This is a genomic window from Modestobacter sp. VKM Ac-2979 (assembly GCF_026967995.1).
Taxonomy (GTDB): Bacteria; Actinomycetota; Actinomycetes; order Mycobacteriales; family Geodermatophilaceae; genus Modestobacter.
This window is the reverse complement of record NZ_JAPVBO010000003.1, coordinates 552537-608737: the sequence shown is the minus strand read 5'-3', so window position 1 is coordinate 608737 and position 56201 is coordinate 552537. Positions and strand designations below refer to the sequence as shown.

Annotated in this window: 55 protein-coding genes (1 of these 55 only partly in view); 18 read left to right on the top strand and 37 right to left on the bottom strand. The window is 74.6% G+C overall.

What is annotated here, in order from left to right:
* On the bottom strand, positions 1-1673 hold the 5' portion of the coding sequence (locus tag O2W15_RS11665) for a glycoside hydrolase family 65 protein (RefSeq protein ID WP_269179547.1). It extends 736 nt beyond the left edge of the window; 1673 of the gene's 2409 nt are visible here — the first part of the coding sequence; the start codon lies at positions 1671-1673; its stop codon lies beyond the left edge, outside the window.
* 284 nt (positions 1674-1957) lie between these two features.
* Here O2W15_RS11665 and O2W15_RS11660 point away from each other — a divergent pair, with 284 nt between their 5' ends.
* Positions 1958-2998, top strand: coding sequence for a zinc-binding dehydrogenase (locus tag O2W15_RS11660; protein WP_269179546.1), 1041 nt, complete (start codon positions 1958-1960; stop codon positions 2996-2998).
* Positions 2999-3050: 52 nt separating this feature from the next.
* On the opposite strand, the gene O2W15_RS11655 is transcribed toward O2W15_RS11660, so the two are convergent.
* The 11 genes from O2W15_RS11655 to O2W15_RS11605 all read right to left on the bottom strand — a co-directional run bounded on the left by O2W15_RS11655 (position 3051) and on the right by O2W15_RS11605 (position 10610).
* Complete coding sequence (locus O2W15_RS11655) at positions 3051-3236, bottom strand: hypothetical protein (protein WP_269179545.1); 186 nt, start codon at positions 3234-3236, stop codon at positions 3051-3053.
* Positions 3237-3315: 79 nt separating this feature from the next.
* Positions 3316-4188, bottom strand: coding sequence for a hypothetical protein (locus O2W15_RS11650; protein ID WP_269179544.1), 873 nt, complete (start codon positions 4186-4188; stop codon positions 3316-3318).
* A complete protein-coding gene (locus tag O2W15_RS11645) occupies positions 4185-4886 on the bottom strand; it encodes a hypothetical protein (protein WP_269179543.1) in 702 nt (233 codons plus the stop codon). The genes O2W15_RS11650 and O2W15_RS11645 overlap by 4 nt, the downstream gene beginning before the upstream one ends.
* Positions 4867-5775, bottom strand: coding sequence for a hypothetical protein (locus O2W15_RS11640; RefSeq protein WP_269179542.1), 909 nt, complete (start codon positions 5773-5775; stop codon positions 4867-4869). The genes O2W15_RS11645 and O2W15_RS11640 overlap by 20 nt, the downstream gene beginning before the upstream one ends.
* Positions 5776-5793: 18 nt before the next feature.
* Positions 5794-6804, bottom strand: coding sequence for an alcohol dehydrogenase AdhP (gene adhP / locus O2W15_RS11635; protein WP_269179541.1), 1011 nt, complete (start codon positions 6802-6804; stop codon positions 5794-5796).
* A gap of 597 nt (positions 6805-7401) precedes the next feature.
* Positions 7402-7779, bottom strand: a complete 378-nt coding sequence (locus O2W15_RS11630) for a hypothetical protein (protein WP_269179540.1) — start codon at positions 7777-7779, stop codon at positions 7402-7404.
* A gap of 276 nt (positions 7780-8055) precedes the next feature.
* On the bottom strand, positions 8056-8829 hold the full coding sequence (locus O2W15_RS11625) for a DUF6544 family protein (RefSeq protein ID WP_269179539.1): 774 nt from the start codon (positions 8827-8829) through the stop codon (positions 8056-8058).
* Entirely contained in the window at positions 8826-9104 is a 279-nt protein-coding gene (locus O2W15_RS11620) for a PLDc N-terminal domain-containing protein (RefSeq protein ID WP_269164298.1), read from the bottom strand. The genes O2W15_RS11625 and O2W15_RS11620 overlap by 4 nt, the downstream gene beginning before the upstream one ends.
* The gene (locus O2W15_RS11615; RefSeq protein WP_269179538.1) at positions 9101-9589 is read right to left on the bottom strand and encodes a universal stress protein; all 489 of its coding nucleotides are present in this window, start codon (positions 9587-9589) and stop codon (positions 9101-9103) included. The genes O2W15_RS11620 and O2W15_RS11615 overlap by 4 nt, the downstream gene beginning before the upstream one ends.
* A 93-nt stretch (positions 9590-9682) precedes the next feature.
* Complete coding sequence (locus tag O2W15_RS11610) at positions 9683-10162, bottom strand: Hsp20/alpha crystallin family protein (protein ID WP_269179537.1); 480 nt, start codon at positions 10160-10162, stop codon at positions 9683-9685.
* Positions 10163-10277: 115 nt separating this feature from the next.
* Positions 10278-10610 (bottom strand): hypothetical protein, encoded by a 333-nt coding sequence (locus O2W15_RS11605; RefSeq protein ID WP_269179536.1) that lies wholly within the window; start codon positions 10608-10610, stop codon positions 10278-10280.
* Between the two features lie 280 nt (positions 10611-10890).
* Between O2W15_RS11605 and O2W15_RS11600 the strand changes: the two genes are divergently transcribed.
* Complete coding sequence (locus O2W15_RS11600; RefSeq protein WP_269179535.1) at positions 10891-11571, top strand: response regulator; 681 nt, start codon at positions 10891-10893, stop codon at positions 11569-11571.
* Positions 11572-11600: 29 nt separating this feature from the next.
* Here O2W15_RS11600 and O2W15_RS11595 read toward each other — a convergent pair whose 3' ends face one another.
* The 7 genes from O2W15_RS11595 to O2W15_RS11565 form a co-directional block, all read right to left on the bottom strand.
* Positions 11601-13346, bottom strand: a complete 1746-nt coding sequence (locus tag O2W15_RS11595) for a GAF domain-containing sensor histidine kinase (protein ID WP_269179534.1) — start codon at positions 13344-13346, stop codon at positions 11601-11603.
* 77 nt (positions 13347-13423) lie between these two features.
* Positions 13424-13903, bottom strand: coding sequence for a pyridoxamine 5'-phosphate oxidase family protein (locus O2W15_RS11590; RefSeq protein ID WP_269179533.1), 480 nt, complete (start codon positions 13901-13903; stop codon positions 13424-13426).
* Positions 13904-13917: 14 nt separating this feature from the next.
* Entirely contained in the window at positions 13918-14472 is a 555-nt protein-coding gene (locus O2W15_RS11585) for a flavodoxin domain-containing protein (RefSeq protein ID WP_269179532.1), read from the bottom strand.
* 187 nt (positions 14473-14659) lie between these two features.
* A complete protein-coding gene (locus O2W15_RS11580) occupies positions 14660-15529 on the bottom strand; it encodes a universal stress protein (RefSeq protein ID WP_269164306.1) in 870 nt (289 codons plus the stop codon).
* Positions 15520-16563: an Acg family FMN-binding oxidoreductase gene (locus O2W15_RS11575; RefSeq protein WP_269164307.1), complete on the bottom strand. Its 1044-nt coding sequence runs from the start codon at positions 16561-16563 to the stop codon at positions 15520-15522. Before O2W15_RS11575 ends, O2W15_RS11580 begins: the two co-directional genes overlap by 10 nt.
* Positions 16564-16715: 152 nt before the next feature.
* Complete coding sequence (locus tag O2W15_RS11570; RefSeq protein WP_269164308.1) at positions 16716-17636, bottom strand: universal stress protein; 921 nt, start codon at positions 17634-17636, stop codon at positions 16716-16718.
* A 26-nt stretch (positions 17637-17662) separates the two neighbouring features.
* The gene (locus tag O2W15_RS11565) at positions 17663-18598 is read right to left on the bottom strand and encodes a universal stress protein (RefSeq protein WP_269164309.1); all 936 of its coding nucleotides are present in this window, start codon (positions 18596-18598) and stop codon (positions 17663-17665) included.
* 178 nt (positions 18599-18776) lie between these two features.
* Here O2W15_RS11565 and O2W15_RS11560 point away from each other — a divergent pair, with 178 nt between their 5' ends.
* Positions 18777-19100 (top strand): hypothetical protein, encoded by a 324-nt coding sequence (locus tag O2W15_RS11560; RefSeq protein ID WP_269179531.1) that lies wholly within the window; start codon positions 18777-18779, stop codon positions 19098-19100.
* A 3-nt stretch (positions 19101-19103) separates the two neighbouring features.
* On the opposite strand, the gene O2W15_RS11555 is transcribed toward O2W15_RS11560, so the two are convergent.
* From O2W15_RS11555 to O2W15_RS11545, 3 genes are read right to left on the bottom strand one after another with little or no spacing between them, the layout of a single operon-like run.
* A complete protein-coding gene (locus tag O2W15_RS11555; RefSeq protein ID WP_269164311.1) occupies positions 19104-19430 on the bottom strand; it encodes a hypothetical protein in 327 nt (108 codons plus the stop codon).
* A 1-nt stretch (position 19431) separates the two neighbouring features.
* Positions 19432-20703, bottom strand: coding sequence for an ABC transporter permease (locus tag O2W15_RS11550; RefSeq protein WP_269179530.1), 1272 nt, complete (start codon positions 20701-20703; stop codon positions 19432-19434).
* Positions 20700-21623 (bottom strand): ABC transporter ATP-binding protein, encoded by a 924-nt coding sequence (locus O2W15_RS11545; RefSeq protein WP_269179529.1) that lies wholly within the window; start codon positions 21621-21623, stop codon positions 20700-20702. The genes O2W15_RS11550 and O2W15_RS11545 overlap by 4 nt, the downstream gene beginning before the upstream one ends.
* A 109-nt stretch (positions 21624-21732) precedes the next feature.
* Here O2W15_RS11545 and O2W15_RS11540 point away from each other — a divergent pair, with 109 nt between their 5' ends.
* Positions 21733-22083, top strand: a complete 351-nt coding sequence (locus tag O2W15_RS11540) for a universal stress protein (protein WP_269179528.1) — start codon at positions 21733-21735, stop codon at positions 22081-22083.
* A 26-nt stretch (positions 22084-22109) separates the two neighbouring features.
* Here the strand turns inward: O2W15_RS11540 and O2W15_RS11535 are convergent, their stop codons facing one another.
* The 4 genes from O2W15_RS11535 to O2W15_RS11520 all read right to left on the bottom strand — a co-directional run bounded on the left by O2W15_RS11535 (position 22110) and on the right by O2W15_RS11520 (position 24952).
* Complete coding sequence (locus O2W15_RS11535) at positions 22110-23126, bottom strand: Acg family FMN-binding oxidoreductase (protein WP_269179527.1); 1017 nt, start codon at positions 23124-23126, stop codon at positions 22110-22112.
* A gap of 92 nt (positions 23127-23218) precedes the next feature.
* On the bottom strand, positions 23219-23761 hold the full coding sequence (locus tag O2W15_RS11530; protein WP_269164316.1) for a flavodoxin domain-containing protein: 543 nt from the start codon (positions 23759-23761) through the stop codon (positions 23219-23221).
* A gap of 67 nt (positions 23762-23828) precedes the next feature.
* On the bottom strand, positions 23829-24047 hold the full coding sequence (locus O2W15_RS11525; RefSeq protein ID WP_269164317.1) for a DUF1918 domain-containing protein: 219 nt from the start codon (positions 24045-24047) through the stop codon (positions 23829-23831).
* 2 nt (positions 24048-24049) lie between these two features.
* On the bottom strand, positions 24050-24952 hold the full coding sequence (locus tag O2W15_RS11520) for a universal stress protein (protein ID WP_269179526.1): 903 nt from the start codon (positions 24950-24952) through the stop codon (positions 24050-24052).
* A 184-nt stretch (positions 24953-25136) separates the two neighbouring features.
* On the opposite strand from O2W15_RS11520, the gene O2W15_RS11515 reads away from it, so the two are divergent.
* The 4 genes from O2W15_RS11515 (at position 25137) to O2W15_RS11500 (ending at position 28885) form a co-directional block, all read left to right on the top strand.
* The gene (locus O2W15_RS11515; protein ID WP_269179525.1) at positions 25137-26165 is read left to right on the top strand and encodes a universal stress protein; all 1029 of its coding nucleotides are present in this window, start codon (positions 25137-25139) and stop codon (positions 26163-26165) included.
* Positions 26158-26613: a DUF1003 domain-containing protein gene (locus tag O2W15_RS11510; protein WP_269164320.1), complete on the top strand. Its 456-nt coding sequence runs from the start codon at positions 26158-26160 to the stop codon at positions 26611-26613. The genes O2W15_RS11515 and O2W15_RS11510 overlap by 8 nt, the downstream gene beginning before the upstream one ends.
* A gap of 207 nt (positions 26614-26820) precedes the next feature.
* A complete protein-coding gene (locus O2W15_RS11505; protein WP_269164321.1) occupies positions 26821-27816 on the top strand; it encodes a universal stress protein in 996 nt (331 codons plus the stop codon).
* 70 nt (positions 27817-27886) lie between these two features.
* Positions 27887-28885 (top strand): zinc-dependent alcohol dehydrogenase family protein, encoded by a 999-nt coding sequence (locus O2W15_RS11500; RefSeq protein ID WP_269164322.1) that lies wholly within the window; start codon positions 27887-27889, stop codon positions 28883-28885.
* Positions 28886-28894: 9 nt separating this feature from the next.
* Here the strand turns inward: O2W15_RS11500 and O2W15_RS11495 are convergent, their stop codons facing one another.
* Positions 28895-31495, bottom strand: coding sequence for a cation-translocating P-type ATPase (locus tag O2W15_RS11495; RefSeq protein WP_269179524.1), 2601 nt, complete (start codon positions 31493-31495; stop codon positions 28895-28897).
* 168 nt (positions 31496-31663) lie between these two features.
* On the opposite strand from O2W15_RS11495, the gene O2W15_RS11490 reads away from it, so the two are divergent.
* From O2W15_RS11490 to O2W15_RS11480, 3 genes are all read left to right on the top strand, one after another.
* Positions 31664-31954, top strand: coding sequence for a hypothetical protein (locus O2W15_RS11490; protein ID WP_269164324.1), 291 nt, complete (start codon positions 31664-31666; stop codon positions 31952-31954).
* Positions 31951-32376, top strand: a complete 426-nt coding sequence (locus O2W15_RS11485; RefSeq protein ID WP_269164325.1) for a DUF302 domain-containing protein — start codon at positions 31951-31953, stop codon at positions 32374-32376. Before O2W15_RS11490 ends, O2W15_RS11485 begins: the two co-directional genes overlap by 4 nt.
* Before the next feature lie 124 nt (positions 32377-32500).
* Complete coding sequence (locus O2W15_RS11480; RefSeq protein ID WP_269179523.1) at positions 32501-34123, top strand: sensor histidine kinase; 1623 nt, start codon at positions 32501-32503, stop codon at positions 34121-34123.
* On the opposite strand, the gene O2W15_RS11475 is transcribed toward O2W15_RS11480, so the two are convergent.
* From O2W15_RS11475 to O2W15_RS11450, 6 genes are all read right to left on the bottom strand, one after another.
* Positions 34068-34724 carry a phosphatase PAP2 family protein gene (locus O2W15_RS11475; RefSeq protein ID WP_269179522.1) on the bottom strand — a complete coding sequence of 219 codons (657 nt, stop codon included), beginning with the start codon at positions 34722-34724 and terminating at the stop codon, positions 34068-34070. The genes O2W15_RS11480 and O2W15_RS11475 overlap by 56 nt on opposite strands.
* The gene (locus O2W15_RS11470; RefSeq protein WP_269164328.1) at positions 34721-35782 is read right to left on the bottom strand and encodes a lysylphosphatidylglycerol synthase transmembrane domain-containing protein; all 1062 of its coding nucleotides are present in this window, start codon (positions 35780-35782) and stop codon (positions 34721-34723) included. Before O2W15_RS11470 ends, O2W15_RS11475 begins: the two co-directional genes overlap by 4 nt.
* Positions 35779-38178: a phosphatase PAP2 family protein gene (locus tag O2W15_RS11465; protein ID WP_269179521.1), complete on the bottom strand. Its 2400-nt coding sequence runs from the start codon at positions 38176-38178 to the stop codon at positions 35779-35781. Before O2W15_RS11465 ends, O2W15_RS11470 begins: the two co-directional genes overlap by 4 nt.
* Positions 38179-38256: 78 nt before the next feature.
* Positions 38257-41103, bottom strand: a complete 2847-nt coding sequence (locus tag O2W15_RS11460) for an alkaline phosphatase D family protein (protein WP_269179520.1) — start codon at positions 41101-41103, stop codon at positions 38257-38259.
* Positions 41100-43466: a PEP/pyruvate-binding domain-containing protein gene (locus O2W15_RS11455; protein WP_269179519.1), complete on the bottom strand. Its 2367-nt coding sequence runs from the start codon at positions 43464-43466 to the stop codon at positions 41100-41102. The genes O2W15_RS11460 and O2W15_RS11455 overlap by 4 nt, the downstream gene beginning before the upstream one ends.
* The gene (locus O2W15_RS11450; RefSeq protein ID WP_269179518.1) at positions 43463-43771 is read right to left on the bottom strand and encodes a hypothetical protein; all 309 of its coding nucleotides are present in this window, start codon (positions 43769-43771) and stop codon (positions 43463-43465) included. Before O2W15_RS11450 ends, O2W15_RS11455 begins: the two co-directional genes overlap by 4 nt.
* Positions 43772-44110: 339 nt before the next feature.
* Between O2W15_RS11450 and O2W15_RS11445 the strand changes: the two genes are divergently transcribed.
* The 3 genes from O2W15_RS11445 (at position 44111) to O2W15_RS11435 (ending at position 48015) form a co-directional block, all read left to right on the top strand.
* Positions 44111-45799, top strand: a complete 1689-nt coding sequence (locus tag O2W15_RS11445) for a hypothetical protein (RefSeq protein ID WP_269179517.1) — start codon at positions 44111-44113, stop codon at positions 45797-45799.
* Positions 45800-45910: 111 nt separating this feature from the next.
* Positions 45911-46480 carry a hypothetical protein gene (locus tag O2W15_RS11440; protein ID WP_269179516.1) on the top strand — a complete coding sequence of 190 codons (570 nt, stop codon included), beginning with the start codon at positions 45911-45913 and terminating at the stop codon, positions 46478-46480.
* Positions 46477-48015, top strand: coding sequence for an FAD-dependent monooxygenase (locus O2W15_RS11435; RefSeq protein ID WP_269179515.1), 1539 nt, complete (start codon positions 46477-46479; stop codon positions 48013-48015). Before O2W15_RS11440 ends, O2W15_RS11435 begins: the two co-directional genes overlap by 4 nt.
* A 164-nt stretch (positions 48016-48179) precedes the next feature.
* Here the strand turns inward: O2W15_RS11435 and O2W15_RS11430 are convergent, their stop codons facing one another.
* Positions 48180-48620 carry a DUF4383 domain-containing protein gene (locus O2W15_RS11430; RefSeq protein ID WP_269179514.1) on the bottom strand — a complete coding sequence of 147 codons (441 nt, stop codon included), beginning with the start codon at positions 48618-48620 and terminating at the stop codon, positions 48180-48182.
* Between the two features lie 292 nt (positions 48621-48912).
* Here O2W15_RS11430 and O2W15_RS11425 point away from each other — a divergent pair, with 292 nt between their 5' ends.
* On the top strand, positions 48913-49347 hold the full coding sequence (locus tag O2W15_RS11425) for a hypothetical protein (RefSeq protein WP_269179513.1): 435 nt from the start codon (positions 48913-48915) through the stop codon (positions 49345-49347).
* A gap of 9 nt (positions 49348-49356) precedes the next feature.
* On the opposite strand, the gene O2W15_RS11420 is transcribed toward O2W15_RS11425, so the two are convergent.
* From O2W15_RS11420 to O2W15_RS11410, 3 genes are all read right to left on the bottom strand, one after another.
* Positions 49357-50133 (bottom strand): sulfite exporter TauE/SafE family protein, encoded by a 777-nt coding sequence (locus O2W15_RS11420; protein WP_269164340.1) that lies wholly within the window; start codon positions 50131-50133, stop codon positions 49357-49359.
* A 268-nt stretch (positions 50134-50401) separates the two neighbouring features.
* Positions 50402-51775: an MBL fold metallo-hydrolase gene (locus tag O2W15_RS11415; RefSeq protein ID WP_269164341.1), complete on the bottom strand. Its 1374-nt coding sequence runs from the start codon at positions 51773-51775 to the stop codon at positions 50402-50404.
* Positions 51776-51845: 70 nt separating this feature from the next.
* Positions 51846-52112, bottom strand: coding sequence for a metal-sensitive transcriptional regulator (locus O2W15_RS11410; protein ID WP_269164342.1), 267 nt, complete (start codon positions 52110-52112; stop codon positions 51846-51848).
* A 126-nt stretch (positions 52113-52238) separates the two neighbouring features.
* Between O2W15_RS11410 and O2W15_RS11405 the strand changes: the two genes are divergently transcribed.
* The 3 genes from O2W15_RS11405 to O2W15_RS11395 all read left to right on the top strand — a co-directional run bounded on the left by O2W15_RS11405 (position 52239) and on the right by O2W15_RS11395 (position 56076).
* The gene (locus tag O2W15_RS11405; RefSeq protein WP_269179512.1) at positions 52239-54701 is read left to right on the top strand and encodes an HAD-IC family P-type ATPase; all 2463 of its coding nucleotides are present in this window, start codon (positions 52239-52241) and stop codon (positions 54699-54701) included.
* On the top strand, positions 54701-55600 hold the full coding sequence (locus O2W15_RS11400) for an alpha/beta fold hydrolase (protein ID WP_269179511.1): 900 nt from the start codon (positions 54701-54703) through the stop codon (positions 55598-55600). The genes O2W15_RS11405 and O2W15_RS11400 overlap by 1 nt, the downstream gene beginning before the upstream one ends.
* Before the next feature lie 80 nt (positions 55601-55680).
* Entirely contained in the window at positions 55681-56076 is a 396-nt protein-coding gene (locus O2W15_RS11395) for a nitroreductase/quinone reductase family protein (protein WP_269179510.1), read from the top strand.
* Positions 56077-56201: the final 125 nt, after the last annotated feature.

Here is a 56201-nt window from a genome sequence, read left to right as displayed (position 1 = left end):
AGCTTGCGGCTGACGTGCTGCCAGCGCTCGAGGTCCGCGCGGCGGATGTCGAGGGTGTCGAGCAGCTCGTGCCGCCGCCCCGGCGGGAGCACGTCGAGGCACTCGAGTGCCCGCGTGAGCGTCCAGGCCGCCATGACGTTGGTGTAGGCGTTGTCGTCGAGGCCCGGCTCGTCGCGGCCCGGCAGGGCGTCGTGGTACTCATCGGGCCCCATCACGCCACGGATGTCGAACCGGTCGTCGACCGGGTCGTAGGTGGCCAGGTCGCCCCAGAACGCCGCGATCGACAGGAGCAACTCGGCGCCGTGTTCGGTGAGGAAGTCCGTGTCGCCGGTGGCCTCGTAGTAGCGCCAGGTGTTGTAGGCGATCGCCAGGCCGATGTGCCGCTGCAGGTGGGAGTTGTCGGGCAGCCAGCGGCCCGACCGCGGGTTCAGGTGCAGTGCCTGCGACTCCTCCCGCCCCGTTGATCCGCTCTGCCACGGGAACATCGCGCCCCGATGACCGGCCGCCCGTGCCGCGGCTCGGGCCTGGGGGAGCCGCCGCCACCGGTACAGCAGCATGGCGCGGGCGACCTCGGGCAGCCGCAGGTTCAAGAAGGGCAGGACGAACATCTCGTCCCAGAACACATGTCCGCGATAGGCCTCACCGTGCAGCCCCCGAGCGGGGATGCCGACGTCAAGGTCGACGCTGTGCGGGGAGACGGTCTGCAGCAGGTGGAACACGTGCAGCCGCAGGACGAGCGATGCGCGCGGGGGGCCGGCGATCTCCACGTCGCAGCGGAACCACAGGTGGTCCCAGGCGAGCTCATGCCGCGCCAGCACGTCGTCGAAGGTGCCGGCGCGGTCGATCTCGTCGACCGCCGCCTCGCCGGGCTCACCGATGCCGGGGTCGCGCGACGTACAGAGGGCGGCGAGCTTTTCGACGGTGACGGGACGGCCGGTCTCCATGTCGAGCTCCAGGTCGACTGCGGCGACGCCGTTCGCCAGGACCGGATCGGCGACCGTCGGCCGCACTGTTCCTTCCACCAGCACACGGTGCCGCGCGGCCATCCCGATCCGGATCTTCGACTGCCGGGTCTCCGCCGTCAGCGTGGGGGTCTCCTCGCAGACGTGGGCTTCGACTGCGGACAGGTGCCTGCCGTCCAGCCCCCGGTACCGCGCCACCCCGTCATTGGTCACCCGGCCGTCCAGGCCCGATCGGACGGTGAGCCGGCCTGCCCAGTTCTCCGCGAGGAGGGTGCAGTCCAGCGCCGCAAGGCGGGGATCGGCCATGGAGACCAGCCGCCGCTGGGCGACCCGCGTGCGTCGCCCCTCGTCGTCCTCGACCCGGAAGCGGCGGGTCAGGACGCCGCGCCGGAGGTCGAGCTCCTGCACGTAGTCGCTCACCGCCACGGTGGAGAGATCCAGCCACGGGCCGTCCTTCGTGCGGAAGGTCAGCGACTGCCAGTCCGGCAGGTTGACGATGCTCTCGTTCGCCACCTCGTGCCCGTCGATCACGTCAGTCAGCCGGTCGAAGACCCCGGCGGCGTACGTACCGGGGTAGCAGCCACCCCCCGCCCGTCGCTCGGGAGCCGCTGCGCGGGTTGCGAACCGGCCGTTGCCCAGTGCGCAGAGCGTCTCGCGCAGCGCCTCCGCCTCGGGGTCCCACCCCTCGTACCGGAGCAGCCAGCCCGTCACCCGAGGCCTTCGCCCTGGGCGCAGCGCCGCGCACCCCTGTCCGGCCCGACGCGCATCGTGGCTCCCGTCTCCGTCGACCGGCCCCAGCGTGCCCTGCGCCGGGTGGTCGTGGCCAGGTAGTCGGTCCTCCGGTGCCGGGACGTAGTGCCCCGAACGGCGACGCGACGCAACGCAACGCGGGACCTTGGACCCCGATCTCCCGGTCCACCGGCTGTGCCGATGGGCGGCAGACTCCCGTGGACTGCTTCTCAGTTCGACCAATCTCACGACGACCGGAGGCAGCCATGAAGGCACTCGTCTACCACGGACCGGGCAAGCGAGCCTGGGAGGACGTCCCGGATCCCCAGGTCACCGATCCGGAGGACGCCATGGTCCGCGTGGACGCCTTCACGATCTGCGGGACCGACCTGCACATCCTGCGGGGTGACGTCCCCGAGGTGCAGCCGGGGCGAGTGCTGGGTCACGAGGCAGTGGGCACCGTGACCGCCGTCGGCGGGGGCGTCCGGACCGTGAAGGCCGGTGACCGGGTGCTGATGTCGTGCATCAGCTCGTGCGGCCGCTGCCGGTTCTGCCGGGAGGGCCGGTACGGCCAGTGCCTGGGCGGGGGCGGCTGGCTGCTGGGGCACCTGATCGACGGGGTGCAGGCCGACGCCGTGCGCATCCCGTTCGCTGACGGATCGATGCACAGGCTGCCCGAGGGGGTCTCGGACGAGGCGGCGCTGATGCTCGCCGACATCCTGCCCACGTCCTACGAGGTCGGCGCCCTCAACGGCGGCGTCGGTCCGGGAGACACCGTGGTGATCGTCGGTGCGGGTCCGATCGGGCTGGCGGCCGTGCTGTCCGCCGGGCTCTACAGCCCGCTCCAGACGATCGTGGTGGACCCGGTGGAGGCCCGGCGCGCCGCAGCCAGCGCGTTCGGCGCCGACCGGGTGCTGTCGCCGGACGACGACGTGGCCGGGGTGGTCCGGGAACTGACCGGCGGGCTGGGCGCCGACGTCGCGATCGAGGCGGTAGGCATCCCGGCCACGTTCGACATGGCGGTCGCTGTCGTCCGGCCGGGCGGGCGGGTCGCGAACGTCGGTGTGCACGGCAAGCCGACGACGCTGCACCTCGAGGACCTGTGGATCAAGGACATCGCCATCACGACCGGCCTGGTGGACACCACGTCGACGCCGATGCTCCTGTCGATGCTGCAGGCCGGGCGGCTGGACGTGAGCCGCATGGTCACCCACCGCTTCGGCTTCGACGAGGTGCCGCTGGCCTACGACCTGTTCGACGACCCGGTGGCCTCGGGCGCGCTCAAGGTCGCCGTCCTGCGGGGCTGACGGCGAGGCGGGCCAGGACCAGGTCGTACGACGCCCGGGCGCCCGCAGGGCCCTACCGCTGCGCCCTGCGGCGAAATCCGTCCGCAGCGGCGCCTACGACGACCCCCAGCCCGGCGCCGAGCGCCAGCCCCACCGGGATGCCTGTCCCACCGGCCACCGCCACGCCCACGGCAAGACCCACGCCCGTGCCCAGGGCCACCCCGACTCCGGACCACGGAATCTGCTGCCCCTTGTCCATGGGTCCGTCCTCGGCCACCCGATCCTCCAACCGCTCAGGGCGTCGACCTGGTCCTCGGCGCTCCCAGGCACGCACGTCGCTACCCGGCTGGTAGCTCGACAGATGTCGAGGAGTCCTCGCGCAGTGCGCGGTCGAGGACCACGCGCACCAGCCAGCGCAGGGTGAACTCTGGGGTGCTCAGCGACGGAGCCGGCAGTGGGTCGGGGACCGGCAGGGCGAACGGCAGACGGAGGGCCTGCCCCGGCGCCAGCTGGGCTGGTCCACTCGCGGGGACAGCGGAGACCACCGTCGTCGCCTCGCAGTCCTCCTCGAGCAGCTCACCCGGTCGTGCGCGGGTGAGCTCGGCGAGGACCAACTCGACTCGGACGCCGCGGGTCGTCCCCGCTCGGTGAGGAGCGACGGCGACCACCCCGGACAGCGGCACGCCCGCACACACCCGCGGCGCAGAGAGCTCGTCGATCGCCAGCGACGCGAACTCGTCGCCCCTCTCGACCGGGGCGACCTCCGTCCTCCGGTGCAGCTGCGACGCCGGCCCCGCGACACGGATCCGCACCTCTCCCTCGACGGGACGTCCCTCCTGAGCCCTGACCTGCGCACGCACCAGGTACTCCTGTTGCACCAGGTACCCGGTGATGGTCACCTGCTCGGCCGGGACGAACAACGTCACCTGCCGGACTGCGCGTCCTCCCGCCGCCAGCGCGCCGGCGATGTCCAAGGTGGCATGTGAGAGGACGGCGGAGTCCCGGATGCCGACGCGGTGGCCGGCCCCGCTCCAGGTGCGCTGGGCGTGGGTGACAGCCGTGGACCGGACGAGCTCGACGACCCCACCCGCCACCTCTGCCGGGCCGTCCGCAATGACCTCGACGAGCACCGTCAGCGGCTGGCCGGCCACTGCCGCCTCGGCGCGCACCCGGACAGCCAGCGGCGGGGCGTGCCTGATCAGTCCGGTCATGGGGCCATCTCCCTCGACGCAGTGGGGGCTACGGCTGGGCGCTCGGCCCGCTCCTTGATCCCCTGGAGCATGCGGCGGGTCATCACCAGGGTCACCGGCTCCAGCACCCGGGTGGCGATCCGCAGTCCCCGTTGCGGCTGGACTTCGGTGCGCATGCGGGACAGGAGCCGGCAACCGCCGTCACGGCGAGGGACTACGTGGAAGGACCAGACACCGTTCCAGGGGTGCTCCGGCGGAGACTGACGGAGCACCAGTGCACGGCCGGGATCCGCCAGGGCCACGGTGAACGAATAGCCGTCCGGCATTGGGCCGAAGCCCTCGGGGACCACGACGACGTGGTCCCCGACGGCCAGGTGCTGCCACTCGTCCCGGATCTCCTCGGCGCTGTGGATGTCCAGGCCGACCAGGTTCTCCAGCACGTCGTAGCTGTACATCCCGCCGCGGTCCTGGCCGATCTGGACCAACCACGCCCAGATACGTTCGGCGGGAGCATCGATCGACACCGCCAGCGTGGTCTGCTCCGCCGGCTCCGGGACGAAGTCGTCGCCGGGCAGCGTCGAGCGGACCTCGTCGGCCGTGGCTCCCCAGTTCCGCCGCGCATGCAGGAGTCGCGCGCCGAGGATCCCGGTCCCGACGGCGGCGACGATCGCCCCCCGCAGGACTGGGGTGATCCGTCCGTCAGACCGGCGTCTGGACATGGCCGGCCACCTCCTGGCAGGCGGGCGCGGTGGGGACGGCGCGGAGGAGGCGGACGAGCAGCCAGGCGCCGATGCCCCCGAGGACGGTGAAGCCGGCGATGGGCCCGATGACCTCGGCGGCGGTGAAGGTGATCCCGGCCTGGGCCTGGAGCACGGTGCTGAGCGTGATCGTGGGCAGCAGCATCACGATGGTGACCAGCAGCGGTGCTGCGACCAGGTACCCGAACGGATCGCGACGGCGGACGAGGACCCCCGCGAGGGCAGCAGCCGGGACGACGATCGCGAGATCCAGGGAGTACGTCACCGGCGTCGTGTAGACGTCCAGCAGTGCTGGCGCCGTTCCCCGGAGCAGCGCGCTGACGAGGGGCTGCAGCCATACCAGGGCGGTGACGGCAGCGGAGGTGAGCAGGAACCGGGACAGGGTCCGGTGGGGCATGCCGGCGTCGTCGGCAACTGCCTGCAGGGTGGCCCGGTCGGTCGCGGCCAGTGCGGAGACGAAGCCGAAGAGGCTGGCGGAGAACAGTGCGACGTAGGCCAGGTACAGCGGGTTGTAGGCGATCCCGAGGGCCTGGTTGGCCGAGACGTACGCCATGTAGCCGAGGGCACCGGTCAGCAGCAGGCTGCCCCGTGATGAGCCCCGCAGGTGGTGCAGCCAGGAAGCCAGCAGCAGCGGGACACCCAGGGTCAGGACGACGGCATCGACGCCGGTGTTGCCGGCTGCGGTGAAGACGGTGTCGAAGCGGTACAGCCCGTCCCCGGCCAGCTGGACCGACTGCCCGCGGGGTGTCACGACCTGTTGTGGTTCTCCGGTCGGGCGCCGGAACAAGCCGGTCGCCGCCACTGCCGCGCCGAGGACGGCCACCAGGCCGGGCAGACGGCGCAGCGCCATCCCACTCATCCTCGATCCCTAGAACTGGAAGACGATGCGGGCGGGGACGTGCCCGGAGAGCACGTCGGCCGTCGCCTCGTTGACGTCGTCGAGCTTGCGGTCGACCGCGATCACCTTCGTGCGGCCGGCGGCGTGCAGGGCGAAGACGTCGGCGAGGTCGTTGCGGGTGCCGACGATCGAGCCGATCACGGACTTGCCGGACAGCACGGTGTCGAAGATCGGCAGCTGCATCGTGCCGTCGGCGGGCAGGGCCACGCAGACCAGCCGGCCGCCCCGGCGCAGCGACCGGTAGGCCTGGTCGAACGACGCCGGTGAGGCGGCGAGTGCGACCGCGACGTCGGCGCCGCCGAGGGCCTGGATCGCGGCGACGGGGTCGGTGGTGGCCGCGTTGACCACCTCGTCGGCGCCGAGCTCGCGGGCCATCTGCAGCTTGTCGTCCTGGACGTCGACGGCGATGACGAAGCCGCCGGCGATCCGGGCGTACTGCAGGGCCAGGTGCCCGAGCCCGCCGATGCCGAAGACGGCGACGGTCTCGGCCGGGGCGACCCGGGCCACCTTGATCGCCTTGTAGGTGGTGACCCCGGCGCAGGTCAGCGGGGCGGCGTCGAGGCTGGAGACACCCTCGGGGACGGGGGTGGCGAAGTCGGCGGCGACGACGGCGTACTCGGCCAGCGCCCCGTCGACGGAGTAGCCGGAGTTCTGCTGGGACTTACACAGCGTCTCCCAGCCGCCGATGCAGTGTCGGCAGTGCCCGCAGGCGGAGCCCAGCCAGGCGATGGCGACGCGGTCACCGATGGCCCGGGAGGTCACGCCCTCGCCCAGCTCCTCGACGACGCCGATCCCCTCGTGCCCGGGCACGAACGGGGGAGTGGGCTTGACCGGCCAGTCGCCGCGCGCAGCGTGGATGTCGGTGTGGCACAGGCCGCTGGCCTCGATCCGGACCAGCACCTGACCTGGTCCCGGCTGGGGGACGGGCACGTCCTGGACCTGGAGGGGGGCACCGAGCTCGGTGACGACGGCGGCCTTCATGGCGTTCTCCTCTTCGAGTGCTGTGCGGACGAGGTGTGGGCTCCGAGCCTGCGCATCGACAGCGGACATCAGCAGGGGCGAACGTCCTGCAGGCAGCGGGACGTGGAGCCCGACAGGTCCGCTGTGCCCGCATCCGCCACGGGACCCTTGCCTCGGCTCGGTGCCGAGCTCCGGAAGGGGGGACCACGTCCGGTGTGGACCGCAGCCGTTCTGCTGCGTCGGCCGTGGCCACGCCGTGGCGTTCCCCTCCGGCACACAGACCTCAGCGCGGGCTGGGCCCCGTGACGATGACAGCCCGTGCGGCGGCTCCGGCCGCCCGGACGGCGACCTGCCGACGGTGCACCGTCCTTCGTGTCCGGTGGCGGATCAGCGCCTGGACACGTGGGTCGCTCAGGTCCAACGGGAGCACCGAGCCGGGATGCGTCTCCATGTCCCGACGATGTCCGGGTACCGCGAGGCTGGGCAGGGCCGAGAGTCCTCGGTCGCCCGGGACTCCTGTCCTGACCGACGCCGAGACGGGCCCGGGGACCCGCGTCGGGAGACGGGTGGCGTATTGCGGGGGTCCGCCGTCCTGCTGCATCGCTCGCCTCTGGCCCGTCAGTTGTGCCGGGCCGTGAGCTGCCGATCGCGGTGCTCGTCCTGCATGGCCGCGAGTTCGCCGAGGCACCAGGTCACCACGATGGCCGCCATGAACGACGCGAGGAGGGTCTCGCTGGTCTCGGCCCACAGCGCGGCGATCCCGAGTGCCAGGGCGACCAGGCCGCTGACCAGCGCAGCGCGGTGGCGCAGTCCGGGAGCGAAGACGTCGCGGCTGGCGACCAGCACCGCGGCGATGCCGAGGATCAGGCCCGTGGCCGCCATGCCGCGCGGGTCCTTGATGAACGGCATCTCATCGGCGACGACGTAGCCGAGGTAGGGCAGCAGGATCATCGCGACGAGCACGGTCGCGACGACGTTGCGAGTGGTCGTGTGCATGGGTCTCACCTCACCGGGGATCAGGAACTGGCAGGTTCAGCCTCGTCGGGAGACGCTGCCGGCACTGCGGCACAACGACCCCAGGACGACCTGCCTGATGGCCGTGCCTGGCGGTGCCCTTGGTCACGGACGACTGCCGTTGGTCCCGTTTCAGCGCGGGGAACGACCGGCGGCATGCGCCGCTGCGCGCTGCCCTGCGTATCGGGGCGCTCCGGTCAGCGGAGTCGGCGCACGCGTCGGGGGCCAGCAGGGAGGGTGCGGGGTAGGAGCAGCAGATCAGGAGAAGTCGGCAGAGGTGATCCGGGCCCGGAAGAACTCGCCCTCGGCGGCCCGGTCGGTGCCCCACCACCAGCCGGCGCGCAGTACCGCCGGGATGGTGACCCCACCGAAGGTGGCTTCTTCCTCGATGGTGACGCCGAACGGGTGGCGGCCGAACGAGGCGCCGTCCGGGTTGCCCCAGCGCTGCAGCACGGCTGCGCGGAGGCGTCCGTCGGCGCCGACGTGCAGCTGGGTGCGCTCGTCGGATCCGGCCAGATGCCAGCGCATGACGGTGGTGTCGGGTTCGTCGCCCGCGGCCCACTCGGGGTGCCGGAAGACCGTCGGCAGGAGGACGGCTTCGCCGGCCAGCCGACCGGCGGCGCTCCGGGCGACGTCTGGGCCGCTGGCGGACATGACCGGGACCACCCCGAGCAACCGCCACCGCATCTCCCCGGTGGCCCCGCTGTACCGGTCGTAGCCGGTCACCGGCAGCCCTGCGACCCGCGCTCTCGCCGCCCAGATGAATCCCGAGGGTGGGGTGAGCACCTGCCGGGCGGTGAACGATCGCCAGGTGCCGCCCAGCCGGATCTGCCCTTCCATGCGCAGCTCGACCGTCTTCCAGAGCGGCGTGCCCACTGCGATGGCGTGACCGAGCCAGCGTCGCGCCGGCTCGGGGAGCCCGGCGAGCATGCCGGGATCAAAGCTCTCCGCTGCGGTCGTCCCGATGGAGAGTCGGTCCCACTCCTCGCGGACGTGCCGGGCGGCCTTCGGCACCTGCCGGGCGGCCCTCACCGGGCCGCCGGTCGGCGGTCGCGCCGGCCCCAGCGGAACCAGGCGAGCGGCCCGATCCAGTTGACGGCGATGAGCAGGGCCCACCGCAGCTTGCTGCCGTTGACCTGCTCGGCGGGGCTGGTCGCGAGGTCCGCCCACGCCGTCGCCGCGAGGGAGAGCTGCACGGAGCCCAGCACGAGGACGGCGGTCTGCTGCCCAGGGCTCAGCTCCTCCCATCGGCGCAGTCGCCCGGCACGGCCCCACCGTGCCTCGGTGCGGCAGGGACGCCGGCTCATCGGGCGGGAGCGGTCGTCATCGCGGCCGCCGTCTGGTGCCCGCTCGGCAGCCGGTCGCCGTGCACCACGACGACCGGGCACGGGGCGTGGGCCAGCACGTGGAGGCCGACCGAGCCCAGCAGCATCCCGGAGAAGGCGCCGCGCCCGCGGTTGCCGACCACCAACAGGTCGGCGTCGGCGGCCGCCTCGACCAGCGCCCTCGCAGGATGACCCTCGACGACGTGGCGGTGCACCTGCGATGCGCCGTCGGCCGCGGCGGCCGCCATGGCGGTGTCCAGCGCGAGGCGGGCGTTGCCCGCCCAGTCGACGGCGTCCAGCACGGTTTCCCACCCGGCCGTGGTGGGCAGGTGCCAGACGCTGACGGCGTGCACCTCACCGCCGGTGAGCGCCGCCTGGCTGAGCGCCCAGCGCAGCGCCTGGGTGGAGGACGGGGACCCGTCGACACCGACGACGATCGTCGGGCGGGAGGCAGGGGAGCTGGTCATGGCGGACTCCTGGGAGACGGGAGGAGCTGGGAGACGGGAGAAGGGTGGTGCCGCGGCCCGCCCGGTTGCCCGACCGGACCGCGGCCGATCGGCTCAGCCCTTGGTGATCGGGATGGTGGTCGGTTCCTGGGTCGCCGGCGGCCGGGAGACCGGGACGCGGACCTCGAGGATGCCGTCCTTGTAGCTGGCCTGGATGTCGGTCTCCGCGGCACCGTCGGCCAACGGCAGCACCCGGGAGAAGCTGCCGTAGCGGAGCTCGTGGCGGGTGTAGCCCTTGTCCTCGGTGTCGCTCTCCACCCGACGCTCGGCGTGGATCCGGAGCGCGCCGTCCTGGACGGTCAGCTGGACGTCCTGGTCCGGGTCGATCCCCGGGAGCTCGGCCCGGATGACCTGGGTGTCGCCGTCGCGGTACTCGTCGACGCTGATCACGTCCTCGCCCTGCGGCTCCCAGGTCATGCCGAACGCCCGGCGCATCGGCATGGTCCGCATCCACTCCTCGAAGACCCGGTCGAGCCGGGCGAACGGGGACATGGCGGCGGGGGGCTCCTCGTTGCGGTGCTGGAGCGTGCTCATCGTTCCTCCTCGTGGTGGGGTGTGCGGGGCTCCACCGTCGCGCGGGGGCCGGGCTCGGGGCAGGGACCTTGGTCGCCATCTCGGGCGCCCTTCGGGCCGCGGCTGACCGGTGGACTCAGCGCACCCGGCCGTCGACCAGGCAGGTGGTGCCCGCGACGTGCGTGTGCGCCTCGGCGACGTGGGCCCGCACCTCCTGCAGCAGGTCCGTCTCCCGGTGCGGGAGCGCCAGCGCCACCGGCCGTCGGGTGGACAGCGCGGGACGCTCGAAGACCGCCCGGGCGCGAGCAGTCCCCAGCTGCCGGGGGAGACCCTCGTCGAGCCAGAAGACCAGCTGGACGGTGGCACCCTCGTCCGCCACCTCCACGTGGGCCACCGCTCCGTGCTCCCTCCGCGCGGTCACCCCGTGCTCGTCCTCGTCCAGCCACCAGTCCCGGGGTGAGTGCGTCATCGGTCCTCCTCGTCCACCGGCTGCGCGCGGCACCGGCACCAGTCACGGGTGATCGGTCCCAGCATCGGTCGCCCACCACCGCCCCACCGCGGTCACTCGTCCCCTTGCCCGCGGACCCGGGTCCCGTGCCGCGGCCGCGGCACGGGACGGTGGCGCGGGCGGTCGGGACCTTCGACCCCGATCCAGTGCTGCCCGTCGGCACCTACTGTCGGTCCTGGACGCCCAGCGGGCGCTGGGCGACGTCGCGGCCGTGCAGGCGGCCAGGAGGAGGGGTGCCCCAGTGACCACCACCGACGACGCCGGACCGGCGATCCGGGTGTTTCTGCTCGACGACCACGAGATCGTCCGGCGAGGGATCGCGGACGTGCTGGAGACCGATCCGGGCATCACGGTCGTGGGCGAGGCCAAGGACGCGTCCGGTGCGCTGGCCCGGGTGCCGGCACTCCAGCCCGACGTGGCCGTGCTGGACGTACGGCTGCCGGACGGGAACGGGGTCGCGGTCTGCCGGGAGCTGCGCTCGACGATGCCCGGCCTCAAGGTCATCATGCTGACCAGCTACAGCGACGACGAGGCGCTCTTCGACGCCATCATGGCCGGCGCCTCGGGCTACCTGCTCAAACAGATCCTCGGCCAGGACCTGGTCAGCGCAGTACGCACCGTGGCCGCCGGGGGCTCGCTCCTCGACCCCAGCGCCACAGCTGCGGTACTGGACCGGATGCGCCGGGCGGCCGAGCCGGCAGGTCCGCTGGCCACGCTCAGTGACCAGGAGCGGACGGTGCTCGCGCTGATCGGGGAGGGACTGACGAACCGGCAGATCGGTGAGCGGATGTTCCTGGCCGAGAAGACGGTCAAGAACTACGTCTCGCACCTGCTGGCCAAGCTGGGGCTGGAGCGACGCACCCAGGCGGCCATCCTGGCCACCGAGCTGAGGGGCTCCGGCTCGGGCGCGAGCAGGGGCTGAGACAGGGACCGCTGCGGTCGGGTCACGCGTCAGCCGCTGTTGCGCGCCGGCAGCGGAGCCTGCCAGCGGAGAAGCGTGCCGGCCCCCCCGGTCACCCCGCGGATCGTCGACGAGCCACCCCGGCGCTGGGCGCGCTCGGCGATGTTGCGCAGTCCGCTGCGGGCCACGGTGGGGTCGATGCCCCGGCCGTCGTCCCGTACCTCGAGCACCACCTCGTCAGTCACCTCCAGGGTGACCGTGACGTGTCTGGCACCGGAGTGCCGGGCGGCATTGCTCACGCCCTCCCGGACGACCGCGGCCACGTCGGTGGCCAGGTCGCCGGTGACGAGGCTGTCGACGGCCCCGGACATCCGCACGGTCGACTGCAGGTCGTCACCGGCGGTCTCGGTCACGATGTCGAGCACCTGGCGGCGCAGGCTGTCGCTGTGGTCGGTGCCGTCGGTGGTGTGCAGGTCGAAGATCGTGGTGCGGATGTCGCGGACGGTCTCGTCGAGCTGGTCGACCACCTGGTGCAGCCGCTGCTGGACCACGTCGTCCCGGACGCGGGTGGCTGCGGCCTGCAGGCTCAGGCCGGCGGCGAACAGCCGCTGGATGACGTGGTCGTGCAGGTCGCGAGCGATCCGGTCGCGGTCCGCGTAGACGTCCAGCCGACGGGCGACCTGCTGTCGGGCCGCCATGTCCAGGGCGAGTGCGACCTGGTCGGCGAATTCGCTGATCAACGGACCCACGGCGGGGTCGAAGGGCGGCCCGCCTCCGCGCCGGGCCGCGATGATCACGGCCGCCTGGGCATCGGTCCCGCGCAGCGGCACCCCGATGGTGTGTCCCCAGGACACGTCTCCGTTGGGCCCGTCGTAGGAGAGGCCCGCCATGTCGAGGGCGGTCACCGTCCCGGCAGAGACCACGGCCAGCAGCGCCGGTGCGTCGACCGGGTGGAGGTGCTGGCCGGTGATGTCGACCAGCCCCTCGCCGGTCTGGGCCTGGACCTCGTACGTGCCGTCAGCTGGGTCCGGCCCTCGGACCAGCCATGCGCCGTCGGCTCCGGTGAGGTCGGCGACGCGTCTCACCACGAGCACGAGGGCATCGTCGGGGGGCATGCCGCTCAGCAGCATCGACCGGACGTCGCCGACCGCGGCCAGCCACCGGCGCCGGAGCTCGCCCTCCTCGTAGAGCCGGGCGTTGTCGATCGCGATGCCCGCCGCCCCCGCTAGGGCGACCAGCACGGCGTCGTCCTCGGCGGTGAACTGGCCACCGCCGCGCTTCTCGGTCATGTAGAGGTTGCCGAAGACCGCGCCCCGTACCAGCACCGGGACCCCGAGGAAGGTGTGCATCGGCGGATGGTCGGGCGGGAAGCCGACCGAGGCCGGGTGCGTGCTCAGCTCTGTGATGCGGAGGGGGTGGGGGTCGGTGATCAGCTGACCCAGCACCCCCTTGCCCTCGGGGAGGTGCCCCATCCGGGCCCGCAGCTCGTCGTCGATGCCCACCGTGATGAACGCTCCCAGCCCGCCCGCCGGAGCGAGCACCCCGAGTGCCCCGTACTCCGCGTCGACCAGCCGGGCCGCGACCTCGACGATCCGGCGGAGCGTCGTGTCCAGGTCCAGTCCGGCCGAGACACTGAGGAAGGCGTCCAGCAGGTCCTGGACGCGCTCCTGGGTGCGGGCGACCGTCTGCAGCCGCTCCTGGACCTCGTCGAGCAGCTCGGTCAACCGCATCCCGGCCAACGGTGAGGCGGTCTCGTCGCCGCTGGCCGCGCGCGCAACACCGGGTGGGGTGTCCATGTCCGCGAGCATTGCAGCCGCCGCCGCCGGGCAACAGGCCTCGTCGACCAGACGCCGCAGCTGTCCACGGCCTCCCCTCACGTGGGCAGATCCACGTGCTGGCCGGAGGGCTGGCGCATCGAGATGCCGTCGACGGCTGCGGCGGAGCGCTTCACCCGGCGGCCCTGGACCAGCCGGACCTGCACGCAGATGTAGCAGCGGGTACCGGCGCCGACCCATGGCCGGACGCCCAGCTCGTCGAGCCGGGCGACGTCCCGGGCGTCGGTGACCACCCGGGAGGGACCGATGACGGTCACGTTCCAGCCGGTTCGCGTGGCGGCGTCCACCTCGTCGACCTCGAAGGCGACCACGGCTCCCACGCTGGCCACCGCCACCTTGCTCCCCGCGTACGTGGGTATGCAGACCTCGCCGCCCGAGAAGGCGAAGGCCGCCGGCTGCACCGCGGGCAGGGCACCTTCGGTGAAGACGAGCCGGCCGATCGGCGTGGTCCGGAGCAGTGCGAGGCACGTGGCCTCGTCCAGCACCGACAGCTCTCGTTCACCGTGGTCGGTGGTCACCCCGATCACGCCGATCACGAGGGAGTGGGGGACGGCTGGTCGCTGAGCACGTCGACGAGCTCGGCGGCCATCTCCTCCGCCCATTCCCGCAGGCCGTCCCAGTCGCGGAAGTCGCCCACGGGGGCCCGCATCGCCGTGACCATCGCGCGTTCGCCGATGCCGAGCAGCCGCTTGTCCAGGCGGCCCGGGAGGACCCGGTGGCCGCGAGCGCGGAGGCTGGCGACGAGGGGGCCGACGTCGTGCGGCTCGTCGGGTGGGAACGGGGGCTCGCCGATCGGGCCACTGCTGAGCAGCCAGACCGGTCGCTTCCGCAGCGCCATCGCCTGGTCGTCGGCGTAGTGCCGAGCCGGCTCCAGCCAGCGGCCGGCGTAGACCCCGCTGCCGAGCACGACGGCGTCGAAACCGTCGGGGTCGGGCCGCCGCTCGACCGGCAGCGCCACGGCCGAGAGTCCATGGCGCCGGCCCGCATCCGAATCCGCCAGCGCCCTTGCCAGCGCGGTGGCCAGTTCCATCGTGGCGCCGTGCTTGCTCGCCACGGTCACGAGGACGCGGGGTGGGTCGATCGTCATGCTCTGCCCCTCTCGCTCTCCATGTCCTGCTCCCTGTCCGGAACCGGCTTGTCGTGTCCAGCTTCGGTGCGGCGGCACGGTCGGAGCAGAGGCCGAGGGCCCGGTCCCGCGGGACGTGTGACGCAGTCACGGGTCGGGGCACGCACGTCGGTCGGTCGCTCGCCAGCCGTGCCGGCGGTGGTGGCAGTCACGAGGGCCCCACCGGCACGTGCAGTGCACGGATCGGTTCGGGTACGGCCGCCGGTGTCAGCGGGACGATCAGCACCGGCGTCGGTGCCGCTGCCAGCACCGCGCGCAGGGCCGGGGGACCCGGGTGTCCCTCCTGGTCCTCGCGGCCCACGACGAGCAGGCCGGCACCATGGGCCATCTCCATCACCGCCGTCGGGTCCGGGAGCACTGGATCACGGAGGTGGACCGCGACAGCGGGGTACGTCCGGGCCAGGTCCCGCAGCTGCACCGTCAGGTCCGGGGGCGGGCCGCTCTCGGCGTGCGACGTCGGGACGACGTCGAGCCCGGTGCTGCGGGTGGAGGCCTCGAGGACCGCTGCGGACAGCAGCCGCCGGACCCGCGCTCCGCCGGCCACGAGGACCACCACCGGTGCCGCAGCCGGCACCGGCGGTCCCGGGTGGACCACGAGGACGGGGCAGGGCGACCGCTGGGCCACCGCAGCGGTCACAGCGCCAACGTGCGGACCGTGGTGGTCGGCACCGGATACCCCCAGGACCAGCAGCTCAGCCGCCGCGGCTTCGCGGAGGAGCACCCGGACCGGGGGCCCCATGACGACCGCGGTCCCGATCTGCCCACCGGGGAGGTGGTGGGCCAGCGTGCGCCGCAGCGCCGAGAGCTCCGCGGCGGCCGCGGTGCCCGGCCCCGACTGGACCGACTGCTGCACCCGCCGGTCGGGGGTGGTCGTGAGGGGGCCGGGCAACGCCCGCACCAGACGCAGCGGCAGGAGCCGCCGGCTGGCCTCCTCGGCGGCGGCGCCCACCGCAGCGGCGGACGCGCCGGAACCGTCCACGCCCACGACGATCGGGCGGAAACGGCTGGTCAGACCCACGTCGTCCCTCCTCGGCCGTCAGACACCGGTACGGACCAGGGGACGCTCTGCGCCGGGGGAGGAGCGGGTCCGTCATCGCGGACCTCAGCCCCTGGCGGGCGCAGGCTGTTGCGGACCACCTCGTCCCGGAGCCGGCGCGGGGACCTCTGTGCGGCGGCGAATCCGATGCGCACCAGCATCTGCGGGTGGTCTTCCCAGGTCAGCGCGGACCGGATGGCGGCGCGGGTGACGGGCACCTCGAGCACCTGGCTCATCGGGCGTGCGCGCCAGCCCAGCCGCTCCAACTCCAGCAGGACCCGCTCCATCGCCTCCCCAGCGCGCAGCCAGGCGGGTGGCTCGTCGGTCCTCGTCGCCAGGACCACGAAGCTCCGGTCGGCGCCGGTCTCGCTGTCCACGGTGAACCGGTCCGGCTCTGGCGTGCTCCTCGAGGGAGTGAGGTCGGCGGTCTGCCAGCGTGCCCGGTCGGCGGCGCAGTCGGGGTCTTCGGCCTGCAGGGTGTCGGCCTCCCGGGTGAGTCGGGCGACGAGGTGGCGGTGCTCGTCGGACAGGACGGGGACCAGGACGGTGTCCTCGGCTGCGGCGGCGGCGCTCAGGTGGGGCAGCAGTTCGTCGGGCACCTCCTCGGCCAGGAAGTCGCGGCGGTTGGTCCGTCGCTCCGGCACGACGGCGGCCAGCTGCGAGATCCCGGAGTCCGGGGCGCCCGGAACCGGCCACACCACCGCGGCCCTGTCCGGAGCGGCCGGATCAGGGAAGCGCGCGATGTCCACGGCCCAGCCCCGGGCGGCCAGCGCCACGCGGATGTTGAACAACGCGGCCCCGAGGCTGAGAGTGAGCTCGCGGCCGGCTGCGTCGAGGGCGCGCAGCTGCCGCGACCGGTCGGCTCGCAGTTCGATGCGGTCCCGGTGCAGCACGATGGTCCAGGGCTGACTGCCGTGCACCGAAGGCGCGAGCATCGCGGCGTCGGCGGCCTCCTCCAGCGCCTGCATGCGCTCATCGAGCGCCGTCATCGGGCCGGATGTCGTCCAGGCGTTCATCTTGTCTCCGTCTGTTCGTCGTCCTGCCCCGAGCCTCCGCGGGACCGTGGCCGCCCGAACGGGGCACCGGTCCTGCAGCGAAGGGACGAAGGGCCCGACGTCCGGGCGCGCATGTGGTCTGCCGGCTCGGAGATCAGTCCTCTGCGGTGGGTTCAGCTGGGGAGGTCGGCCGGGTGGTCCGGCGACGGGACCACCGCTACCGGGCACCCGGCCCGGTGGACGACGGCGGCGGCCACCGAGCCGAGTCCACCCAGCCGGCGGTGCGGGTGGCCGACCACGACGAGTTCGGCGGACAGTGCAGCGCCCAGCAGCAACTGCGCGGCGGGCCCGTGCTCCGCGACCTGCCGGACGACGACCTCGAGGTGCGCCGCCGTCGCCTCGACCAGCGAATCGGCGAGGTCGGCTTCCGCGCGCCGCTGCGCAGCATCGGCGTCGACGAGGGGCAGCGACAGGCGGACTGCACCGGGCAGGCTGCGGCTCCAGGCGCGCACGGCGACCAGCTCGCACCCACGTGCCGCGGCAGCGGAGACGGCGAACGCCGCGACGGCCGGGTCCAGCTCGTCGCCGGCCAAGCCGGCCACCACCCCGGTCCGGCTGCGTGTGCTCCACGGCGGCGTCCGGGGGACCAGCAGCACCGGGCAGTGGGACTGGTGCACGAGGGCAGCCGCCGTCGAGCCCAGGATCAGGTCGGTGAGCCGCCCGCGGCCGGTCGAACCGAGGCAGAGCAGCTGGGCCCGGGTGGACTCGGCGGCGAGGAGGTCGACCGGGTGACCGACCTCGATCCTGGTCCGCACTTGGAGCCCGGGCACCTCGGCGCGGGCACCGCTGGCGGCGTCCTCGAGGGCCAGCGCCGCGGCGATGCGCATCGCGAGGAGCACGTCGAAGCCCTCCGGCGCCGGGACGACGTCGGCCTCGCTCCACGGGAGGGCCAGCACCAGCTCCAGCGCGACGCCCCGTGCAGACGCCTCCCGAGCGCCGACCCGGACCGCAGCCCGTGCCAGGGGGTCACCGTCGACCCCGCCGACGACGGGGCGCCCGTCCAGCTGCGGGTCGTCTGCGGTCTGCGCGTCCATGGCCGCTGTTCCCGGGCCGAGAGCTCTCAGCCCTCGAGCGGGCCCGTGACGACCGCTGCACGGCGGATGGGCTCCGCCGGCCGGGGCGCGGGGATCGCCACCGGGACGGTGAGCACGGGGATCTCGACCCGGTGCAGGACGGAGTGCACGGTGGCGCCCGGCCCACCGTGGGCGAGGTCCTGGCGCCCGACGACGAGCAGCACGGCGTTCCCGGTCGCCTCCACGAGGACCTGGCCGGCACGTCCGCGACGGACCTCCGTGTCGATCGTGAGGTCCGGGTGGCGACGCCGGAGCTCGGCCACCATGGGTTCGACGGCTGCGGACTCGGCGTCGACGCTCGCCTGGACGTCGAGCCGCCAGCGCAGCGGGTGGACGGCGTCCTCCGTCAGCTGGCGCCAGGCGTGCACCACACGCACCGGTTCGCCGCGGAGCTGTGCTTCCGTGGCCGCCGCGGCGAGCACCTCCCGGCTGCCGGCTGCTCCGTCGACGCCCACCACCACACCGGACCTCCGTGGACCCAGGAGGTTGGGGCTGCGGTGCACCAGCACCGGGCAGGCGGCCGTGGCCGCCACCGCTTCCGCCACGGAGCCGAGCACGTCGCCGGAGCCCCAGGTCAGGCCGCTCGCGCCGATGACGAGCAGGTCACCCGGTTGCGTGGCGCGGCAGAGGGCCGTCTCCGGTCGGCCGTCCAGCAACTGGACGCTGATGGCCCAGTCAGGGAGATGTCCGGCGAGGCTGCGTCGCAGCCGCTCCAGGTCCGCGTTCGCCGAACGCCGGGCAGCGGCACAGGCCTCGTAGGCATCGGGCAGTCCCGGCACGTCGCCGGCCGGCCAGTGGAATGCGCGGACCAGCCGCAGGGGCAGGCGGCGGCGGTCGGCCTCGAGGGCGGCGGCGCGGGCCGCCGCGGCGGCCGGCTCCGAGCCGTCCACCCCGGCCACGACGGTGGGGGAGTGCGTGCGCATGTGTGCTCCTGGGTGACGAGGTGGTCGGGTCGGCCCTCCCCGTCGATCGTGCGGCAGGGCGCCGCCGCCGGGCGATGACCTAGGTCCCGGATCACCGAGCCGAAGCGCACTCGCCCGGGCGCGGGCCCCGGACCACCGTGGACGACACAGGAACCGCATCGACGGAGGAGGGGACACCGTGACCGCATCGGAGGGCTCCGGCCCACAGGACCCGCACCCGCGACGGCGCCCGGCTCCCGACCCGCTGGCCATGTCGCCGGCGGAGAAGCTGGCGGCCGAGTGGGAGGCACGGCACGACGTCGCGGCCCGCGGCCATCGCGGGACGGCCGGTGCGGTGCAGCACTACCTCGCCGAGTCCCGCACGCACGAAGCGCAACGCTCCGGGGTCACCGCATCGGGCGCCGCTTCCGCACCGCACGACCAGCCGGTCGGGGACCGCGAGACGGCGGTTCCACCGTCGCCCTCCCGGCGCCGCTGGTGGCCGTTCGGCCGGCGCCGGTGATCGTCACGCCGTCGTGAGGTCGCGGCGCCGGAACGCCGCCAGACCCACCGCGACCAGCACCCCGGCCAGCGCGGCGAGGACCAGCAGTGGCGCCGCCGCCCAGGCCTCGGCCGGCACGGTCGGGGTCTGGGCCAGCGGCGACAGGTCGCTGACCCAGCCCGGCCAGTCGAAGGGCTCCGCGAACAGCGTGACCACCAGCAGGACCCCAAACACCGACCAGGCGGTCGGCACCGCTGCGCCGGGCACCGCTCCGATGAGCGCGGCGGTCACCCCCGCCACCACCCAGACCGCGGGCGCGTAGCCGAGCGCGGCACCAGTCAACCGGAGCACGTCATTGGCGTCCCCGGTGATCGCCGCGCGGCTGAGGCCGGTGGTGAGCCCGTCCAGGGCGAGCAGCGCGGTCGCCCCCCGCGAGGGCGACCGTGAGATGGCTGCCCAGCCAGCGGGAGCGGCTCACGCCGGTCGCCAGCACCGGCTCGGCCCGGCCGGCGGTCTCCTCAGTGCGTGCGCGGCGGGTCGCCGAGACGGCGTGTCCGGCCACCAGCAGTGCGGTCATCTGCAGGGTCACGCCGAGGTAGGCGTCGACCAGATCGGCGGCGCCGTCCGCACCGAGGAAGACCTGGGCGTCGGGGTTGTCCTCGATCAGCGTCTCCACCGACTCTGCGAGCCAGCCGTAGACGAAGCCGAGCAGTCCCACGCCCACCGCCCAGCCCAGCAGGGCGCCGCGGTGCAGCCGCCAGGCCAGTCCGAGCGGGGAGGACAGCGAGGCAGGGGCCGTCGCTGCGCCGGGCCGTGGCTGCCAGAGTCCGGCACCCAGGTCGCGGCGGTCCAGCAGCCGGCGGGCGGCCAGCAGCAGTACGGGCGTGGCGACCACCGGCAGCAGCAGCGGCCACCACCGGTCGGACGACCAGGGGTGGGTGGCCTGCGCCCAGCCGATGGGCGAGGCCCACGACAGCCCGTTGCCGGTGATGTCGCCGACGGCCCGGACGACGAAGGCGATCCCCAGCAGGCCGCCGGTCAAGCCGTAGACGCCGCGGGTCACGCCGGTCAGCTGGGCGCAGACCGCGGTGACCCCGGTGAAGACCAGGCCGACCGAGGCGGTCGCGGTGCCCAACAGGAGCGACCCGCTGACCGGCAGGCCGGTCAGTGCCGCGCCGGCGGCGATGGCCTCCCCCATCCCGGCGCAGGCTGCCGACGACAGCAGCGACGCCGCCACCAGCGGGGCGTGCCGCCCGACCTGCGCCGACCGGACGAGCTCGGTGCGGCCGGCCTCCTCGTCGGCGCGGGTGTGCCGCACGGTCGTGAACATCGCCATCAGGACGGTGAGCAGCACCACGGAGGTGGAGATCTCGAACGCCACGGTCCCCGCCACGGTGTCCAGCCCCACCGGGGGGCCGGAGAAGGCGATGCTCGCCGCGTTGCTGCCGGCCGACGCCCGGTAGGCCGCGAGGGCCTCCGGAGTCCGGTAGAAGGTCTGGTTCGACGTGGACTGGACGGCCACCAGCGCGCCGCCGGCCACCACCCAGACCGGCAGCCGGAGGCGGTCGCGACGCGCGGCGAACCGGAGCAGCACGCCGGTGCCGGCCAGGGTCGGGTTGCTCAAGACGACCGGCTCCCGGCCACGCCGACGTCCCCGGCGACCTGGTCGCCGTACTGCCGGAGGAACAGCTCCTCCAGCGTCGGGGGTGCACTGACCAGGCTGCGCAAGCCGGCCTCGGTCAACCGCCGGACGGCCCCGTCCAGGTGCTCGCTGTCGACGTCGAAGACCACCCGGCCGTCGCCGACGCGCAGCCCGTGCACGCCGGGCAACTCCGTCAGTCCGTCCACCGGGCGCACGGTCTCGGCGGTGACCGACGTGCGGGTCAGTGCCCGGAGCTCACCCAGCGTGCCGCTCTGCACGGTTCGGCCCAGTCGGATGATGGACACCCGGTCGCACAGCGCCTCCGCCTCGGCCAGGATGTGGCTGGACAGCAACACGGTGCGCCCCTCGGCGCGGGCCTGGTGGATGCAGCTCTGGAAGGTCGCCTCCATCAGCGGGTCCAGCCCGGAGGTGGGCTCGTCGAGGACGAGCAGCTCCACGTCGGAGGCGAGCGCGGCGACCAGGGCCACCTTCTGCCGGTTGCCCTTGGAATAGGTCCGCGCCTTCTTGCGCGGGTCGAGGTCGAAGCGCTCGAGCAGCTCGGCCCGGCGCCGGGGGTCGGTGCCGCCCCGCAGCCGGCTGAGCAGGTCGATCACCTCACCACCGCTGATCGTCGGCCACAGCGTGACATCACCGGGCACGTAGGCCAGCCTCCGGTGCAGCGCGACGGCGTCCCGCCAGGGGTCGCCGCCCAGCAGCTCAACCCGGCCGGCGTCCGAGCGGAGCATGCCGAGCAGCACCCGGATCGTGCCGGACTTGCCCGACCCGTTCGGCCCGAGGAACCCGTGCACCTCCCCAGCTCGCACCTCGAGGTCGAGCTCGTCCAGGGCGCGGGTGCGGCCGAACGTCTTGACCAGGCCGGACACCGAGATCACTGCGGTCATGCCGAGCGAGGCTGCGCCGCTGTCTGGTCGGGCGACAGGTGCTCCGGACCTCGGTCGGCGGGACCAGTGGCCCTGGCCGGGTCCCGGGCCGGTCGTCTGCACTGAGCGGATGCTCCCCGGACCGGATCTGTCCGCCGCCCCTCCACGACGCCGCCCCTGGCTGGTCGTCGGGGTCGGGGGCACACAGGAGAGCCGGGGAGCCCTGCTGTGGGCGCTGCACGAGGCCGCGCGGCGGGACGGGACGGTGCTGGCGGTCACCGTGTGGAACGGCGGCAGCGAGACGGAGCGGGCCGAGCGTGAAGCCGAGCTGGTGGCCCGGGTACGCGAGGCCGTCGAGGAGACCGGCGTGCGCGGCCGCACCCAGGTGCAGTTGGTGGCCGGGCCGGTGGCCGAGGTGCTCACCGCGCTGTCCGAGGAAGCCGACGTGCTCGTCCTCGGGCAGCACCACCTCACCGGCTGACCCGTTGCCCGGCCCAGCGGGCACGGTCAACGGGCGGCGGGCGGCTCCCAGGGCGCGTCCAGCGCCCGGATGGTCTCGTCCACGGGGCGGCGTCCGGTGCGTGGAACGGGTTCGGCGCTGATCGAGGCCCACCCCAGCCGCAGCAGCAGCTGTGGTTCGCCCTCGCCACCGAGGACCGTCCGGCGCAGTTCCGCCCGGGTCGCGGGCACCTCCAGCGGCTGGCTGATCGGGTCGGTGGCCACGCCCCAGCGCGTCGCGGTGAGCAGCACCGCGCTCAGCGCCTCGCCGCAGGCCAGGTCTTCCAACGGGGAGGCTCCGGCGGTGGAGAGCAGGGCCAGCACGGTGCCGTCGGTCTCGTCCCGCCCGAGGGTGACCTGGGCCTGGTCCCGGCCGGCGAAGTGCCGCACCGGCACGACGCCGTCCGGGTACGGCGGCACGTTCCCGCCGGGGACGCCCTCCGGAGCTGCTCGCCCCCGTCCGGACCAGGCGGCCGTCTCTGCGGCGACCGCAGGGTCCAGGGCCTGCTCGACACCGGCGTGGGCGATCAGTGCCGCCACCTGCTGCCGGTCGGTCTCCTCCGTCAACGGCTGGAGGCCGGCTCCCTGGGCGGCGGCAGCACGCGTCAGCTCCTCCAGCAGCTCCTCGGGCACCGGCCAGGTCGACATCACCCGGCGGTCGGACCGCCGCTGCTCGATGGCCGCCGCCAGCATCAGCTCCTCGGGGGACGGCTGCCGTCCAGGGGACACCTCCACCGCGGCGAGGTGCACGGGGTGCGCGGGGTCGGGGAGCCGGTGCACCCGGGAGGTGCAGCCGGCGGCCAGCAGGGCCACCCGGAGGTGGTGCAGCGCGGCGCCGCAGCTGATCCGCAGGTTCCGCCCGTCGGGGTCGGTGGCCGGGAGTGCGCGCGCGGTGTCGGCGAACAGGTGGATCGAGTGGGCGCCCAGCCGCCACTCCCACGGCTGGGTGTTGTGCACCGACGGCGCCCTGTTGGCCAGGGCGATCGCTGCGCGTGCGGTGCTGCGGTCGAGGGTGAGAGAGGGCACCGGGACTCCTCGGGCTGGGCGGTCGGACCCTGCCGAGCCTGATCGGGTGGGCTGCGGCAGGGGAGAGCCGGAGGTCCCGAGGCCGGGGGACGTCAGGTCGTGCCGGGCCCCGTGCGCTCGCGCGCGCCCAGCCCGGCGGCCACCTCCGATGCCCAGCGGTCGATCGCCGGCCAGTCGCGCTGGTCGCCCGGACGGCCGCCGACCACGCGCCAGAAGGCCCGGCCGGCCGCGTTCACCTGGCTGGTGTCCAGGGCGCCCACGAAGAGCCGATGGTCCCGGACGGCGAGGTGCGGCGGGAAGCCCTGCTGCACCCGGCGGACCTCCTGGGCGGCCATCCGCCGGCGGAGCGGACCGTCCGGCGAGAGGCCGCCCACGCTGAACGCCCAGCAGGGGCGCGCGGGGAGCCCGGCCGCGCGCTGGAGGAAGTCGATCGCCGGCGGCAACCACGCCATGCTGTGCACTGCGCTGCCCAGCACCCACGCACCGAAGTCCTCCGGCTGCACGTCCGGTCCGAGCGGCAGGCAGGCCACCGGCAACCCCGACTCGCGGAGCCGGGCGGCGATCCGCTCGGCCACGCCCCGGGTCGACCCGGCGGCAGTGGCGTACCCGACCAGTACGGGTGTGGCTGTGTCCATGGGACGACCCTCGTCGCCAGGGTCAGGGACGACGAGGGCCGCAGGACGGGTGACCACGGGACGTTGGTCAGGTGTGGGTGGGGACGTCCGCCCGGCTGGGAGGAGCGGTCATCACGACGGCGTCCGAGCCCGGGAACACCACGCTGGTCCGCTCGTCGTCCAGCCAGTGCACCGTCCACGGTGGTGATCCGTCCGCGTGCGGCACCTCGACGATCTCACCGGCCCGGACCGGCCGGTCCAGCAACCGGTTCCGGACGACGAGCCAGTTGCCCACCTCCGCGCGCATGGTCAGCGCCCCGCTTCCGCCGTCAGCGGGACCACCGCGAGCGGGCAGCTGGCCCGGTGGAGCACCCCGTGGGTCGTGGAGCCGAGGGTCGCCAGCCGGTGCCGCGGCCGGTGCCCGACGACCAGGAGCTCAGCGGTCAGCGAGGCCGCGAGCAGACCGTGGGCCGTGCGGTCGCGCAGCACCACCTCGCGGATCTCGACCTCGGGCTGCTCGTCCCGCCACCCGGCGAGGGCCTCGGCGAGGACCCGCTCCTCGCCGTCGCGGACGCTGCCCCAGTCCAGCAGCGAGCCCTCCGTCTCGAAGGCGGCCTCGAGACGGACGTCCTGCCAGGTGTGCACGGCGATGAGGTCCGTCGCCCGGACGGCGGCCTCGGCCACCGCGAAGGCGAGCACCTCCTCGTCCCCGGGACGTCCCTCGACCCCGACCACCACCGACCGACGCCGGCTCACCGTCACGGAGGTGTCGTCCGGCAGCACCAGCACCGGGCACCCGGCCGTGGTGACGACGGCGGTGGTCGTGGAACCGACCACCAGGCCCGCTACGCCGCCGACACCCCGGATGCCGAGGACCAGCAGCTGGGCATCGGCCGAGGCCGCGCGGAGCACCTCCGCGGGATCGCCCTCTACGACCGACTGGGTGATCCGCTCAGCGCCGAGGACGGCCCCCGCTCCGGCTGCGGCACCCCGGAGCACGGCCTCGGCGCTCCCGCGGAGCAGGGCGTGCAGGTCCGTGCCCGGCGGGGGCGGGGTGAGGACGCCGCGCAGCGGCCACGGCATGGCGTGCACCAGGTGCAGCGGTGCGTTGCGCAGCCGAGCCTCGTGGGCGGCGAGGCGTGCGCCCTGCAGCGACCGGTCGGAACCGTCCACGCCGGCGACGACCGGGCGGTCGGTGATGGGGTGGCTCATGGTCGCTCCTCGATCCGGACGGGCACCGCCAGTTGCGGGGTGACCTTCGCGGACGCGGATGCGGAAGGCCCAGGGACCTGCGGAGGCGGACCCAGGGACCTCCGTCCCTCCCGCTCCTCGGTGCCGCGCTGGCATGGTGGCAACGAGTCCCGGCACGCGGACCGGGCCGGGAAAGGGGAGCGCGATGTCCGTTGAGGCCGACGGGTCCGTGGGAACCGACACCGCTGGTGACCAGGACCCGGCCGATCGCGCCGGACCGCCGACCGTCGTCGTGGGGGTCGACGGCTCGCCGGGCTCTCGGGCAGCGCTGGTGTACGCCATCACCGCAGCAGCCCGGCGAGGTGCCGCGCTGGAGGTCGTGGCGACCTTCGCCCTGCAGGCGGTCTGGGTCGGCGGGTACCCGCTCGGGATGCCCGAGGTCGCCACCGTCCGCGAGGAGCTGGAAAAGCGGGTCGCAGCGCTGGTGGCCGAGGTGCGGGGCGATCCTGCGGTCGTCGCGGTCCCCGGTGCCGCCGACGTGCGCACGCGCCTGGTCATCTCGGTCGGCCCACCGAGCCAGCGACTGGTGGACGCGTCGGCCGCTGCCGACCTGCTCGTGGTCGGCAGCCGGGGGCGCGGAGCAGTGCGCAGCGCGCTGCTCGGCTCGGTCGCGCTGCACTGCGTGACACACGCACGCTGCCCCGTGGTGGTCGTGCACCCCGCCGCAGCAGGCCACCGGCGGGTCCGCACGGTGCTCGTCGGCATCGACGGGTCCGAGGCGTCCCGGGTGGCCCTGCGCGCGGGGTTGGCGGAGGCTGCCCGGCTGGACGCCGAGACCGTGGCGGTGAGCACCTTCGAGATGGCCGACCACTGGGTCGACCTGCGGACCGTGGTCGTGCCGACCGTCGACGAGGTCCGCTGGCAGGTGCAGAGCGGCGCCGAGGCCATGCTCGAGGACACCGTGGCCGAGCATCGGGCGGACCACGATGGGCATGCCCCGGCCGCACGAGCGGTGGTTGCCGAGGGGCCGCCCGCCGACATCCTCGTCCAGTGGGCTGCTGACGCCGAACTGCTCGTCGTCGGCAGTCGCGGGCACGGGGAGCTGCGGGGCCTGCTGGTGGGCTCGGTTGCGCTGGCCTGCGTCATGCACGCTGTCGGGCCGGTGCTGGTCGTGCACCCGCCGTCGGACCGGGTGGTCGTCCGTGCTGGGCAGGAGGCGGCCGCCGGTGGCTGACGTGTCCACCCCGGACCGACGTCTGCGCACGCGGCGGCTCCGTCGGCACCCGGCCCTGCGGGCCGGCGACGAGTTGACTCTGGGCGAACGGGCCGCCGACCGGCTGCGCAACGGGATGGGTTCATGGGGGTTCGTCTTCGCCGCGCTGCTGTTCCTGGCCGGCTGGATGATCGGCAACGGGACGACCGGGTTCGATCCCTACCCGTTCATCCTGCTCAATCTCCTGCTCAGTTGTCTGGCGGCGATGCAGGGCGCGATCCTGCTCATCGCCGCCAAGCGGGCTGACCAGATCGCGGGGGACCTGGCCGCGCACGACTTCGCCGCCGATCAGGACAGCGAGGAGCTGATCACGGAGGTCCGGGCGCTGGTCCGCTGCATCCACCGGCGGGTGGATGCGCCCGACCCCGAGCCGGAGGACTTCGCGCCCATGGCCGGTCTCCACCGGTGAGGGCCGACGGGTCCGGCCCCGGATCCGGCTGCGTGCTCCCGTCCGGCGACCACGACGCTGGCGCCATCCGGCGGACCGCGGTCAGCCGACGGCGGGGACGAACGTCCCTGCCGCTGGGGACCTGAGCCCGTCCTCGCCGGGTCGGCAGTCCGGACACCCTGGGTACCGACCCGGCGAGTGCCGCGGACAGAGGCAGAGGAGGCCGTCGTGGGCGATGGGACCAAGCACACCGACCGACCCGAGGGATCCGGGATCGTCCCCCGGCAACCACGGGTGGTGGTCGGCGTCGACGGGTCAGCAGGCGCACGTGCCGCACTGGTCTGGGCGCTGGGGACCGCGGCGCGCACCGGGGCGGCACTGGAGGTGGTCTCGGCGTTCCCCATCGACTTCTACTGGACCGATCCCTATCTGTTGGACCGGGGGCGGATCGAGGCGCTCCGCTCGGACACCGAGGCACGCACGCGGGAGCTGGTGGAGGCGGTTCGGCGGGAGCTGACCGTGGCGTCGGTGCCGGGTAGCCCCTCGGTCGTCGTCGAGGTCGTCGTCGTCCCCGGTGCGGCGGCCGAGCACCTGGTCCGGATCGCCGACGGGGCCAGCCTCCTGGTCGTCGGCAGCCGGGGACGGGGCGGCGTGCGCAGCACCCTGCTCGGTTCAGTCGCGCTGCACTGCTCGACCCACGCTGCCTGCCCGGTCGTCGTGGTGCACCCGTCGGAGGTGACCTCGACCCGACCGCGGGTGGTCGTCGGGGTGGACGGCTCCGTGGCATCGCGGGCGGCGCTGGTGGAGGCGGTCGCGACGGCGGCCCGGAGCGGCGCGGAGGTGGAGGCCGTTGCGGCCTTCCAGCTGCCGAACTACTGGAGCGAGATGTCCGTCGTGCTGGGCGAGTCGCTGCCGGAACTGCAGCACGCGGTGCGACGCCGGGCTGAGGACGAGGTCGCCGAGGTACTGGGTGACCAGCCCGTCGTCTCGGCCCGCGTGGTCACGGTGGAGGGGCCCGTGGGTGACGCTCTCGTCCAGCGGGCGGCAGGCGCGGAGCTGCTCGTGGTGGGCAGTCGGAGCCGCAACCGCCTCCCCGGCATGGTGCTCGGCTCCGCGGCGCTGCACTGCGTGGTGAACGCCCGGTGCCCGGTCATGGTCGTGCACCCGCCGGCCGAGGCGGACGCGCGGTCGGCACCGGCGACGTTGGCCGCCGCCGCGCACTGACTGTTCCAGCGGGCGGCCCGTCACCCGACACGGGTCGGCCGCCCGGTCCTTGGTCCGGGGAGGAGCCGGCGTGCAGGCATGGGTCGTGGACCGTCCGGGACCGATGGAGGACGGGCCGCTGAGCTGGATCGAACGGGCCGTGCCCGAGCCGGGGCAGGGCCAGGTGCGGGTCCGGGTGCGGTGCTGTGGGGTCTGCCGCACCGACCTGCACCTGGCGGCGGGCGAGCTGCCGCCACGCCGGCCGCGGGTCTCGCCCGGCCACGAGGTGGTCGGCCTCGTGGACGCGCTGGGCTCCGGTGTCGAGCACCTCGCCGTCGGGGACCGCATCGGCGTGCCGTGGCTGGGGCGGACGGACGGCTCCTGTCGGTTCTGCCGGCGCGGGGCGGAGAACCTGTGCCTGCACCCGGAGTTCACCGGGTGGGACGTCGACGGCGGCTTCGCCGACTTCTGTCTGGTCGACGAGCGGTTCGCTTACCGGCTGCCCGAAGCGCTGACCGACGAGCAGGCGGCGCCGCTGCTCTGTGCGGGGATCATCGGGTACCGGGCGCTGCGGAGCGCCGACGTGCCACCGGGTGGGCGGCTGGGGATCTACGGCTTCGGCGGCAGCGCGCACCTCACCGCACAGGTCGCGCTGGCCCAGGGGATGCGCGTCCACGTGCTCACCCGCGGTGTCCACAATCGCGGCCTCGCGCAGCGGCTGGGCGTCGACTCCGTCGGTGGACCGACCGACGCGCCACCGGAGCCACTGGACGGCGCAGTGCTCTTCGCCCCGGCGGGGGACCTCGTGCCGGCGGCGTTGCGCGCCCTGGACCGCGGCGGCACCCTCGCGGTGGCCGGGATCTGGCTGTCCGCCGTCCCGGCGCTCGACTACGCGACCGAGCTGTTCCAGGAGCGGCGGCTGCGCAGCGTCACCGCGAACACCCGGCAGGACGGCGGGGAGTTCCTGCAGCTGGCGGTCCGACTGGGCGTGCACGCCACGACCGTCGGCTACCCGATGGCGCAGGCGCAGATCGCGCTCGCGGACCTGGCCGACGGCCGGTTCAGCGGCGCCGCGGTCCTGCACGCCTGATCGGTCGGCTCACCGACCTGCCCGCCGCCCTTCCGTGCCCCGTCGCGCCCCCAGGACCTTGGCGAGTGCGTCCGCGGCGAGGACGGCCGGCACCGCACACCCCGCGATGGCCAGGCCGAGCAGGGACGGCGGTCGGTGGCCCAGCAGCTCGGCTACCGGGGGGATCGCCAGCAACGCGACCAGCACGACCAGCTCGACGACCACCGCACCGATCAGCAGCGGGTTGCTCCGCCAGCCCAGCCGCCAGGCCGGCCGCGTGCTGCTGCGGCAGGCGAAGGCGTTGGCGAACTGGCCGAGCACGATCGCGGTGAACGCCGCGCCGGACGCGGTGGCCAGCGCGGTGCCGGAAGCGGTCTGGCCGTAGCTCCAGCCTGCGCTCACCAGCACGGTCAGGAAGGCGGTCATCGCCACCGTGGCCTCCACCGGGCCGAGGAGCCCCAGTGCACGGGTGAGCAGGTGCCGGTCGACGAGGCGGCGCCGGGGTGGCGGGCCGTCCAGCACGCGGGGGGTCGACGGCTCGGCGCCCAGGGCCAGGGCCGGCAGCAGGTCGGTGGCGATGTCCAGGGCGAGCACCTGCAGCACGCCGATCGCCAGGGGGACGGCGCCCCCGGTGACGCTGAAGACCAGGAAGGGGGCGAGCTCGGCCACGTTGTCGGTCAGGTGGTAGGTGAGGAAGCGGCGGATGTTGGCGAACGTCGTCCGCCCCTGGCGCACCGCGGCCACGATGGTGGCGAAGTGGTCGTCGAGCAGCACCAGGTCGGCGGCCTGGCGAGCGACGTCGGTCCCGCTGCGGCCCATGGCCACCCCGACGTCGGCGGCCCGCAGCGCCGGCCCGTCGTTCACGCCGTCGCCGGTCATCGCCACCACGTGGCCACGCGCCTGCAGCGCCTGGGCGATGCGCAGCTTGTCCTCCGGGGCGACCCGGCACACCACGAGCCCGTCGCGGTCGAGCAGCGCGCCCAGGGCCGCGTCGTCCGGCGGGAGCTCCGCGCCCTGGACGATGCGGCTGGAACCCTCCTGCCACAGCCCGACCTGCCGTGCGATGGCGGTCGCGGTGGCACCGGAGTCGCCGGTGATCATGGCGACCCGGATGCCGGCGCGCCGGCACTCAGTGAGCGCAGGGCCGACCCCGGCTCGAGGTGGGTCCTCGAACCCCACCAGCCCGAGCAGCTGCAGTTCCTGCTCGGCCTCGTCGGCGTCGGCGGTGGGCGGCAGGTCCACCGTCCGGACGGCGACGGCGAGCACCCGCAGACCGCCCGCCGCCAGCCGGGCCACCTCCTCGGCGGCGTCGGCGGCGGTGGTGCAGCGGGGGAGCACCGCGTCCGGGGCGCCCTTGACGGACAGTTCACCGCCGGCCAGCACCGACATCCGTCGCCGCCGAGGATCGAAGGGGAACCGCCGGGTGGCGGGCTCGCCGTCGGGGGCCGGGGCACCGACCCGGCGGGCGAGGGCGTCCAGCGCCGCCTCCATGGGGTCCCCGGATGCGGTCCACCCGTCCTCGGACTCCCGGATCTGCCCGGTCGAACAGCGCACCGCGGCGCGGGCGAGCCCCCGTGCCGCCTCGATGGCCGCGGCCGGCCCGGTGACCTCACCGGTCGGTTCATAACCGACGCCGGTCACCTCGACGCGCCCGGCGGGGGTCCAGACCGTGACGACCGCCATCCGGTTCTGGGTGAGGGTGCCGGTCTTGTCCGTGCAGATGAAGGTGGTCGACCCGAGCGTCTCCACCGACTCGAGCCGGCGCACGAGCGCCTGCTCCCTGGCGAGCAGCTGGGCACCGCGGGCCAGGGACAGGGTGACCGTGGGCAGCAGCCCCTCGGGGACGAGCGCCACGGTGACCCCGACCGCGAACAGGAACCCCTCGCCGGCCGGTAGACCCAGGAGGAGACCGATCCCGAAGCAGCCGACGCCCACGCCGACGGCGAGCACGGTGATCGTCCGGACGACCCGGTCCAGCTCCCGGCTCAGCGGGGTCTTCGCCCGTTGGACGGAGCGCGTCATCGTGGCGATGCCGGCCAGTCGGGTGTCGCCGCCGATGGCCGTGACGGTGGCCGATGCCTCGCCCTCCACGATGAAGCAGCCGGCCGATCCGCTGTCCCCGCCGGCCTTGTCGACCGGTTCGCTCTCCCCGGTGAGCATCGCCTCGTCCATCCGCAGGCCGTGCACCTCGTGGAGCACCAGGTCGGCGGCCAGCCGGTCCCCGGCCTCCAAGAGCACCAGGTCACCGACGACGAGGTCGACGGCATCCACCTCCTGCCGCTGCCCGTCACGGACCACCGTGACCCGGTGGGGGACGAGGTCGCGCAGCGCCTCCGCAGCGCGGTCCGCCCGGTGCTCCTGGACGAAGGCGAAGCCCCCGTTGAGCAGGACGACGACGACGATCGCGACACCGAGCTGTGGCATCCCCCCGACCACGGCTAGGACGGCGGCACCCCACAGCAGCAGGGCGAAGAAGTGCACGAACTGCTGGACCAGCAGGCGCACCGGGGACGGTGCGCCCTGCTCAGGCAGCCGGTTGCCGCCGGGCACCCGGCGCTCGGCCACCTCGGCGCCGGTCAGGCCTCCTGGTGCTGCGATCGGACGCTCCCCGGTCAACTCGATCCGGTCCACCACCGTTCCTCCCGTTCCTCTCCGGCGGGCAGCCGCCGGGTGACCTGACCCTGCGTGCCCACCGGCCGTGGGGACAGGGACCAAGGACCGTGTGCTGACGGATCCATGGGCCGCAGAGTCGGCCTGGGCGCGATCCCTCGCGCCCGGACGACGACGGAGGAGGACCCGATGGACGCCAGGATGGGCAGGAGGAGGGCACCGTGTTCGGGGTCGGTGTCCGTGCAGGGGGTGGCGGCCCGGCGGGTGGCCACGGGCGCCGGAGCGGCCGGAGCGCTGGCAGCGGGGTCGTTCGCCATGGGTGCGCTGACCGTGGGTGCGGTGACGATCGGGATGGCCCGGGTCGGCCGGCTGACGGTACGGCGTGCCGACATCCGGGACCTGCGGGTGGCCCGGCTGGAGATCGGGGAGCTGGTGCGCCCCGCTGCAGCGGAGCGCGGCTCGGCGGAGGTGCAGTGGTGACCGGGGACGCCGGTGCGATCCGCACCACGGGTTTCGGGATGGGCGTCCGCGTGGACGTCCCGTTCGCGGATGCCGTCCAACGCACCCGGGCCGCGCTCGCCGATCAGGGGTTCGGGGTGCTGACCGAGATCGACATCGCTGCCACGCTGCAGGCCAAGCTGGGGGTGGAGCTGCCGCCGCAGCTGGTCCTGGGCGCCTGCAACCCGGGGCTGGCGCACCAGGGGCTGCTGATCGAGCCCGACCTCGGCCTGCTGCTGCCCTGCAACGTCGTCGTCCGGTCAGTCCCGGACGGCGGGACGCTGGTGTCCACGCTGGAGCCGTCCGTGCTGGTGGGGGTCACCGGGCAGGCAGCCCTACAGCCGATGGCCGCGGAGGTGCGGGACCGCCTGCGCGCAGCCCTGGACGCAGTCGCCGGGGGCTGAGCCGGACCTCCCGGTCGTCGGCGGTCGGTCGCCCGCGACCGTCCCTGGCCGCGGACGCAGCCGTCCGACTAGGGTCCGGACCACCGCGAGAAGTGCGGTGCGGGACGAGGACCTCGAGGCTCCCATGGCGGAACGCGATGACCCGGACGTCCCGGGGCCGCGGCGGGACGACGAGCCACGGCTCTCCTTCCCGGACCGTCCCCGGCTCGAGTTGGACCAGCTCCTGGTGCAGCTGGTCGACCGGGCGCAGGAGGTGATCGGCACCCAGGGCCGGCTGCGCGGGCTACTGCGGGCGAACCAGCTCGTCACCAGGGACCTCACGGCCAGCACCGTCGTGCACCGGACGGTCGAGGCCGCTCGGGACCTGCTCGGCGCGCGCAGCGCCACATTGGAGATCGAATCCCCGGCGGGCACGCGCGCTCGGCCGGCCGTTCGCAGCACCGGCCGGGGCTGCGCACGGCCGGATGCGGGCATGGACGTGCCGATCCGAGTCTTCGGCGACGCCATCGGGACGCTGCACCTCGAGGACAGCGACCGCGGGGGCTTCACCGCCGAGGACCGGGAGCTGGCCCAGGCGCTCGCGTCGACCGCCGGCGTGGCGATCCACAACGCCCGGCTGTACGAGTCGGCCCGTCGCCGCGGTGAGTGGCTGCAGGCCTCGGCGGCGATCACGCGCGAGCTGCTCTCCGGCACGGCCAGTGGCGACAGTGCCCTGGACCTCGTCGCGCGGAGCTGCCGGGACGTGGCAGGGGCCGACGTGGTGGCCGTCCTGCGGCCGGACCAGGGCGGGCACCGCGACCGGCAGTTCCGCGTCGAGGTCCTCGTCGGTGCGGAGGGCATCGCAGTCGAGGGCCGGCCCGTCCCCCTGGCCGGGACCCTGCTCGGCCGCGTCCTCGCCGGAGGTGAGCCGATCGCGGTCACCGACGACACCCTCGACGAGGAGCCCGGCGCGCTGCCCTGGACCGGACCGGAGGTCGGCAGCGTGTTGGCGGTCCCGCTGCGCGGCAAGGACACGGCGCTCGGGGTGTTGTGCGCCGCGCGGCTGCCACGCCGGCCGGCGTTCTCCGGCACCGACGTGGAGATGGCCGCGGGCTTTGCCAACCAGGCGGCGGTGGCGATCGAGCTCGCCGAGGCGCGGGCCGAGCAGCAGCGTGCTGTCGTGCTGGATGAGCGGGAACGCATTGCCACGGACCTGCAGGACACGGTCGTCCAGAGGCTCTTCAGCATCGGGCTGTCGCTGCAGGGGCTGCTCGCCGCACTGCCGGACGATCGGGCGGCCGAGCGGGTACGGGCCACCGTCGACGACATCGACAGGACGATCAACCACATCCGGGGCACGGTCTTCCCGTTGGGCACCGTCGCGGCTCGGGTCGATCCGCGGGACCAGCTGCTCGACGCCATCGCGGAGGCAGGAGCGGTCCTCGGGTTCGAGCCGGACGTGCGGTTCGCCGGGTTGCGCGCCGGGCGGCTGGCCGAGGACCTGGCCGAGGACGTGGCGGACGTCGTCCGCGTGGCGTTGCTGGACGTCGCCCGCCGGGGACGGGCGAGGACCGCGGCGGTTGACGTGATGGAGGACCGCGACGGCCTGGTCGTCCACGTCCGGGACGACGACGCCGAGGGAGCCGACGAGGCCGGGGACGTGTGCGGCGAGCTGCGCCGCCGGGCGGAGCGGCTCGGCGGCACCGCCACCGTCAGCGCCGCGACACCGGCCGGGACGTCGCAGTACTGGTGGGTGCCCCGCCGCTGACCGGTACGCCGACGACCAGCTGGAGCAGGGCGGCGATCGTCACGCCGGCGGCCGCTCCACCGATGACGTCCAGGGGCGCGTGGCCACCCAGGTAGACCCGGGCGACGCCGTTGAACACCGCGAGCGCCAGGACGACGGCCTGCCAGCGCCGGCTCAGGTACGGCGTGAGGAGCATGAGGACGCCGAAGGCGATGATCGCGTGTCCGGAGGGGAACGACAGCCCCGCCGAGGGCACGTCCCGCAGCACCGCGCCCGGGATGGTGGTGCCCGGACGTTCCCGCTGGACCAGTGCCTTGAGCACGCCGTGCTCGACCAGCAGCTTCACCGGGACCAGGGCGGCCAGCGCGAGCACGAGCCGCCAGCGGCGCAGCACCGCTGCCGGCACGGCGACCAGCAGCGGCATGCCCAGCACGCCGAGCAGCTGGAACCCGTACAGCGGGGTCCGCCAGGCATCCGGCCAGCCGTTGACGACCCGGAACACCGCCAGCTCCGCCTCACCGACCCGGCCGGACGCCACCGCCCAGCAGCAGACCGCGGTGCCGGCCAGGGCCACCGCGGCGACCGCCGCGTCCCGGCGCCGACGGCGGACGGGTGTCCTCACCGGATCGACAGCGCCGGTTCGCCCGCGGGGTCGGGCAGCCGGCCCAGGCCCCGCCGCCACAGCACCCAGGCGACCACGCCGGAGGGGATCGGCAGGAACCAGGTGAGGAACCGGAAGATCAGCACGGCACCGGTCGCCGCCGCGGCACCCACCCCCACGGTGGTGAGCCCGGCCACGTAGCTCAGCTCGGCCACGCCCAGCGCCCCGGGCGTGATGGGCACCAGGGTGACCAGCCGGGTCAGCGCGAACACCGCCAGCACCCGGGCCCAGGAGACGTCGGCGCCGGCCCCGCCCACGCAGCGCAGCGTGGTGAGCAGCAGCAGGAACAGTGCTGCGTGGCTGCCGATCGCGGCCAGCGTCAAGGCGGTCCACCGACGGTGCAGCAGCGTCCGGGAGTCGGCCCGGAACCGGTCGACCCGCGCGACCCAGCCATGGGGTTCCCGGTACCGGAGCCGGCCCGACCACCGCCGGGCCATCCGTTCAGCGACACCGGCCAGCCCGATAGCGGCCTCCCGGTGGACCAGGACGGCGGTCAGCAGGCCGATGGCCACGGCGAGCACGCCGGCGCCCAGCACGGCGGCGACGACCAGCGCGCGGTTCGCGTCACCCGTGAACGCGAGGGCCGACAACGCCACGACCGGCGTCCCGAGCTTGACGAAGTTGTTCCAGATGCCGGTCACGACCACGGCCCGGGTGATCTCGGCGGGGGAGTGGCCGAAGGAGTGATGCATCGCCGCCGTCGTGCCCACCCCGAAGGCGAAGCCGGCCGGCACCGTGTTGCTGACCGCCGTGGACGCCTGGTCGGTCATCAGCGCCCGCCACCAGCGCAGGCCGGGGAGTGCGATCACCCACAGCGGCGCGTAGGAGACCAGGTTGACCAGGGCCACCGCCGCCAGGACGGTGGTCTCCACCCAGGTGAGGGCGAGCACCAGGTCCCAGGCCGCGGAGTAGTCACCCACGTGCGGGAGCACGCCGGCGAAGACGACGGCGACCACGAGCAGGCTCAGCGTCGCCCGCGCCGCCGGGCTGGTGCACGCCCGCCGGAGGCCGCCGGTCATCGTGGACCGTGTCGTCGGGCGCTGATCAGGAGCGCCCCTCCGCCGACCGGCAGCCAGAAGGTGAGCAGCCGGTACAGGAGCACGGCGGCGCAGGCGCCGGGCAGCGGGGCACCCAGCGCGGTGAGCGCGAGCAGGAGGAGGACCTCGCCGGCTCCCGGCAGGGACAGCTCGGGCACGAGGACCCAGAGCAGCCGCAGGAGGGCGTAGACCGTGGTGCTGGCCAGCAGTGGGACGTCTGCGCCAACCGCGTGCAGCGCTGCGGCCAGGGCTGCACCCTCCAGTGCGATGCCGGCCGCCGACCAGCCCGTCAGGGCGATCCAGCGGACTGCGTGGGTGGCGGTGCCGAGCGGGTGGGGTGCTCCCCTCCTCAGCAGCCGCGGCCCCGGTGCCGGCTGGTGGTCGTGCCGGGTCAGCAGCTGGCCGAGGACCACCAGCAGCAGCGCGCCCGCCCCGACCAGAGCGACCGGGACCGAGGACTCCGGCGCCCGCCAGTCGGACAGACGGCCCTCGATCAGCCCGAGCACGAGGGCGGTGCCTGCGACCAGGACCGCCCCGAACACAGCGCCCTGGGCGGTTCGCACGGTCGCCCGCTCCGCCGTCGGGGGCAGCACCCCGGCGTCCTCCAGGAAGCGCGCGGCGACCTGACGACCGCCGGGCCGGCCGCGCAGCACGCTGGCGCAGTCGGTGGACATGGTGGCGCCGAAGGCGCGGCCGAGGGCGATCCGCCGTTCCACGCTGACCAGCACCGCGGCCGCCACCGCGGCACGGCCCAGCAGCGCAAACGCCAACGCCCCGCCGAGCCACCGCCACCCGCCGCGCTCGACGGACTCAAACACCCCCGTCGGGCCCGCGATGGCGATCAACCCGGCGAAGACGACGATCGCCGCGCCGACCGCCGCGGACCGCGCCGGGGCGCCCACCCGGAGGGCGCCGGGACGGTCGGGGTCCGGCAGTCCGAGTTCGGCCCGGACCCTGGCCCGGAGCTCGGTCAGCCCGGTACCCCGCCGGCGCAGCTGGGTCCGGGTCGCGGCCGACAGGGACAGCGGGGTCAGGCCCGGGAGCGCACCGGCGACCGCGTCGGCACCCAGGGCGGACACCGCGGCGGGGACCAGCACCCCGACGTCCGTGCTGCCCGCCAGCGAGGCGAGCAGCTCGGCGACGTCACCGGCCAGCGCGTCGGCGTCCGCGCCGACCTGGGCGTTGCCGAAGTCCAGCAGCCACGGCTGCCCGTCCGGATCGACCAGGACGCTGGCGGCGACCAGGTCGTGGTGGGCGATCCGGGCCCGGTGCAGCAGCGCCACCTGCTCCCACACTCGGCGCAGCAGCTCCGGGGTGAGCTCGGCGGGCGACAGCTCGTCCAGCGGTCGGCCGGGGAGCAGCTCCTGCACGACCACTGCCCCCCGGTCGTCGCCGCGGGCCAGCAGTACGGCCGGCACGTGGACGCCCCGCTGCCGGGCGGTCAGCGCGGCCACCGCCTCGTGTTCGGCCCGCTGTCCGAGCGGGGCCAGCGCATCGGCGTCCTTGACGTCCCGGACCGCCACCCAGCGCGCCACCCGGTACAGCCAGTCCCGTTCGTAGCGGTCGGGGTCCAGCACCTTCACGAAGACCGGGCGGCCCTCGGTACGGCCGGTGAGGGGATGCGAGCTCATCGCGCGCACGCCGGCCGTACGCAGGTCGTCCACCGGGAGCCCGAACCGGGACAGCAGCGCCGCCACCCGGTCCACCGGCGGCTCCCAGCGGGGCACCCCGAACAGCCAGTGCACCAGCGAGCCGATGGCCCAGCCGGCGGCGAGCCCACCCAGGACGTCCAGCGGCAGGTGCGCGCCGACGTGGATGCGGGCCAGGCCCACCGTCCAGGCCAGCGCCCACACCCCCCGTCGGGAGCGCCGGGAGAGGTGCGGAGCGGCCGCGGTGGCCAGGGCGGCCGCGACGGCGGAGTGGCCGGAGATGAAGCCCAGGCCGGTCACCTGCTCGTTGAGCACGTCTCCCACCGGCAGCCCGATCGGCCGCTCGCGTTGCACGATGCCCTTCACCAGGTCCGCGACCAGGTAGGCCAGGGCGCCGGAGACGGCCAGGTCGCGGGCCAGCCGGAACCGCCGGGCCAGCACGGCGACCGCCGCCAGGGTCGGCACCGCGACGACGTTGCCCAGCTGCATGACCAGCCAGACCACCGGCATCAGGAGCGTGGGCAGGTCGTTGACGAGCCGGAAGAGGTCGCGTTCGACCAGCGAGATCTCACCCCGCCGGGCGATCAGGAAGCCGATCCCCAGCACTGCGAGCCCGAGCCCGACCCGCACCAGGTCCCCGGCGTGCCGGTGCGGCCGGGGAGCGGCCTGCGGGGCGGTCGGGACGTCGGCCGCGGGCGACTGCCGGCGAGGGAGGAGGTGGACGACCATGCCGTCAGTCCACCGCGCCGGGGACGGCGGTCAGCAGGGTCTTCCGGCCCCGGTCCCGGGCACGGTGGTCCCGCCTGGTCAGTCGACGGCGACGGTCGTCGACCAGGAGACGAGGACCTCGCCGTCCCAGGTGCGCCCGGTGAGCTCGACCCCGATGGTCGGACCGCCGTCGTCCTCGACGTCGACCGTGCCGAACTGTCCGGCGCCGGGGAAGGCGCCCTCGCTGTACGGGCCGCCCTTGACCGATCCCGGCCGGTCCAGTGCGGCGGCATGCAGCAGCGGGAAGCCGGCGCCGCCGCCGGTGCTGTAGTCGGTGTTCGTCCCGTCGTCGACGGCGACCATGTGCGCGTCACCGCTGACCATCACCAGGTCCTCGATGCCGTGCGCGGCGATCACGTCGGCGATCTCCCGGCGTTCGGCGGCGAAGCCGCCCCAGTCGTCGCGGCCCGGCTCGGCCGGCGCCAGCCAGGGGTCGGGGTTGACCCACACCACCAGCGCCGCCTCGCGGGAGGCACGCACCAGCTCGTCCTGCAGCCAGGCCAGCTGCCGGGCGCCCAGCATGGAGTCCTCAGTCCGTTCCGAGCGAGTGTCGGTGAGCAGCACGCGCACCCGGCCCACGTCAAAGGCGTGATAGATGGCCCCGCCGCGGCCCTCGGCCAGGGGGTGGGAAGGCACGTGGCTGCGGTAGGCGGCCCGCGCGGTGGACCGGACCGGGGAGGTGGAGTCGGAGTCGTTGCCGGCGTAGTCGTGGTCACCCCAGACGTAGGCGACCGGCACCTGCCGGTACAGCGCCGCCTGCGCGGGGGCGCTGAGGGTGTCGGCGTACCGGTCGCCGAAGACGCCGGCGTCGGTGCGGGTGACGTTGCCGTAGTGCAGGTCACCGGTCTGCAGGTAGAGCAGCGGGTCGGCGGCCCGGATCGCGTCGAACACCGCGCCGCTCGACCCGGTGCGGGCGCACCCACCGACCGCCAGCGTGAACGACGCCGGGCCGTCGGGCACGGTCGAGAAGCCGCCCACGCCGCGCGCCCGGTCGGCGACGCCGTCGACCACGACCGCGAACCGGTAGCGGGTGGCCGGCGTGAGCCCGTCGACGGCCAGCCGGGCCACCCCGTCGTCGGCCGTCGTCACGGCGGGGGACCGGTGCTGTGCACCGTCCGGGCCGGTGACCAGCCACCGCACCTCGCTGCCCGGTCCGACCTGGGCGACGGCGCGGGCCGACCGGTCGGTGACGCCTCCGGTCCACACCCACTCCACCCGGTCCACCGGCAGCGCCACCTGACCGGACAGCGGGGCGGCCGGTCCGTAGAGCCGGTCGTGCACGGCGGCCCCGGCGGTGTAGGTGCCGGCCAGCAGGGTGGCGGTGACGACGGCGAGCACCGTGACCGAGCGCAGCGTTCGGCGGTGCTGCCAGTGCAGCCAGAGCCCGACGGAGGGGGCGAGGAACGCTCCGGCGATGAGCACGCTGACCCACGGCTGGTACGCCACGGCGGCGAACACGGCCAGCGCCAGACCTGTCACCGCCACCAGCGCCGCGCCGGTCGCCTCCCAGCGCAGCGCCACCAGCCAGGCGACCGCGGCCAGCCCGAGCAGCGCCAGCTGCACGGTGCGGGAGGTGGTCGGCCCCATGGCCTCGCCTTCCGGGCTGACCGGCAACCCCTCCACCGCCGCGAGCCCGGCGAGCACGACCAGCACGGCGGCCAGGCCGAGCCGGCTGGCCCGGCGGATGCCGGCCAGCAGCGACGGGTCGAGCGGGAGCAGGCCGAGCCGGTCGGCACGCTGGGCCGGCGCCCATGGGCACCCGTCGCAGCGCTCGTGCAGCCGGCGGTGCTCCAGGGCCCACCAGGTGGCCAGCACCAGCCCGAGCCCGACCAGCGCCCCGGCGACCACGTCGGAGGGCCAGGAGACCCGGGCGCGCACAGTGCCGGCCGCGACGACGAGCAGGGCGGTGCCGGTGATGGCCAGCGTGGCCAGCGCCCGCCGGCGCCGGCGGGTGCGCACGAACACCGCCAGCGGGAGGAACCCGGCGATCAGGGTCGCCTGCAGCACCGGGCCACTGGGCAGCGAGTCGGTGAGCCCGGCCAGCGGTCCGTCCGGTGGGTGGGCCCGCTCGACGACGTCGGTGAACCAGGTGGTCAGCACCAGGGAACCCAGGACCACGGCCAGCTGGCCCAGCGCGAACGGCGGGCAGCGCATGGCGAGCAGGGCCAGCAGAGCCGTCACCGTGACGGCCACCGGGACCTGGCCCAGCAGCTCCCAGCGGAGTGCGGTGCCGCTGGCGCCAGTGACCTCGTCGTCGAACTCGTCGAGGAGCTGCGGTGCCCCGGCGGTGGTGAACACGAACTGTGCGGCTGCCGCGCCGGTGAGCACGGCGGCCCAGCCGAGCAGCAGCACGGCCAGCCGCCGGCGCTCGCCACCGGCCGGCTGAGGCACCTGACCGAGCGGGGTGCGGGCCAGCAGCGGGCGGAGGACACGCGGCGGTTCCGGCCACGTGACGGCCAGCACGGCCGAGGCCACGGCGACCGCGGCGATGGCGGCGGCGGCCAGCAGCAGCGCCGCGTACAGCCAGCCGACCTCGCCGCCGAACAGCCCCGCCGGCTGGGCGTAGTTCTTCGTCGCGCCCCGCGCCCCGTAGACCGCCAGCCCGCCGGTGGTCAGCGCCAGCAGCAGGTAGTGCACGCGGGGGCGCAGACCGGCCAGCAGCGCCCGGTCCGGGTCGGCGCCGGTCACGGTGAACTGCGCCGCTGCGCGTGCCTCCAGCGTCGTGCGGCGGTCCCGGCCGCGCCGGTGCCGGCCGTGCAGTGCGTCCCGGAGCAGGGTGACCGCAGAGACCAGCACCCCCACGCCCATGATCGCCGGCACGAAGATCTGCGCCCGGTCGACGTCGGCGTCGGCCCACCAGTCCTCCTTCACCCGACGGCGGTTCACGACCGGGCCCCGGGGTCCTCGGCGTGCACCGTGACGACTCCTGCGTCCCCGTCCACGGTGACCCAGCGACCGTCGAGCACGGCGGTGGCACCGGCCAGGTTCAGCACGCCCGGCAGCCCGAGCTCACGGGCGACGATGGCCGCGTGCGACAGCGGGCCGCCCCGCTCGACGACGATCGCACCGGCCCGCAGGAACAGCGGCGACCAGCCCGCATCGGTGGCGGCGGCCACCAGCACCTCACCGGGGGCCAGCCGGTCCGGCAGGGGCTCGCGGACGACGCGGGCCCGCCCGGTGTACCGGCCGGGGCTGGCCGCCCACCCGGTCAGCGTGTCGCCGGTGGGCGGCTCGGCCGGGCGGGCCGCGGGGCTGCCGGTGAAACGGACCGGCAGGGGGGCATCGCCGGCCCGCTGCTGCAGCCACCGCCGGCGGCGGGCGAGCACCGCCGGTGGGGGAGGGTCGCCGGCCAGCGCGCCGGGCAGCTCGGCGGCGCCGAGCAGGTCGACGTCGGACTCGGTCTCCAGCACCCGGGCCAGGACGAGTCGGCGACCCAGCTCCAGGTGCACCCGGCGGACCTCCCCGCCCAGGGCGAGCACCGCTGCCTTGACCTGCTCCCGGCGCGCCAGACCGTCGGTGGCATCGGTGATCAGCCGGCGCAGCACGTGCATCCGGATGTCCACCACCTGCCCGGTCAGGATGCGCACCCGCCGCCAGCCGGGCCGGGAGCGCAGCCCCTCCTCCAGGTCGCGGCGGGCCTGGTCACGCTCCGTCCGCCGGGCCTGCCGGGCGGGCAGGGCGGCCACCCCGCGCTCGGCCCACGTGGGCCCCGCGAACACCGCGGCGCTGGCCGAGGCGGACCGGCTGCGCGGCCGGCCCGCCCCGGTCGTCACCCGCTGCGCCGCCCCGGCGGCCAGCTCCTCCCCGAGGTGGCCGGCGAGGGTGCGCTCGAGCTCCTGGTAGGCAGCGACGGCCGCCGAGGCGACAGCGAACTCAGTGGTCATGGTCCGCGCCCCCAGGTGCAGCAGCCGTTGCCGGTAGGCGAGCACCGCCGCGGCGTCCAGCGCATCCAGGTCTGGCGGTGCCGCGAGGGCTGCATCGACGGCCGCGACGACGACCGCGGCCTCCGCTGCGGCGGCGCGACGGGCCGCGGCCGCCCGCAGCTGCACCCGTGTGGTGCGCCACCACCGCGCCCGCACGCCCTCGTCGGCGCCGGGCAGCGCCGAGCCGAAGTACTGCCGTTCCAGTTCCGCCTCCGAACCACCCGGGACCGCCCGGGCGGCGGCCTTCAGCAGGTCGAGATCCAGCGCCGCCCGGCCCTGCACCCGCCGGACGAACTCGTGCGGGCCGCACCGGTCGGCGGGCAGCTCCCACAGCCTGCCGAGCACGCTGCGCAGCGCTTCCTCGACGAGGAAGGACGCGACGTCCCACACCAGTGGGGGCAGCAGCCCGGGAAGCGTCTCGCCGATCCCGGCGGTGGTCAGCTCCGCGCCGTCGAGGGGGGTGTCGCTGCCGTCGTCCGTCCGGGCCGGCCCGGTGGTGATCGGCCGGGCCTGCACCAGCCAGGTCCTCGTGCCGTCCCAGGCCCACTCGACGTCCTGCGGTGCCCCACCGACCGCCCGCTCCACCCGCAGCGCGAGCGCGGCCGCGTCGAGGACCTGCGGCGGCACGTCGGCCGGTGCGTCGTCGGCACGCGGCAGCAACCAGACCTCCGGGGTGCGGTCCCCGGAGACGAGCGCCTCGCCCAGCTCGGGCACCGCCTCCACGCGGACCGACCCGACGGACCCGCCCGGGTCGACGGTGAACGCCACCCCGGCCGAACGGGCCGGCACCATCCGCATCAGCACCGCCGGCATCGCCACGTCCTCACTGCTGATGCCCCAGGCCCGTCGGTAGGCGCAGGGGGCCGGGTGCCACAGCGACGCCCAGGTGCGGCGCACCGCGTCGAGCACCCGGTCCGGCTCGACGTCCAGGCTGGAGTGGTACTGACCGGCGAACGACGCGTCGGCCATGTCCTCCACGGTCGCCGACGAGCGCACGGCGACCCGGCCGCCCCCACCCACCTCGCGGGCGGCCGCCACCAGGCGCTCGGCCAGGCTCGCGGGCACGGGGACGTGCTGGAACTCCGTGTCCACCTCGTCAGCGGGGACGACCTCGCCGGCCTGCAACCGGGCCAGCAGGCCGGCCAGCTCCGGCTGCGCAGCCACGGACCGGTAGGCGGACGCGGTTACGACCGCGGTGTCGGGCACCGGGAAACCGGCCTGGACCAGCCGGTCTAGCGAGGCGGCCTTGCCGCCGAGTTCCTCCCGCGGGCACGGGGTGCCCGGCCGCAACCCCAGGACGTCGGCGCTGACGACCGCCACGTTCACGGCCGGGTCCCCGCAGGGCTGGTGTCGTCGACGAGGCCCGCACGACAGGCGGCCACGCACCGGTCGGCGAGCCGGTCGACGGTCTCGCCGGTGGCCCCGGCGCGGAGGCGCAGCCACTGCGCCAGGTCGGGCCGCAGCACCACGGCCGACCGGTGCCGGGCCTCGGTGCCCAGTGCGGCGGCCATCAGCACCAGCACGGCGGTCAGCAGCACCACCAAGTCGGTGTCAGCGGCTCGGGCGGCGTCGACGACGCCGACCCCGGCGACCACCAGTGCCACCAGCAACAGGACCCCGGTGCGTGTCATGCGGACCTCCTCGGTCGTCCGGGACCGGACCCCGCCGACGCTAGGACGACCGCGCGTCGCGGCCCCCCGGTCGTTCGACCCCGAGCGGCGGGACCTTCGGCGCGGCTGGCCGGGGACCGTGGAGCCCTGCGGCGGACACGGGGCCGCGCAGCACGACGGGCGCGTCCGGTCCCGCGCCGTGCCCGGTGAGACCCGCAGCGGCCGCCCCGGAACAGGACCAAGGTCCCGGCGTCGGGGGGCCCGGGACACCGTCGTCCCGGGGCCGGTGACCTCACCATGGCGACCGGGTGTCCTGCGGGGACGCAGCCGGACGGTGGGGGCGCAGCGGAGGGAGGGTGCGTGGCGGCCGAGGAGTGGCGGTCCCTGGCCGACCCGGCCGACGCACGACGTCCCGACTGGCCCGTCGGTGCCGGTGCGCGGCGTCCCTCCGGTGCGGACCGGCAGGACCGGGTGCGCGTGCCCCGGACGGTGTGGTCGTGGTGCGCGGTGCTGGTGGCCTCGGTCGCGGTGCTGTGGCTGCTCACGGCGCTGCCGGACCGGTTCCCGGCCGTCCGGTCGTTCGACCGGGTGGTCCGCGACCTGTTGATCGCTGGCGGCGGCCGAGCGGGCCAGCCCTGGCAGTGGTTGGACCAGGTCGTCCTCGCCGCGGGGCCCCGGGTGATCTGGGTGCCCGCCGTCCTGGTGCTGGTGTGGGCCCAGCGGTGGCGGCACGTCCTCGTGTACCTCGGCACGATCAGCGTCGTCTCGGCGATAGCCGTCGTGGCGGGCCACGACACCCGCTGGGTGAGAGCGGTGCGTGCCGGCCTCACCGGCTCAATGCAGGACCTGGTGCTGCCGGCCTGGCCGCTACTGGTGCTGGCTGCCGTCTCCGTCGGCACGGTCGCCGCCCTGGCGCCGCCCGGCCGGGTCCGGCGCTGGGCGTGGGCCGGGGCCGCCGGACTGGTCGTGCTGCTGGCGGTCGGCCGGGTGGCGCTGGGGCTGGACACCGCGACCGCCGCGGTCCTCAGCACCGTGGTGGGCGGAAGCGCAGCCGGGCTCGCCTTCCGGGTGCTGGCGCCCGAGCACGCCTTCCCGGTCACCTACCGGCGGCAGGTGAAGGCACACCTCACGCTGGACGCCGCCCGCACCGGCCGGGTGCTCAGCGCGGTCCGCGACCAGCTGGGTCTCGCCGTCGACGAGCTGACCCCCTACCGGCTGGACGGGTCGGCCGGCTCCACCCCGTGCCGCCTGCGGCTGGTGCACGGGCCGCCGCGGTACCTGTTCGGCAAGCTCTACTCGACCACCCACCTGCGTTCGGACCGCTGGTACAAGTTCGCCCGGGTGCTGCTCTACGGCCGGCTGGAGGACGAGGCGCCGTTCACCTCGGTGCGGCGGCTGGTCGAGCACGAGGACTACATGGGTCGCTTGCTCCGGGACGGCGGGGTGCAGGTGCCCGAGCCGGTCGGCGTCGTCGAGGTGCTGCCGGGGCAGGAGTACCTGCTGGTCACCGAGCTCGTCCCGGACGCCGTCGAGGTCCTGGAGTCTGGGGTCCCGGACGCGGTCGTGGACGACGCGCTGCGCCAGGTGCGGCGGATGTGGGCGGTCGGCGCGGCACACCGGGACGTCAAGCCCTCCAACGTGCTCGTGCAGGGCACCCGGGTCGTGCTGGTCGACGTCTCCTTCGGGGAGCTGCGGCCCTCCCGCTGGCGGCAGTCGGTCGACCTCGCCAACATGCTGCTGACGCTCGGGCTGGTCGCCGGGCCACGTCGCGTCCTGGACCGGGCGGCTGCCCTGTTCTCACCCGACGAGCTGGCCGAGGCGTTCGCGGTGACCGGGTCGGTGACCGTGCCGCGCCAGCTGCAGCGCCTGATCCGGGAGAGCGGCCGGGACCTGGTCGCCGACTACCGGCGGCTGCTGCCGGAGCGGCCGCGGATCAGCGTGCAGCGGTGGAGCGTGAGCCGCGTGTTACTGGCCCTGGCGACCGTGGGTGGGCTGGTGGTGCTGACGGCGCTCATCGGGACCAACCTGCGGGCCGGTGGCCTGCTGTGAGCCGGCTCATCCGGGCCGGAGGTCCCTGACCCAGGTGCCGCACGGCACCGGTCCGGGGAGCGCCCCGCAGCCACGGTGGGGGAGAGGCGCCACGCACTGGAGGAGGACGCCATGGAGGAACAGTCGCCGTTGCCACCCGCTGAGGCCTGGCGCGCGGTCGCCCGCTGCGTGCTGCGTTCCGGGGTCCTGCTGGCCCAGCGCCGGCTCCGGTTGCCCCGCCGGCACGTGGGTCTCCGCCTGCGGTTCGCCGACGGCACGACCGGCACCGTCTACCGGGAGACCCGCATCGACCGGCTCGCCCCGGTCGACCCGTGCCTGCTGGTCGTGGAGTTCCGGCTGCGCGGCGTCCACGGGCCGCGGGCGCACGCCCTCTTCCGCGCCGAGAGCCTGCTGAACACCCCGTTGTTCGCCGGGTTCCCCGGCCTGGTGTCCAAGCTCTGGGTCGCCGCCGACGAGCACGACGTCTACCGGGGCGTGTACGAGTGGGACGGGCACGACCGGGCCGAGGCCTACGCCCGCGCGCTGTGGCGGGTGCTGGCGCTGGTGAGCGTGCCGGGCTCGATCCACCACCGCGTCGTCCCGGGGCTGCGCCGGGCCCAGGTGCTGGCCGATCCCGCGGTGCTGGCGGCCGGTGCCCCGGGCGGCACGGCGGACTGGTGGCGACTGGTCGACGCGGGATGAGCACGCCGCTGGACGTGCTGGTCGTCGGCGCCGGGCCGACCGGCCTGGCCCTCGGGCTGCAGGCTGCCGCCCACGGCGCCCGGGTGCGGGTGGTGGACGCCCGGACCACGGCGAGCCGGCCGTCCCGGGCGCTGATCGTCCACGCCCGCACGCTGGAGGTGCTCCGGCCGCTGGGGGTGGTCGCCGACCTGCTCGCCGGGGCCGACACCGGCCCGGCGGCGGAGCTGCACCTGGGCCGGTCGACGGTGCCGGTCCGGCTGGGGGACCTCGCCGTCCCGGACACCGCGTTCCCGCACCTGACCTTCCTGCGCCAGCAGCACCTGGAGCGGGTGCTGACCGCGGCGCTGACCGACTGCGGTGTCCGGGTGGAGTGGGCGACGCTGCTCATGGCCCCTGAGGAGGGACCTGAGGGCGTCGCCGCGGTGCTGAGCCGAGACGGCGGGACCGAGGTCGTGCACTGCGCCGCCCTCGCCGGGTGCGACGGGGTCGACAGCACGGTGCGGTCGAGCGCCGGCATCGGCTGGCCCGGTGCCCGCTCCCGCCCCGAGGTCGTGCTGGCGGACGTGGACCTGGCGGGGGACCTCGCGGCGGGCACCGCGCACGTCGCTGCCGGCCGGGGTGGCCTGCTGATCGCGTTCGCGCTGGGGGAGGGGGCACCGTGGCGACTGGTCGCCACCCGGACGGCGCCGGACCGGCTCCGGCCGGGGGCCAGCGGACCGTCAGTGCCCGCCGGCGAGCTGCAGGAGCTGCTCGACGCCGCCGGCCTGCCGGCCCGGGTCACCGACGTGGCCTGGTCCAGCCGCATCGCCCTGCAGCACCGGCTCGCCACGGCGTACCGCGTCGGCCGGCTGTTCCTCGCTGGTGACGCCGCGCATGCCTGGTCACCAGCCGGTGGGCAGGGGATGAACACCGGCATCCAGGACGCCACCGCGTTGGGCTGGCGGCTCGCGACGGCGGCTGCGAGCAGCGCCCCAGAGGACCTGCTGGACTCCTACGAGGCCGAACGCCGTCCGGTCGCCGCTGCGATGCTGGCGCTCACCCGGCTGCTCTTCTGGGGCGAGTCGGCGACCGACCCGGTGGCCGCGACCCTGCGCGGGCACCTGGCGCCGCTGGCCGCGCCGCTGGTGCCCTGGGTGCTCTCCCGGCGCCGGCTCGTGGCGCGGGGCTTCCGGGTGCTGGCCCAGCTGGACACCGGCTACCGCGGTGGACCGCTGGGCCGGACGGGGAGTATCCCGCGGCGCGGCCGGCTGCGTCCGGGAGACCGGGTGCCCGATGCGTCGGTGAGCTGCCAGGGGCGGGACCTGCGCCTGCACGAGCTGATCGCCAGGCCCGGGGTGCACGTGCTCCTCGACCGCGATGCCCCCGACCTCGACCCGTCGGTGGCCGGTCCACTGGTGCATGTGCACCGGCTGGCCAGCAGTCCCGGCCGAGGGGTCGTCGCCGTCCGCCCCGACGGCCACGCGGGCTTCATCAGCGGCGCCGTCGACCCCGAGTTGTGCTGGTGGCTGAGTTCGGTCGGCGCATCCGGTGCCTGACAACCGGCCGCGCACACCTGCGGGGCTGGGCCACCGGATCCGGCTGCTCGCCTCGCTCACCCTGCTGGGGGTCGCCGGCGGCCTGGATCGGTGGCAGTCCTTTCGCAATGCTGACCGCGGGACCCCCTCGGACGGGGCGGATGAGCCACCGGCGGTGCGAGCGGTCAGCCATGTGCGACGTGCCGGCGAGCCGTGGACCGCACCGGCCCGCGCGCGATGACGAGGCCGACCAGCGCGGCGAGCAGGTGCAGGGCGTTGTCCGCTCGGTCGAGCGCGAGGAGGTCCCAGGACTCGCCGACCGCGAAGAGCCCGTAGACGAACGCAGTGCCGTAGCCGATCGCCAGCGTCCAGCCGTAGCAGCGGGCACCGTAGAGGGTGCTGGACAACGCCAACCCGAGGACGCCGATCGCCAGATTAGCCAGGTCGAGCAACGGGTTGCCAGTGAGGCCTCTGACCGTCGTCCCTGACATGCCCGGTACCTCGTCGAAGGCGTTGACGACCAAGCCGGCGGCCCCGGTGAGAGCCAGGACCACTCCCACTACGAGAGCGGTCACCTGGAGCCAGCCCATCGTGCTGCCGTCACGCGGTTCCTCACGAGTGGTCATCATGTCGTCCTCCGCGACGTAGGGGTGTGGACGACCTCACCGTCGGGTGCCGCCCCCGTTGCAGAGGCCGAGGTCCCCGACCACAGAGACCTTGGGCGCGCTGGGAGCCGGACTGCCCGTCCGCGGCCCGGGGGAGCGACGGGCGGCCTCCCGGCCGACAGCGGGCCCACGACCAGCAGCTCGGGCACTCCGGCCTCGTGCACACCCGACTTCCGGCCCGGGTGGGCGGCCCGCGCCGCACCTAGCGTCAGCGGCGGACGACGACCAGGACGAGCCGACCTCGGAGGGCACCGTGACGCAGGTGGGACAGGCGCAGCTGGCGCAGGGGCGGAGCAACCGGATCGGCTACGTCATCGCCGTGCTGGTCAACGCGGTGGGGTTGGTCGTGCTGCACCTCTGGCCGGGCTGGCAGGAGTTCACCTTCCTCACTGGCGACACCCGGTCGGTGCTCGGCATCGTGGACGCAGCGCTCATCGTGGGCATCGTGGTGAACGTCGTCCTGCTGCTCCGCAGTCCGGCCTGGCCGACGGCGGCGGGGTCGCTGGTGACCACCCTGGTCAGCCTGGCGGCAATGGTGCGGATCTGGCAGGTCTTCCCCTTCGACGTTTCGGACACCGGGGAGACGGTGCTGCGGGTGCTGCTCGTGGTGGGCCTCGTCGGGGCCTGCCTCGGCGTCCTCGCGCTGGTGGTCTCCCTGCTGCGGATGCGGCAGCTCTCCGGGCTCTGACCGGGCTGCTCAGCCGGTCAACAGCCCGACGACCAGCTGGACGGTGATCCCGCCGGCGACCAGGAAGACCAGCCCGGCGAACCAGCGGCGGAGCCGCGCGGTGTCCAGCCGGCTGCCGAGCCGGGCGGTCAGCAGTGCGGCGGCGACGGCCACTGCGGTGAAGGTGAGGGTGACCGGCAGGTCGAGGCCGACCTCGCCGGCGTGGGCGGCGAAACCCGCAGCGGAGTTGACCGCCACGATCAGCAGCGACGTACCGATGGCCGTGGTCATCGGGAGCCCCAGGGCGACCACGAGCACCGGGATGACCAGGAAGCCGCCGCCCACCCCGAGCAGGCCGGTGAGGAAGCCGACGGCCAGGCCCCCGGCCAGCGTCCGGGGCAGGCACCGCCGCCAGTTCACCGTGCCGCCGACGGTGGAGCAGGCCGCCCCGGTGTCCGGCCGGTCCTGCAGCATGCGCACGCCGGCGGCCGCCATCAGTGCCGCGAACAGGGCCAGGACGACGTCGTCGGGGAGCAGCCGGTTCACCGCCGCCCCGGCGAAGGCGGTCGCCGCTCCCGCTGCACCGAACAGGGCCCCGATCCGCCAGGCGATCTGCCCGGCCCGCAGCCGGGGTGCCAGGGCCACCAGCGCGGTCACGCCCACGACCAGCAGAGAGGTGGCCACCGCCTGCTGCAGCGGTTGCCCGACGGCGTAGACGAGGCCGGGGACGGCCAGCACCGAGCCGCCACCGCCGAGCAGACCGATGAGGGCCCCGATGACCAGGCCCAGGCCGATGGCCGCGATCATCGGTCCGCCGGCCGACAGGTCACCGGCGGCCGAGGATCCGGCTGAGCCGTCCGGCGGGCCGTTCGGGCCGTGGGTGCCCCTGGCACCGCTGGGCCGATGGCACGCCGGCCATGACCAGGTCGACGTGCTGGCCGCAGCCGGCCCAGGTGGTCTTGCCACAGGTGCTGCACGTGGTCGCTCGACACATGGAGTCCTCCTCCGTCGGGGTGTGGGTGGTCGGGCCGGCTGCCACCGGGAGGCAGGGGGTCCTCACCGGTGGCAGCCGGGCTCAGGCCGAGACCGGCTCGGCGTGCAGGCCGACGGCGGCCGCCCCGGTCTCGGGGTCGGCGTAGCCGCCGTCGACCAGCACCGGGCGGCGACCCGCGCGGGCCAGCAGGGAGGCGGCGATGGACGCCCGGTAGCCGGACCCGCAGTAGACCCACACCTCGCCGTCCGGCACCTCGGCGAGCCGGCTCCGCAGCTCGTGGACCGGCACGTGCAGCGAGCCGCGCACCCCGCCGCGCGCCCGCTCGTCGTCTCGGCGTGCGTCCAGCACGGTGACCGGTCCGGCGGCCACGGCCGCGGCCAGTCCCGGGAAGTCACTGACCGGGTAGGACTCGAGCGCACCTCCTGCGGACAGCTCCTCCGGGGTGCCGGTGGCGGCGCCGGCGAGGCGGTCGATGCCGATCCGCACCAGTTCCCGGCGGGCTTCCGTGATCTGCTCGACCGACTCGCCGAGCAGGGTCAGCGGTGCCCCCCAGTCGTAGAGCCAGCCGAGGTACGTGAGGAAGTTGGTGGACAGCTCGAAGGACAACGCACCGGGCAGGTGACCGGCCGCGAACGCCGTGCGGTTCCGCAGGTCGATCACCCACTCCCCGGCAGCGAGCCGCCGGGCCAGCTCGGCCGGCTCGACGGCGCGAGGTGCGGAGAGGTCCACCGGCGCGGGGCCCGCGGCGTTCGTCGGTCCCATGTGCGCGTAGTAGGCCGGGTACGCGCCGAGGCCGGCGATGAGCTCGTCGACGAAGGTCTGCTCGTCCTGGGTCAGCGCGGGGTTCACCCGGGCCTGCTCGCCGATGGTGGAGGAGGTCCCGCTGGTCGGGGTGGCGGAGCAGAAGCTGCCGAAGCCGTGGGTCGGGAACACCGGGGTGCCGGCCGGGAGCTCGGCGGCCAGCCGGCGGACCGAGTGGTACTGGGCGTGGGTCAGCGCATCAGTGTGTGCGTCCCCGAGCAGGTCGGTGCGGCCGGTCGCACCGTAGAGCAGCGAGCCGCCGGTGAAAACCGCCTGGACGGCCCCTCCAGCGTCGGTCAGCACGTAGCTCACGTGGTGGTGGGTGTGGCCCGGGGTGTGCAGGACCCGCAGGCGGAGGGGCCCGGCGGTCAGCACGTCGCCGTCGGCAGCCGGGACCCGCTCGTAGGAGACGGTGTCCCCGGCCGGGACGACGTATCCCGCGCCCGTGCTGCGTGCCAGCTCCAGGCCCCCGGTGACGTAGTCGTTGTGCAGGTGGGTCTCCAGCACCAGGGCGATCTGTGCACCCCGGTCGGCGGCGAGTCGTTCGACCCGGTCGATGTCGCGCTGCGGGTCGATGACCACCGCGGTGCCACCAGCGGTGACCAGGTAGCTGCGGTCACCGAGGCTCGAGGTCTCGATCACGTCGATCTGCACTGTGGTCCTCCTACGGTACGGGGTAGGGGTATTGATGGGTCAGCGACGGTGGCTCTGGGGTTGGCCGACGTCAGGCCAGTGACAGGAAGAGGCGCTCGAGCTCGCGGAGGTCGAGCTCGCGCCTCTCTCCGTCCTCGGTCGTGGAGCAGTGCCGCATCCCGGTGGAGACGACGGCGAACCCGGCCTTGTTCAAGGCCTTCGACGCCGCGGCCAGCTGGGTGACCACCGCCGAGCAGTCCCGCCCGTCCTCGATCATCCGGACGATGCCGCCGATCTGCCCCTCGATGCGCCGCAAGCGCTTGACCACGTCCGTGAGCTCGCCCTGGGGGATGTCCACGAGTCGATGGTAGATACCCCGGGGGGTATGCGCAACACGATTCCGCGGGACGTCCGACCCTGGTTGCGCCGGCAGGCCGCTGGGAGCTTGAGGCACGTGAAGGTGGTGCGGTCGACGAGCGGGGGCGTGATCGCCACCTCGGAGCGCAGCGGGCCGAACGAGCCGGCTGGACGACCGCTGACGCCGCGGACCGGCCTCTGCGCCGCGGACGTCGTAGCTCGGGTGGCGGCCGGGCAGACGAACGCCACGACCGTGCGGACGAGCCGCACGATCGGCGAGATCGTCCGGGCGAACGTGTTCACGTTCTTCAACGGTCTGCTCGTCGCGTTGTTCGTGCTCGTCGCCCTGACCGGGCGCTGGCAGAACGCGCTGTTCGGCGGGGTCGTGATCGCCAACTCGGCGATCGGCATCGTCCAGGAGCTGCGGGCGAAGCGGACGCTGGACCGGCTGGCCGTGCTCAACGCCCCGCGGGCGCGGGTGGTGCGCGAGTCCACCGAGCGCGACCTCGCGGTGGCCGAGGTGGTGCTCGACGACCTGCTCTGCCTGGTCGCCGGTGACCAGGTGCCGGCCGACGGCGTCGTGCGCGACTGCACGGGGCTGACCGTCGACGAGTCGCTGCTCACCGGAGAGTCCGAGCCGGTGGTCAAGGGGACCGGTGACCCGGTGTTGTCCGGGTCGATCGTCGTCGCCGGACGCGGACTCGTGCAGACCACAGCGGTGGGGGACGACTCCTACGCCGCTCGGCTCGCGACCGAGGCGCGCCGCTTCACCACCACGCACTCGGAGCTCATCTCCGCGACCAACCGGCTGCTTCGCTGGATCTCGCTCATGCTGCTCGTGATCGGGCCGGCCGTGCTGTGGAGTCAGTTCCGCACGCCGGACAACGAGAGCTGGCAGGACGCCGTCACCGGCACGGTCGCCGCGCTGGTCGGGATGATCCCCGAGGGCCTGGTGCTGCTCACCACGCTGGCCTTCATGGTCGCCACCGTGTCCCTGGCCCGCCGCTCGACCCTGGTGCAGGAGCTGCCCGCCGTCGAGGGGCTGGCCCGCGTGGACGTCGTCTGCCTGGACAAGACCGGCACGCTCACCCACGGCGACGTGCGTTTCGACGAGCTGGTCCTGCTGACCCCGGCTGCCGATGCGGCACCTGCGGCGGTGGCGATGCTGGCCGCCGCGGACCCGGCCAACGCGACTGCCGCTGCACTCGCGGCCGCCTTTCCGTCGTCGGGGCCCGGACCGCTGGACGTCGTGCCGTTCTCCTCGGCGCGGAAGTGGTCCGCCGTGCGAACCGAGGACGCGGTGACATGGGCGCTGGGGGCGCCGGAGATGGTGCTGCCCACCCCGGCCTCGGTCGCCCAGTCAGTGGCGAGGACCCGGGCCGACGACCTGGCGGCCCTGGGGCGCCGGGTGCTGCTGCTCGCCCGGTCGACCGCGCCCTGGACGGGAGGAGCCGATGACGTCCGGCTGCCGGCGGACCTGGTGCCGGTTGCGCTGGTGGTGCTGGCCGAGCACCTGCGGGAGGACGCCGCCGAGGTCCTCAGGTACTTCACCGACCAGGGCGTGGCGCTCAAGGTCATCTCCGGGGACAACCCACGGACCGTGGGGGCCGTGGCGGCCGCGGTCGGTGTCCCCGGTGTGACCGGCGCGACCGATGCCGTCGACGCCCGCACCCTCCCCGAGGACGCCGACGCGCTGGCCCAGGTGGTGGAGGACTGCAGCGTCTTCGGTCGGGTGACCCCGCACCAGAAGCGGGCGATGGTGGCGGCTCTGCAGCGGCGCGGGCACGTCGTCGCGATGACCGGGGACGGCGTCAACGACGCGCTGGCCCTCAAGGACGCCGACATCGGCGTGGCGATGGGCAACGGATCGCCGGCCACCCGGGCCGTGGCGCAGTTGGTGCTCCTGGACGGCCGGTTCGCGCACCTGCCGGAGGCGGTGGCCGAGGGACGGCGGGTGATCGCCAACATCGAGCGGGCCGCGAACCTGTTCCTGGTCAAGAACGTGTACTCGCTGGTGCTGGCGCTGATCACCGTCGTGACCCTGGGCGCCTACCCGCTCGCCCCGATCCAGCTGACCCTGATCTCGACCCTCACCATCGGGGTACCCGGCTTCTTCCTGGCGCTGGCCCCGAACCGGCGGCGCTACCTGCCCGGGTTCCTTCGCCGGGTGCTGACCTTCTCCCTGCCCACCGGTGCCCTCATCGGGTGTGCTGCCTACGCGGGCCACGCGGTCACCCGCTGGCTGCAGCCTGACGCCGACACGGCCGCCGCACGGACGACGGCGACGATCGTGGTCCTGCTGATGGCGCTGTGGACGCTGGGCATCCTGGCGCGCCCACTCACCACCGTGAAGGCCGGCCTGCTCCTCACGATGACCGGCCTCGCGTTCCTGTGCATCGCCGTCCCGGTGATCGCGCAGTCGATCGTCCTGCTGGAGGTGACGGTGCCGTCGGTGGGCGTCGGCCTGGGGATCGGGGCGAGTGGTGCGCTGCTGGTCGAGGTCGTCCACCGCCTCCTGCCTGCGTCCACCGTGACCTGGCGGTCGGGACCCGCACCTCGCCACACCGCATCCGAGAGAGGACCGCACTGATGAGCAGCTCCGAGAACCACCAGGTGGCCACGGCCGACGGCCGGGTGCTCGAGGTCCTGACCGCCGGGCCGGACGACGGGTTCCCCCTGGTGTTCCACCACGGGACGCCGCAGGCGGCCGTCCCGTACGGGATCCTGGAGCGACCGGCAGCCGCACGCGGGCTCCGGACCATCGCCTGTTCCCGTCCGGGCTACGGACGCTCGACACCTCGGGGCGACGCGGGGACCACCGCGACCGTCGCCGACGACGCCCTGGACACAGCAGCGGTCCTGGACCACTTCGGCTACGACGAGTTCGTCACGCTGGGCTGGTCCGGCGGGGGACCGCGGGCACTGGCGTGCGCAGCGGTGCTCCCCGACCGGTGTCGAGCGGCGACCTGCGGGGTGGGCATCGCACCTCCGGACGCCGCGGGGCTCGACCTGCTCGCGGGGATGGCCCCGGAGAACGTCGCCGAGTACACCGCCGTCCGTCAGGGCAGTGCGGCCCTCACGGCCTTCCTGGAGGAGCACGGCACACCGGTGTTCTCGGTGACCGCCGACCTGATCGTCCTGGGCCTTGGCGACCTGCTGCCGGAGGTGGACAAGGCGGCGCTGACCGGAGAGCTCGCCGAGTACCTCGCCGCCTCGGCGCGGCGCGCCGGGCTCCAGGGCATCGTCGGCTGGCGCGACGACGACCTCACCCACAGCCGGCCGTGGGGCTTCGACCTCGGCCGGATCACCGTGCCGGTGTCCGTCTGGCAGGGCACGGAGGACCGCATGGTGCCCTTCGCGCACGCCGTCTGGCTCGCCGAGCACGTGGCCGGGGCCCGTGCTCACCTGCTGGAGGGCGAAGGTCACGTGTCCTTGGTCGTGCAGATGGACCGGGTCATCGACGACCTCCTCGACCTCGCGGGCCGGTAGGCCGGTCGACGGGTGAGCCGACGGCGGGGTGGGCCTGTCGCGGCAGGAACGGCAGCACGTCGAGCAGAGGAGTACGCACCATGTGGGTCAGGAACCATCTGGCGAACCCGGTCGTCCGGGCGCTGGGACACAGCCGTGCGCACCAGCTCCTCGGCCGGCACCTGGTCCTCCTGTCCTACTGCGGGCGCCGCACCGGGCGCCGGCACGAGATCCCGGTCATGACGGCGGCCGCGGGGGAGGACCTGGTCGTGGTGGCCGCCGACCCCGAGGCAAAGACGTGGTGGCGCAACTTCGGGGTGGAGCCGACAGACGTGCTGATCTGCGTCAACGGTCGGGACGAGCCGCGGACCGCCCGCCGGTTCGCGCCGGGAGAGCCCGGGTACAGCGAGGCGCTCACGGCCTACCGACGAACCTTCCCGCGGGTCCCGGCAACGAGCGGGGAGCCGGTCGTCGTCCTGGCTCCGCGCGCCCACTGAGCGGCGTGCCGGGCTGGGTGGCTACTCGCCGGCGAGGACGAAGTAGCTCTCCTCCTCCTGCAGGTAGTGGAGCTGCAGCAGGGCGTGCAGGCCGTACAGGCAGGCGAGTAGGTCCTCCCGACGTT

Bases quoted from the DNA above. Each gene is read 5' to 3' on its own strand.
- O2W15_RS11490 (WP_269164324.1), top strand. From the start codon at position 31,664: ATGGACGCCAGGATGGGCAGGAGGAGGGCACCGTGTTCGGGGTCGGTG.
- O2W15_RS11655 (WP_269179545.1), bottom strand. From the start codon at position 3,236: ATGGACAAGGGGCAGCAGATTCCGTGGTCCGGAGTCGGGGTGGCCCTG.
- O2W15_RS11570 (WP_269164308.1), bottom strand. From the start codon at position 17,636: ATGGACGCGCAGACCGCAGACGACCCGCAGCTGGACGGGCGCCCCGTC.
- O2W15_RS11540 (WP_269179528.1), top strand. From the start codon at position 21,733: ATGCTCCCCGGACCGGATCTGTCCGCCGCCCCTCCACGACGCCGCCCC.
- O2W15_RS11525 (WP_269164317.1), bottom strand. From the start codon at position 24,047: ATGCGCGCGGAGGTGGGCAACTGGCTCGTCGTCCGGAACCGGTTGCTG.
- O2W15_RS11605 (WP_269179536.1), bottom strand. From the start codon at position 10,610: ATGACGCACTCACCCCGGGACTGGTGGCTGGACGAGGACGAGCACGGG.
- O2W15_RS11515 (WP_269179525.1), top strand. From the start codon at position 25,137: ATGTCCGTTGAGGCCGACGGGTCCGTGGGAACCGACACCGCTGGTGAC.
- O2W15_RS11610 (WP_269179537.1), bottom strand. From the start codon at position 10,162: ATGAGCACGCTCCAGCACCGCAACGAGGAGCCCCCCGCCGCCATGTCC.
- O2W15_RS11615 (WP_269179538.1), bottom strand. From the start codon at position 9,589: ATGACCAGCTCCCCTGCCTCCCGCCCGACGATCGTCGTCGGTGTCGAC.
- O2W15_RS11565 (WP_269164309.1), bottom strand. From the start codon at position 18,598: ATGCGCACGCACTCCCCCACCGTCGTGGCCGGGGTGGACGGCTCGGAG.
- O2W15_RS11660 (WP_269179546.1), top strand. From the start codon at position 1,958: ATGAAGGCACTCGTCTACCACGGACCGGGCAAGCGAGCCTGGGAGGAC.
- O2W15_RS11640 (WP_269179542.1), bottom strand. From the start codon at position 5,775: ATGGCGCTGCGCCGTCTGCCCGGCCTGGTGGCCGTCCTCGGCGCGGCA.
- O2W15_RS11545 (WP_269179529.1), bottom strand. From the start codon at position 21,623: ATGACCGCAGTGATCTCGGTGTCCGGCCTGGTCAAGACGTTCGGCCGC.
- O2W15_RS11400 (WP_269179511.1), top strand. From the start codon at position 54,701: ATGAGCAGCTCCGAGAACCACCAGGTGGCCACGGCCGACGGCCGGGTG.
- O2W15_RS11530 (WP_269164316.1), bottom strand. From the start codon at position 23,761: ATGGACACAGCCACACCCGTACTGGTCGGGTACGCCACTGCCGCCGGG.
- O2W15_RS11620 (WP_269164298.1), bottom strand. From the start codon at position 9,104: ATGAGCCGGCGTCCCTGCCGCACCGAGGCACGGTGGGGCCGTGCCGGG.
- adhP (WP_269179541.1), bottom strand. From the start codon at position 6,804: ATGAAGGCCGCCGTCGTCACCGAGCTCGGTGCCCCCCTCCAGGTCCAG.
- O2W15_RS11520 (WP_269179526.1), bottom strand. From the start codon at position 24,952: ATGAGCCACCCCATCACCGACCGCCCGGTCGTCGCCGGCGTGGACGGT.
- O2W15_RS11440 (WP_269179516.1), top strand. From the start codon at position 45,911: ATGGAGGAACAGTCGCCGTTGCCACCCGCTGAGGCCTGGCGCGCGGTC.
- O2W15_RS11450 (WP_269179518.1), bottom strand. From the start codon at position 43,771: ATGACACGCACCGGGGTCCTGTTGCTGGTGGCACTGGTGGTCGCCGGG.
- O2W15_RS11575 (WP_269164307.1), bottom strand. From the start codon at position 16,563: ATGAACGCCTGGACGACATCCGGCCCGATGACGGCGCTCGATGAGCGC.
- O2W15_RS11430 (WP_269179514.1), bottom strand. From the start codon at position 48,620: ATGACCACTCGTGAGGAACCGCGTGACGGCAGCACGATGGGCTGGCTC.
- O2W15_RS11480 (WP_269179523.1), top strand. From the start codon at position 32,501: ATGGCGGAACGCGATGACCCGGACGTCCCGGGGCCGCGGCGGGACGAC.
- O2W15_RS11630 (WP_269179540.1), bottom strand. From the start codon at position 7,779: ATGCACACGACCACTCGCAACGTCGTCGCGACCGTGCTCGTCGCGATG.
- O2W15_RS11585 (WP_269179532.1), bottom strand. From the start codon at position 14,472: ATGACGATCGACCCACCCCGCGTCCTCGTGACCGTGGCGAGCAAGCAC.
- O2W15_RS11595 (WP_269179534.1), bottom strand. From the start codon at position 13,346: ATGGACACCCCACCCGGTGTTGCGCGCGCGGCCAGCGGCGACGAGACC.
- O2W15_RS11435 (WP_269179515.1), top strand. From the start codon at position 46,477: ATGAGCACGCCGCTGGACGTGCTGGTCGTCGGCGCCGGGCCGACCGGC.
- O2W15_RS11645 (WP_269179543.1), bottom strand. From the start codon at position 4,886: ATGTCCAGACGCCGGTCTGACGGACGGATCACCCCAGTCCTGCGGGGG.
- O2W15_RS11395 (WP_269179510.1), top strand. From the start codon at position 55,681: ATGTGGGTCAGGAACCATCTGGCGAACCCGGTCGTCCGGGCGCTGGGA.
- O2W15_RS11470 (WP_269164328.1), bottom strand. From the start codon at position 35,782: ATGACCGGCGGCCTCCGGCGGGCGTGCACCAGCCCGGCGGCGCGGGCG.
- O2W15_RS11420 (WP_269164340.1), bottom strand. From the start codon at position 50,133: ATGATCGCGGCCATCGGCCTGGGCCTGGTCATCGGGGCCCTCATCGGT.
- O2W15_RS11650 (WP_269179544.1), bottom strand. From the start codon at position 4,188: ATGACCGGACTGATCAGGCACGCCCCGCCGCTGGCTGTCCGGGTGCGC.
- O2W15_RS11465 (WP_269179521.1), bottom strand. From the start codon at position 38,178: ATGGTCGTCCACCTCCTCCCTCGCCGGCAGTCGCCCGCGGCCGACGTC.